55 protein-coding genes and 3 tRNA genes (2 of these 58 cut by a window edge) are annotated in these 57671 nt (G+C 51.2%); 34 read left to right on the top strand and 24 right to left on the bottom strand.

Annotated elements, in window-relative coordinates:
- The 3 genes from OGY06_RS23160 to OGY06_RS23150 form a co-directional block, all read right to left on the bottom strand.
- Window positions 1-920, bottom strand: the 5' portion of a protein-coding gene (locus OGY06_RS23160; protein WP_045332109.1) for a PTS transporter subunit IIBC. 709 nt of this gene lie to the left of the window's left edge; only the first 920 of its 1629 coding nucleotides appear in the window; it begins with the start codon at window positions 918-920; its stop codon lies beyond the left edge, outside the window.
- Between the two features lie 59 nt (window positions 921-979).
- Window positions 980-2713, bottom strand: a complete 1734-nt coding sequence (locus OGY06_RS23155; RefSeq protein ID WP_045332107.1) for a glycoside hydrolase family 13 protein — start codon at window positions 2711-2713, stop codon at window positions 980-982.
- A 68-nt stretch (window positions 2714-2781) separates the two neighbouring features.
- The gene (locus OGY06_RS23150) at window positions 2782-3747 is read right to left on the bottom strand and encodes a LacI family DNA-binding transcriptional regulator (protein ID WP_045332106.1); all 966 of its coding nucleotides are present in this window, start codon (window positions 3745-3747) and stop codon (window positions 2782-2784) included.
- A 269-nt stretch (window positions 3748-4016) separates the two neighbouring features.
- On the opposite strand from OGY06_RS23150, the gene OGY06_RS23145 reads away from it, so the two are divergent.
- The gene (locus OGY06_RS23145) at window positions 4017-4997 is read left to right on the top strand and encodes an IS5-like element ISKpn26 family transposase (RefSeq protein WP_000019450.1); all 981 of its coding nucleotides are present in this window, start codon (window positions 4017-4019) and stop codon (window positions 4995-4997) included.
- A 488-nt stretch (window positions 4998-5485) separates the two neighbouring features.
- On the opposite strand, the gene OGY06_RS23140 is transcribed toward OGY06_RS23145, so the two are convergent.
- From OGY06_RS23140 to aspA, 7 genes are all read right to left on the bottom strand, one after another.
- Window positions 5486-5944: a hypothetical protein gene (locus tag OGY06_RS23140; RefSeq protein WP_045268678.1), complete on the bottom strand. Its 459-nt coding sequence runs from the start codon at window positions 5942-5944 to the stop codon at window positions 5486-5488.
- Window positions 5945-6593: 649 nt separating this feature from the next.
- A tRNA-Phe gene (locus OGY06_RS23135) sits at window positions 6594-6669 on the bottom strand.
- A 152-nt stretch (window positions 6670-6821) separates the two neighbouring features.
- Window positions 6822-7397: a transcriptional regulator gene (locus tag OGY06_RS23130; RefSeq protein ID WP_008785982.1), complete on the bottom strand. Its 576-nt coding sequence runs from the start codon at window positions 7395-7397 to the stop codon at window positions 6822-6824.
- A 36-nt stretch (window positions 7398-7433) separates the two neighbouring features.
- Window positions 7434-9143, bottom strand: coding sequence for a protein-disulfide reductase DsbD (locus OGY06_RS23125; protein ID WP_286586911.1), 1710 nt, complete (start codon window positions 9141-9143; stop codon window positions 7434-7436).
- A complete protein-coding gene (cutA, locus tag OGY06_RS23120) occupies window positions 9119-9466 on the bottom strand; it encodes a divalent cation tolerance protein CutA (RefSeq protein ID WP_003025447.1) in 348 nt (115 codons plus the stop codon). Before cutA ends, OGY06_RS23125 begins: the two co-directional genes overlap by 25 nt.
- Before the next feature lie 128 nt (window positions 9467-9594).
- Window positions 9595-10896, bottom strand: a complete 1302-nt coding sequence (gene dcuA / locus OGY06_RS23115) for an anaerobic C4-dicarboxylate transporter DcuA (RefSeq protein WP_003830670.1) — start codon at window positions 10894-10896, stop codon at window positions 9595-9597.
- Between the two features lie 115 nt (window positions 10897-11011).
- Entirely contained in the window at window positions 11012-12448 is a 1437-nt protein-coding gene (gene aspA, locus OGY06_RS23110; protein WP_003830668.1) for an aspartate ammonia-lyase, read from the bottom strand.
- 338 nt (window positions 12449-12786) lie between these two features.
- Here aspA and OGY06_RS23105 point away from each other — a divergent pair, with 338 nt between their 5' ends.
- Window positions 12787-13263, top strand: a complete 477-nt coding sequence (locus tag OGY06_RS23105) for an FxsA family protein (protein ID WP_003025457.1) — start codon at window positions 12787-12789, stop codon at window positions 13261-13263.
- A 49-nt stretch (window positions 13264-13312) separates the two neighbouring features.
- Here the strand turns inward: OGY06_RS23105 and yjeH are convergent, their stop codons facing one another.
- Window positions 13313-14578, bottom strand: a complete 1266-nt coding sequence (yjeH, locus tag OGY06_RS23100) for an L-methionine/branched-chain amino acid transporter (protein WP_164563208.1) — start codon at window positions 14576-14578, stop codon at window positions 13313-13315.
- Window positions 14579-14853: 275 nt separating this feature from the next.
- Between yjeH and OGY06_RS23095 the strand changes: the two genes are divergently transcribed.
- From OGY06_RS23095 to OGY06_RS23085, 3 genes are all read left to right on the top strand, one after another.
- Window positions 14854-15147 carry a co-chaperone GroES gene (locus OGY06_RS23095; RefSeq protein ID WP_000027827.1) on the top strand — a complete coding sequence of 98 codons (294 nt, stop codon included), beginning with the start codon at window positions 14854-14856 and terminating at the stop codon, window positions 15145-15147.
- Between the two features lie 43 nt (window positions 15148-15190).
- Window positions 15191-16834, top strand: coding sequence for a chaperonin GroEL (gene groL / locus OGY06_RS23090; protein ID WP_003830576.1), 1644 nt, complete (start codon window positions 15191-15193; stop codon window positions 16832-16834).
- Window positions 16835-17086: 252 nt separating this feature from the next.
- Entirely contained in the window at window positions 17087-17440 is a 354-nt protein-coding gene (locus OGY06_RS23085; RefSeq protein ID WP_003025468.1) for a DUF4156 domain-containing protein, read from the top strand.
- Window positions 17441-17618: 178 nt separating this feature from the next.
- On the opposite strand, the gene yjeJ is transcribed toward OGY06_RS23085, so the two are convergent.
- Together yjeJ and epmB are read right to left on the bottom strand one after the other, a co-directional pair.
- Window positions 17619-18482: a YjeJ family protein gene (gene yjeJ, locus OGY06_RS23080; RefSeq protein ID WP_063941666.1), complete on the bottom strand. Its 864-nt coding sequence runs from the start codon at window positions 18480-18482 to the stop codon at window positions 17619-17621.
- A gap of 183 nt (window positions 18483-18665) precedes the next feature.
- Window positions 18666-19694: an EF-P beta-lysylation protein EpmB gene (gene epmB / locus OGY06_RS23075; RefSeq protein WP_286605981.1), complete on the bottom strand. Its 1029-nt coding sequence runs from the start codon at window positions 19692-19694 to the stop codon at window positions 18666-18668.
- Between the two features lie 41 nt (window positions 19695-19735).
- Between epmB and efp the strand changes: the two genes are divergently transcribed.
- The 3 genes from efp (at window position 19736) to ecnB (ending at window position 20748) form a co-directional block, all read left to right on the top strand.
- The gene (gene efp / locus OGY06_RS23070) at window positions 19736-20302 is read left to right on the top strand and encodes an elongation factor P (protein ID WP_003025478.1); all 567 of its coding nucleotides are present in this window, start codon (window positions 19736-19738) and stop codon (window positions 20300-20302) included.
- A 57-nt stretch (window positions 20303-20359) separates the two neighbouring features.
- Window positions 20360-20494, top strand: coding sequence for a lipoprotein antitoxin entericidin A (gene ecnA / locus OGY06_RS23065; protein WP_003830568.1), 135 nt, complete (start codon window positions 20360-20362; stop codon window positions 20492-20494).
- Between the two features lie 107 nt (window positions 20495-20601).
- The gene (gene ecnB, locus OGY06_RS23060; RefSeq protein ID WP_003025482.1) at window positions 20602-20748 is read left to right on the top strand and encodes a lipoprotein toxin entericidin B; all 147 of its coding nucleotides are present in this window, start codon (window positions 20602-20604) and stop codon (window positions 20746-20748) included.
- Window positions 20749-20778: 30 nt separating this feature from the next.
- On the opposite strand, the gene OGY06_RS23055 is transcribed toward ecnB, so the two are convergent.
- Window positions 20779-21378 carry a LuxR C-terminal-related transcriptional regulator gene (locus tag OGY06_RS23055; RefSeq protein ID WP_003830562.1) on the bottom strand — a complete coding sequence of 200 codons (600 nt, stop codon included), beginning with the start codon at window positions 21376-21378 and terminating at the stop codon, window positions 20779-20781.
- Between the two features lie 256 nt (window positions 21379-21634).
- Between OGY06_RS23055 and sugE the strand changes: the two genes are divergently transcribed.
- On the top strand, window positions 21635-21952 hold the full coding sequence (gene sugE / locus OGY06_RS23050) for a quaternary ammonium compound efflux SMR transporter SugE (protein ID WP_000118520.1): 318 nt from the start codon (window positions 21635-21637) through the stop codon (window positions 21950-21952).
- Here sugE and OGY06_RS23045 read toward each other — a convergent pair.
- Window positions 21949-22482 carry a lipocalin family protein gene (locus OGY06_RS23045; protein WP_001221666.1) on the bottom strand — a complete coding sequence of 178 codons (534 nt, stop codon included), beginning with the start codon at window positions 22480-22482 and terminating at the stop codon, window positions 21949-21951. The two genes, sugE and OGY06_RS23045, sit on opposite strands and share 4 nt — an antisense overlap.
- A 93-nt stretch (window positions 22483-22575) precedes the next feature.
- Window positions 22576-23721, bottom strand: a complete 1146-nt coding sequence (locus tag OGY06_RS23040) for a class C beta-lactamase CMY-25 (RefSeq protein ID WP_003830525.1) — start codon at window positions 23719-23721, stop codon at window positions 22576-22578.
- Window positions 23722-23852: 131 nt separating this feature from the next.
- Here OGY06_RS23040 and ampR point away from each other — a divergent pair, with 131 nt between their 5' ends.
- Window positions 23853-24728 (top strand): LysR family transcriptional regulator AmpR, encoded by an 876-nt coding sequence (ampR, locus tag OGY06_RS23035; protein ID WP_003830523.1) that lies wholly within the window; start codon window positions 23853-23855, stop codon window positions 24726-24728.
- 41 nt (window positions 24729-24769) lie between these two features.
- Here ampR and frdD read toward each other — a convergent pair whose 3' ends face one another.
- Genes frdD through frdA form a run of 4 tightly spaced genes read right to left on the bottom strand, consistent with a single transcriptional unit; the run spans window position 24770 to window position 28060 of the window.
- Window positions 24770-25126, bottom strand: a complete 357-nt coding sequence (gene frdD, locus OGY06_RS23030; protein ID WP_003025535.1) for a fumarate reductase subunit FrdD — start codon at window positions 25124-25126, stop codon at window positions 24770-24772.
- Window positions 25127-25136: 10 nt separating this feature from the next.
- Window positions 25137-25532 (bottom strand): fumarate reductase subunit FrdC, encoded by a 396-nt coding sequence (gene frdC, locus OGY06_RS23025; RefSeq protein ID WP_003025537.1) that lies wholly within the window; start codon window positions 25530-25532, stop codon window positions 25137-25139.
- Window positions 25533-25542: 10 nt separating this feature from the next.
- Window positions 25543-26277: a fumarate reductase iron-sulfur protein gene (gene frdB / locus OGY06_RS23020; RefSeq protein WP_003025540.1), complete on the bottom strand. Its 735-nt coding sequence runs from the start codon at window positions 26275-26277 to the stop codon at window positions 25543-25545.
- Window positions 26270-28060, bottom strand: a complete 1791-nt coding sequence (gene frdA / locus OGY06_RS23015) for a fumarate reductase (quinol) flavoprotein subunit (protein ID WP_003830519.1) — start codon at window positions 28058-28060, stop codon at window positions 26270-26272. Before frdA ends, frdB begins: the two co-directional genes overlap by 8 nt.
- 323 nt (window positions 28061-28383) lie before the next feature.
- Between frdA and epmA the strand changes: the two genes are divergently transcribed.
- Complete coding sequence (gene epmA, locus OGY06_RS23010; protein ID WP_079939036.1) at window positions 28384-29361, top strand: elongation factor P--(R)-beta-lysine ligase; 978 nt, start codon at window positions 28384-28386, stop codon at window positions 29359-29361.
- A gap of 214 nt (window positions 29362-29575) precedes the next feature.
- Complete coding sequence (gene yjeM, locus OGY06_RS23005) at window positions 29576-31078, top strand: glutamate/gamma-aminobutyrate family transporter YjeM (RefSeq protein ID WP_240389566.1); 1503 nt, start codon at window positions 29576-29578, stop codon at window positions 31076-31078.
- A gap of 94 nt (window positions 31079-31172) precedes the next feature.
- Here yjeM and mscM read toward each other — a convergent pair whose 3' ends face one another.
- The 3 genes from mscM to rsgA form a co-directional block, all read right to left on the bottom strand.
- A complete protein-coding gene (gene mscM, locus OGY06_RS23000; RefSeq protein WP_193134931.1) occupies window positions 31173-34487 on the bottom strand; it encodes a miniconductance mechanosensitive channel MscM in 3315 nt (1104 codons plus the stop codon).
- Between the two features lie 17 nt (window positions 34488-34504).
- Window positions 34505-35473 carry an archaetidylserine decarboxylase gene (gene asd / locus OGY06_RS22995; protein WP_003830511.1) on the bottom strand — a complete coding sequence of 323 codons (969 nt, stop codon included), beginning with the start codon at window positions 35471-35473 and terminating at the stop codon, window positions 34505-34507.
- 92 nt (window positions 35474-35565) lie between these two features.
- Complete coding sequence (rsgA, locus tag OGY06_RS22990; protein WP_196776258.1) at window positions 35566-36618, bottom strand: small ribosomal subunit biogenesis GTPase RsgA; 1053 nt, start codon at window positions 36616-36618, stop codon at window positions 35566-35568.
- 105 nt (window positions 36619-36723) lie between these two features.
- Here rsgA and orn point away from each other — a divergent pair, with 105 nt between their 5' ends.
- The 3 genes from orn (at window position 36724) to OGY06_RS22975 (ending at window position 37654) form a co-directional block, all read left to right on the top strand.
- Window positions 36724-37269, top strand: a complete 546-nt coding sequence (gene orn, locus OGY06_RS22985; RefSeq protein WP_003830507.1) for an oligoribonuclease — start codon at window positions 36724-36726, stop codon at window positions 37267-37269.
- A gap of 196 nt (window positions 37270-37465) precedes the next feature.
- Window positions 37466-37541 (top strand) — tRNA-Gly (locus OGY06_RS22980).
- Between the two features lie 37 nt (window positions 37542-37578).
- Window positions 37579-37654: transfer RNA gene (locus OGY06_RS22975), tRNA-Gly, on the top strand.
- A 269-nt stretch (window positions 37655-37923) separates the two neighbouring features.
- On the opposite strand, the gene queG is transcribed toward OGY06_RS22975, so the two are convergent.
- A complete protein-coding gene (gene queG, locus OGY06_RS22970) occupies window positions 37924-39063 on the bottom strand; it encodes a tRNA epoxyqueuosine(34) reductase QueG (protein WP_286605980.1) in 1140 nt (379 codons plus the stop codon).
- Between queG and nnr the strand changes: the two genes are divergently transcribed.
- The 19 genes from nnr to OGY06_RS22875 all read left to right on the top strand — a co-directional run.
- Entirely contained in the window at window positions 39062-40609 is a 1548-nt protein-coding gene (gene nnr / locus OGY06_RS22965; protein WP_206160198.1) for a bifunctional ADP-dependent NAD(P)H-hydrate dehydratase/NAD(P)H-hydrate epimerase, read from the top strand. The two genes, queG and nnr, sit on opposite strands and share 2 nt — an antisense overlap.
- Window positions 40581-41042, top strand: a complete 462-nt coding sequence (tsaE, locus tag OGY06_RS22960) for a tRNA (adenosine(37)-N6)-threonylcarbamoyltransferase complex ATPase subunit type 1 TsaE (protein ID WP_003830502.1) — start codon at window positions 40581-40583, stop codon at window positions 41040-41042. The genes nnr and tsaE overlap by 29 nt, the downstream gene beginning before the upstream one ends.
- A 16-nt stretch (window positions 41043-41058) precedes the next feature.
- Window positions 41059-42390, top strand: coding sequence for an N-acetylmuramoyl-L-alanine amidase AmiB (gene amiB, locus OGY06_RS22955; protein WP_003830500.1), 1332 nt, complete (start codon window positions 41059-41061; stop codon window positions 42388-42390).
- 9 nt (window positions 42391-42399) lie between these two features.
- Window positions 42400-44286 carry a DNA mismatch repair endonuclease MutL gene (gene mutL, locus OGY06_RS22950; RefSeq protein ID WP_286605979.1) on the top strand — a complete coding sequence of 629 codons (1887 nt, stop codon included), beginning with the start codon at window positions 42400-42402 and terminating at the stop codon, window positions 44284-44286.
- Window positions 44279-45229, top strand: a complete 951-nt coding sequence (gene miaA, locus OGY06_RS22945) for a tRNA (adenosine(37)-N6)-dimethylallyltransferase MiaA (protein WP_003830497.1) — start codon at window positions 44279-44281, stop codon at window positions 45227-45229. Before mutL ends, miaA begins: the two co-directional genes overlap by 8 nt.
- An 84-nt stretch (window positions 45230-45313) precedes the next feature.
- The gene (gene hfq / locus OGY06_RS22940; RefSeq protein WP_003025584.1) at window positions 45314-45622 is read left to right on the top strand and encodes an RNA chaperone Hfq; all 309 of its coding nucleotides are present in this window, start codon (window positions 45314-45316) and stop codon (window positions 45620-45622) included.
- Window positions 45623-45696: 74 nt separating this feature from the next.
- Entirely contained in the window at window positions 45697-46977 is a 1281-nt protein-coding gene (hflX, locus tag OGY06_RS22935) for a ribosome rescue GTPase HflX (RefSeq protein WP_003830495.1), read from the top strand.
- Between the two features lie 189 nt (window positions 46978-47166).
- Window positions 47167-48420 carry an FtsH protease activity modulator HflK gene (gene hflK / locus OGY06_RS22930; protein WP_063941660.1) on the top strand — a complete coding sequence of 418 codons (1254 nt, stop codon included), beginning with the start codon at window positions 47167-47169 and terminating at the stop codon, window positions 48418-48420.
- A gap of 2 nt (window positions 48421-48422) precedes the next feature.
- Window positions 48423-49427 (top strand): protease modulator HflC, encoded by a 1005-nt coding sequence (gene hflC, locus OGY06_RS22925; RefSeq protein WP_003830491.1) that lies wholly within the window; start codon window positions 48423-48425, stop codon window positions 49425-49427.
- A gap of 82 nt (window positions 49428-49509) precedes the next feature.
- On the top strand, window positions 49510-49707 hold the full coding sequence (locus OGY06_RS22920; RefSeq protein ID WP_003025602.1) for a DUF2065 domain-containing protein: 198 nt from the start codon (window positions 49510-49512) through the stop codon (window positions 49705-49707).
- Between the two features lie 102 nt (window positions 49708-49809).
- Window positions 49810-51108 carry an adenylosuccinate synthase gene (gene purA, locus OGY06_RS22915; RefSeq protein WP_003025606.1) on the top strand — a complete coding sequence of 433 codons (1299 nt, stop codon included), beginning with the start codon at window positions 49810-49812 and terminating at the stop codon, window positions 51106-51108.
- A gap of 216 nt (window positions 51109-51324) precedes the next feature.
- Window positions 51325-51750: a nitric oxide-sensing transcriptional repressor NsrR gene (gene nsrR / locus OGY06_RS22910; protein ID WP_003830485.1), complete on the top strand. Its 426-nt coding sequence runs from the start codon at window positions 51325-51327 to the stop codon at window positions 51748-51750.
- Window positions 51751-51788: 38 nt separating this feature from the next.
- The gene (rnr, locus tag OGY06_RS22905) at window positions 51789-54251 is read left to right on the top strand and encodes a ribonuclease R (protein WP_126319451.1); all 2463 of its coding nucleotides are present in this window, start codon (window positions 51789-51791) and stop codon (window positions 54249-54251) included.
- Window positions 54252-54323: 72 nt separating this feature from the next.
- Complete coding sequence (rlmB, locus tag OGY06_RS22900) at window positions 54324-55055, top strand: 23S rRNA (guanosine(2251)-2'-O)-methyltransferase RlmB (protein ID WP_003830482.1); 732 nt, start codon at window positions 54324-54326, stop codon at window positions 55053-55055.
- Between the two features lie 124 nt (window positions 55056-55179).
- Entirely contained in the window at window positions 55180-55584 is a 405-nt protein-coding gene (locus OGY06_RS22895; RefSeq protein WP_003830480.1) for a YjfI family protein, read from the top strand.
- 15 nt (window positions 55585-55599) lie between these two features.
- Window positions 55600-56298: a PspA/IM30 family protein gene (locus OGY06_RS22890; protein ID WP_063941658.1), complete on the top strand. Its 699-nt coding sequence runs from the start codon at window positions 55600-55602 to the stop codon at window positions 56296-56298.
- A gap of 56 nt (window positions 56299-56354) precedes the next feature.
- Window positions 56355-57014: a YjfK family protein gene (locus tag OGY06_RS22885; RefSeq protein WP_218667667.1), complete on the top strand. Its 660-nt coding sequence runs from the start codon at window positions 56355-56357 to the stop codon at window positions 57012-57014.
- Window positions 57015-57033: 19 nt separating this feature from the next.
- On the top strand, window positions 57034-57432 hold the full coding sequence (locus tag OGY06_RS22880) for a DUF350 domain-containing protein (protein ID WP_003830474.1): 399 nt from the start codon (window positions 57034-57036) through the stop codon (window positions 57430-57432).
- A 9-nt stretch (window positions 57433-57441) separates the two neighbouring features.
- Window positions 57442-57671 carry the beginning of a DUF1190 domain-containing protein gene (locus tag OGY06_RS22875; protein ID WP_003830472.1) on the top strand. It continues 406 nt past the right edge of the window, so the window shows 230 of its 636 coding nt (coding positions 1-230); its start codon is at window positions 57442-57444; its stop codon lies beyond the right edge, outside the window.

Raw genomic sequence — 57671 nt, 5'->3', positions numbered from 1 at the left:
TTAAAACGTGCTGGATGCACCGTATCTAATAGATGTTGGTAAGTTGTCGGATCGCTTAATTTAAGATTATTTAAATCGCTAACCCAAGCTAGCCATAGTGGATCTTGACCGTAAACACTTGCCCCCGCATTCACCCCTGTTAAAAGCTCATAAGTACCACCCAACTCGGTGTAATTCATTGGAATAGTTAAAGTGTGGTGTAAACCAAATGGCAGTAATAAGCGCTCTAACGTACCATACAAGAAAGGAGCAGTGATCGGCGCAGTGTCTTTAGAGGTTGCAATCCATTGACCAAAATCATTAAGCGCACCTTGAATTAAAGGCCATACGATTGATAAAGCAAACGCAATAATCATCGAATAGAAAATAACAACAAAAGGTACAAAACGCTTACCGTTGAAAAATGCTAATGCCTGAGGTAAGCGAGCGAAGTCATGATAACGGTTAAATAAGTTGGCACCTAAATAGCCAGACATAATACCGATAAACACACCCATATTTAGAGCAGGAGCACCCAAAATATTAGTGAAGAATTGAGAGACAGGTAGCTCAGAACCAAATAGGCTCATCACAACCGCCTCGGGATCACTGAGCATAGCGTTATCCACGCCTAATATAACCCCAGTGATACGGTTAATTAAGATGAAGGCGATCAGCGCGGCAAATGCTCCTCCTGCACGTTCTTTAGCCCATGATCCACCAATAGCGACAGCAAATAATAGGTGAAGATTAACTATGATCCCCCAGCCTATGTTTTCCATAATAGCGCCTAGTGTTTCAATGGCACCAATACCACCGGCATACATTGCGACAACTTTACCGAGTGATATCATGATACCAGCGGCTGGCATCACCGCGATAACAACGATAAGGGATTTCCCAAATCGTTGCCAAAAATCAAAAGATAGTAACTGACTCATAAATGATTCCTTGGTTTAAATGCAGGGTAGCCTTATCAAGGCCCTGCGATAAATATAATTTAGTGCTTTCTTGCAAATATATACGCAGCATAAGGTGGGGCAATTTGCGTCGCTATAAAATCTGAGCGAACGTGTTCATTGTTGATATTCTGATTATCAAGCATTAACTCGCCTAATTGCATGCGGTCGATATCAACGATGCTCTCTTGTGGACTTAAATTGGTAATAATGGTCCATGTCATATCTTGTGCAACACGTTGATAAGCATAGATATTAGGGTCGTTAGGTAGCAGCAATTGATAGCGGCCAACCACTAAACTTACATTTGACTTACGCAGAGCAATCAGCTGCTTATAGAAACTCAAAATCGAATTTGGATCATTCTGTTGTTGCTCAACATTGATATCTGCGTACTGTTGATTGACGGAGAACCAAGGTTGCACCTCAGAAAAACCGGCAAAATCCTGCGCATTCCATTGCATTGGCAAGCGACTGTGGTCGCGAGATACTTGATTTAACAAGGCTAAGATGTCTGCATCGCTTTGACCTTGTTGAGATAGCTTTTGAATTAAATTTCTAGCAGACACATCATTAAATTCATCAAGAGAAGTAAACTGATGATTTACCATACCAATCTCTTGGCCCTGATAAATAAACGGAGTTCCTTTCATCAAGAAATAACAACTCGCTAACGCGGTAGCACTGGCATACCTAGAGGTAGGGTCGGCAAAAGTATCAATGCTACGAGCTTGATCGTGGTTTTCTAAATAAAGCGCATTCCAGCCTTTACCTTCTAATGCATCTTGCCAACGCGATAAAATGCGTTTGAACTCCACTAGATCTAAAGGCACGTTGCTTTTTTCTTCCGACCATAGCTTCATGTGTTCAAACTGAAAAATCATGTTGAAAACACCGCCTTGATCGTGTTCGGTCGCTTCGGCAACCCAAAGTAATGCATTGTCGGCAGTCACCCCATTAGCCTCACCAACTGTCACTATGTTAAAGGGATCAAACGCCTGCTCTTTTAACTCATGCAGATGTTTTTCAATCCCTGCCACATTCATATGATAATCAAACGAAGAGACATACTTTTCACCCTTTGGATTGGGTAAAGAAGGTAAACCTGGTTGTTTCTGAATATGGCTAATTGCATCCACACGGAAGCCATCAATACCACGCTCCAACCACCAATAAATCATTTTAAATAGTGTTTGTTTAACTTCAGGATTTTCCCAATTCAGATCAGGTTGTTTTTTTGAAAATAGGTGCAAGTAGTACTGTGCAGTTTTTTTATCATATTCCCATGCACTGCCATGAAAAATACTTTCCCAGTTGTTTGGGTCGCAAGTCGGTTTTTCAGCGGTAGGCTCACAACCATCACGCCAAATATACCAATCGCGCTTAGGGCTATTTTTGTTATCTCGAGATTCAATGAACCATGGGTGCTCGTCGCTAGTGTGGTTGATCACTAAATCCATAATAATGCGAATGCCACGTTTATGAGCAGCACTGATTAGTTCATCCACATCCTCAAGGGTTCCAAAGTCAGGATGAATCGCTTGATAGTCACTAATATCGTACCCGTTATCATCATTAGGTGATGCATAGAATGGGCAAATCCATATTAAATCAATGCCCAAATCAGCAAGATAATCGAGCTTAGCAATGATGCCATTGATGTCACCAATACCGTCCTGGTTTGTATCATAAAAACTACGGGGATAAATTTGGTAGGCGGTTGCTTTCTTCCACCACGCGAGTGGTTTTGAGTGCATATTAGGAGCGAGTGTCATCGGTTATACTATATGCGTTATCGTTAACACATATAGTTAAGTAGAACCGATTTGGACTCAACACAATTTCAGAGGAATTGTGAGCTTTCTCTCATCTTTATGTCGAATGTGCCTTCAACAGAACTGAAATCGCGCTTGAGCAATTTTTTGACAGCTTGGTAGCCCACTTGATAGTAGTTAAAAGCGACAGTCGTCAGGCTCGGGACTAACAAATCGCTGTAGTCATAGTCACCCATGCCTACAATCCATACGTTATGACCGATCTTGAGTTGCTGTTCTTTGGCGCGACGATATAAACGAATGGCAATATTATCGGTGGCACAAAAGTAGACATGATTAGGCTGTAATTGAACGGCCTGATAGCCAGCTTTGTCCTCCGAGTTGGCTAGGGCTTGTAGTGATAAATTCAACTCAGGGACGGTGTCGGTAATAGTGGCTTGCATCAACTTAGTGCGGCTAGAAAGCATACGCTCATCATAAATATAATGTACGGCAGCCAGCGGTGCCTGCTGCTGTTTTAACTGAGTGATGGTGTGGGAGACGAGGGCTTTAATCGCTGCATGATCGGGGTAATATAAACAGCAATGGTGGGGGGTATTTTTGCCAATAAATACCACATTGTCTAAGGTTCGATAAAAAGTCTCTTCGACACTGTGCTTTGACGCAATAATAATCGTGCCCAATGCATTTAAGCCGTTAAACTCTCTCACAGCTTGGCATTCTGACTCATGGTTAAACCCTGTGGCATGAAACAGCATTCGTACTTGTGATTCATTGGCAGCAGCCAGCGCCCCTTTAATCACTAAACTGGTCGTATATGACTCAATACGAGGCGCGATGAAACCAATAATATTGGATTGGCTACGAATGGAGCGAGCAAATATATTAGGCGTGTAATGACTCTCTTTGACGATGGCATCAATTTTAAGGCGGTTCTCTTCCGAGACATAACCGCCATTAAAGTAACGCGACACAGTCATTGTTGAAATTCCAAGCTGCCTTGAAATCTCAGCCATGGTCATTTTTTTACTCATTACCTATTTCCTTCAATAATGCACTATTGCCATATCTCCAAGTGACTTCAAGATACAGAATTCAGAGTTGAGTCACTTGGGCATAGTATCCAATATATTGGCTAACAACACAGTAAATAAAACTGGGTGGACGTATGAGTGTTTAATTTTCACTCACAAGATTTAGACCTGAACTCAAGACCAGGGAGCGAGCATACCTTGGGAAGGTGCGAACAAGTTCCTGATATGAGATCATCATATTCATCCGGAGCGCATCCCAGAGGGACATCATGAGCCATCAACTCACCTTCGCCGATAGTGAATTCAGCACTAAGCGCCGTCAGACCCGAAAAGAGATTTTCCTCTCCCGCATGGAGCAGATTCTGCCATGGCAGAATATGACCGCTGTCATCGAGCCGTTTTATCCCAAGGCGGGCAATGGCCGACGGCCCTATCCGCTGGAGACCATGCTGCGTATTCACTGCATGCAGCATTGGTACAACCTGAGCGACGGTGCCATGGAAGATGCCCTGTACGAAATCGCCTCCATGCGCCTGTTTGCCCGATTATCCCTGGATAGCGCCCTGCCGGATCGCACCACCATCATGAATTTCCGCCACCTGCTCGAGCAGCATCAACTGGCCCGTCAATTGTTCAAGACCATCAATCGCTGGCTGGCCGAAGCAGGCGTCATGATGACCCAAGGCACTTTGGTGGATGCCACCATCATTGAGGCACCCAGCTCTACCAAGAACAAAGAGCAGCAACGCGATCCGGAGATGCATCAGACCAAGAAAGGCAATCAGTGGCACTTTGGCATGAAGGCCCACATTGGTGTCGATGCCAAGAGTGGCCTGACCCACAGCCTAGTCACCACCGCGGCCAACGAGCATGACCTCAATCAGCTGGGTAATCTGCTGCATGGAGAGGAGCAATTTGTCTCAGCCGATGCCGGCTACCAAGGAGCGCCACAGCGCGAGGAGCTGGCCGAGGTGGATGTGGACTGGCTGATCGCCGAGCGTCCCGGCAGGGTAAAAACCTTGAAGCAGCATCCGCGCAAGAACAAAACGGCCATCAACATCGAATACATGAAAGCCAGCATCCGTGCCAGGGTGGAGCACCCGTTTCGCATCATCAAGCGGCAGTTCGGCTTCGTGAAAGCCAGATACAAGGGGCTGCTGAAAAACGATAACCAACTGGCGATGTTATTCACCCTGGCCAACCTGTTTCGGGTGGACCAAATGATACGTCAGTGGGAGAGATCTCAGTAAAAACCGGAAATAACGCCAGAAATGGTGGAAAAAATAGCCTAAATAGGCTGATTCGATGTGTTTGCGGGAAAAAAATCGGCCCAGATCCGCGAAATTTTAATCAGCGAGTCAGCTTGGGAAGAAATGACCTGCTTATTCGCACCTTCCTTAGTTTGTCCACTCCGTTTCAGAAGCTTAAATGGCCTTGTAATTATACATCGCGTTTTCAGGATAAATACATGAAAATAACACCATGATAATCATGACTGCTGCATCGCGCTCACGTTATTACTTCTTTTGAATGTAAGCATCCGGCTTAACAAAACTATTTGCTTATATAGAATTTCCAGAGAACGTTCAAGTATGATCTAGGCCAGTTTCGGCTCCTCGCTCATGGCAGGCTTTAGGGCGTTTCAGGCGGTCCGCTTAGTGCCAGAAGCGGATATTAAGAACATGATGGAGTTCAAAATAGCAGTCATCACCCCAATCTTACCTGATGCCTCTTGATGCTACTCAATCCCCATGGTCAACTTATTAAATTCACCTGGATCCAGTACCCGAGCATCAAGTGTTATGAACACCTCGTTGTAAATGCATCCAGACTTTTCAACGTTGTCTTTCCCGTCCACCCTCAATAGAAGACCCAATTTCCGATCAATAAACGTTCTAACCTTGGCACGTTCATCAACAGAGAGGACATAGAATCCGCTACCCAACATTCCCGTGGTGCGTTCGTCGATGGTTGTTCCTATTGCACCAGAAAGAAGAATATTAGTGCCGTAGGCTTTAAATAAACAGTCGGTCCATCCAGCGTTGATAGTCGAATCCTTACACATCTTGGATTTCTTAAACTGCTGATATATTAGAAGCCCCTCCTTATCCAGCTTTTCGCACTGATCAGCGATACCTTTGCCTGGATAGATGGCGCAGGATAGAAGTAGAGTTGTACTGAGTAGACGCCATCTCATTTATAGGCACCACCGTGGTTAAGGTTGCGTGAGTAGTCTCAACCATAACATCGTTCGGCAAAAGTGTTGTGGTAAAAACCTTATCTTTCCTCAATTCGTACATCCGTTTGTCAAATTTCCCCTCTTCGCTCACAGCGGACACTCAGGTTTAACAGTCCAGTACGTTTAGCTTACGGATAAATCATTTTATGATGGCGTGGAGAACGGGGGATTCTGAAAAGGTAAGAAGTGAAAGGGAAAAAAGAGCTTGTTGCAGGTGGACGGACTGGTGAAGATCCCCATGTGAATGGTGGAGAGTGTATGCTGCCAAGTTTCCCCGCTTGCTATTGGGGATTTCCCCACCTTATTCCCCGCGACAAAATCACGTTAAGGACAGCGGATTAAGGCAGAATGATAATTCCCCGTTTCCCCCGTGTTTTCTACTTCATTATGAATGATCTGAGAGAAAGGAACCGTAGAGGACCGTAGAGAGACCGTAGCTGTGAGGTAAGAAAAAAATACATCAGAAGATGTTGAGGTGTCTAAAAGTAACGAACATCTGCGAAAATGGCGAGAAATCCAGCAAACAAATAACGTGTTGCAACGACCAGAAATCTACCGTAGCCAGAAAAGAAAAAAGCCCCGCTTTGCAGCGAGGCCTTATGAATATTGGTGCCCGGACTCGGAATCGAACCAAGGACACGGGGATTTTCAATCCCCTGCTCTACCGACTGAGCTATCCGGGCAACGGGGCGCATTAAACCGTATTCACGTCTGTCAGTCAATCAAATTTCTGGAAACATTGTTCAACCGCTTAATATTGCGGCAATCTGCATGGTTATGCCTGAAGTTTGCACAAATCTATCCGGCAGAGGCGACGAAAACAGGTAATGCTCGCTTAGGTCAGCGCACCGCCCATTCGGCACTGGGCAAAGCGCAGGATATCTTCAGCCAGGCGGTGTGCCGTTTCGACATCAGCATGGCTACGATTAACCAGCATGCGGCTCAGGCAGCCTTCCAGCACCAGTTCCATCTGTTTGGCGACCATTGCCGGGTCGTCAACTTCCAGCGTAGTCAGCAGCTCATGGGTGAAGTCATGTGCCGCCTTTTTTTGCTGATCGGCTAACTGATGGATCGGATGCCCGGGATCGGGGTAAAACGTACAGGCGGCGATGAACAGACAGCCGGGATAGCGATTATTGCTCACGCATTCGGACAGCGCAGTGTAGCGCGCCAGTAATTTCTGCTCAGCGCTCAGCGTGTCATCCAGCAAAAGCTGACGCCGCCAGATATCCACCCGCTGGCTGAGGTAGCGTAGCGCATCGTACAGAATGGCCTCTTTATCGGGCCAAAAGCGCTGCAGTTCATCCAGAGGATAATCGATGCGTTCGGCCACCATTTCCAGCGTGGTATTGGCTATCCCTTGCACCTCAAGTAATTTCAGGGCTTCTCCCAGGACATCTTCACGTTGCACGGTATTCTCCTCCGTATTTCCTGTTGCAAGTGTCGCTCACGGTTGGCGATCGCGCAAATGTGCGCTGAAGGTCGCGGCATCCATAAAGCCCGTAACCCGAGCTTCCGGGTGCTCTTTCCCCTCGGCATCAAAGAACAAGATAGTCGGCAAACCTAAAACCTGTAGATGTTTCAGGAGAGCGACATCCTGGGCATTGTTTGCTGTCACATCTGCCTGCAATAGCACCGTGTTGCCTAGCGCTTGCTGAACCTGCGGATTACTGAACGTGTACTTTTCAAATTCCTTACAGGCTACACACCAGTCGGCATACAGATCCAGCATGACTGGCCTGCCTTTAGCTTGCGCCAGTGCTTGATTTAACGCATCTACCGATGCCACCGGCGTGAAGTTAAGATGTGCCTGGGTTTGAGCATGTGGTGCGCCGAACGCCCAGTCTTGCAATGGACGCACGCTTACCAGTGCTGCGGCTAACAGGACAATCTGCACGATACGCATCCAGGCGTGCTTTGCCTGTAGGCTGGTGATGAACGCCCAGCCAAAGAACGCGACGGCTAGCAGTGACCATAAGCGAACGCCCCACTCGTCGCCAACGATACGTTCGAGTAAGAAGACGGGAAGCGCCAGAATGACAAAGCCAAAAGCGGTTTTGACATGTTCCATCCATGGGCCACTTTTAGGCAGCAGGCGGTTGCCAAATACGGTAATCAGCATCAGGGGGAATCCCATCCCCAAAGCATACAGATACAGTGTGCCGCCTCCCAGCCATATGTTCCCGCTCTGAGCGATATACAGCAAAATCGCGCTTAGCGGGGCCGTTGTGCAAGGAGAACAGATGAGGCCAGCAATCGCCCCCATCGCAAAGACGCTGCCGGGAGATCCGCCTTGCTGGCGGTTACTCATTAGCGTGAGACGCGTTTGCAGTGATGAAGGCAATTGCAGCGTGAACAGGCCAAACATCGACAGAGCCAGCAGCGTAAAGATGACGGCAAGGCCAATCAGGACGTAGGGATGCTGAAGCGCGGCCTGGAACTGCAAACCGGCGGCTGCAACAACCAAACCCAGCGCGGTATAGGTGAGCGCCATCCCTTGAACGTAGATAAACGTCAGCAGCAATGCCCGTCCGGTTGATAAGCGTTGCTTGCCACCCAGTACGATACCGGAAATCAGCGGATACATCGGCAGTACGCAAGGCGTAAATGCGATACCAATTCCGATCAGCAATGCCCACAGCGCGGAGAAGGGGAGTTGGGCCGTGGGCTGCGGTTTCTCTTGCGGATCTGCAGTGGCTGGGGCTGGCGCAGGGGCCGCCGCAGAACCGGCAGACACTTCACTTAATGGCACCGTTTTTGTTTCTGGCGGATAGCAAAATCCGGCGTCGGCGCAGCCCTGGTATGTGATCGTTAATGTTGCGCCAGACTTAGCCTGATTGACCGTGATCGGGACAGTCAGCTGTTTACGGTAAATCTCACTTTTGCCGTAAAACTCATCTTCATGCCAGACGCCTGGCGGTAGTTTTACCTCAGCAATATCGGCCTGAGATGGCGCAATGCTTATCTGTTTGCGATACAGATAGTAGCCATCTTTAACCTGCCATGTGAGGTTCAGATCGTGTTGGTTTTGCTGAAAATCAAAAACAAACGCCCGATCGGCAGGAACAAACTGCGAGCGGCCAGGCGCGTCAAATAATCCGGCAAAGGTAGATGTGCTGCACAGCAGCAGGATCAGCGTAAGGATGCGTTGAGCCATGAGCGGTAATCAAAGTCTCCGTGAGTGACGGGTAAAACCAGAAGTTCAGGCGTTTGATACGGATGATGTGACTTCAGGCAATCGAGAAGGGCTTGCTGGTGTGTGACGGTGGTTTTTAAAATCATCTGGACTTCATATTCCTGTTCCAGTTTGCCTTCCCAATAGTAGAGGGAGGTCGCACCGGGTAGCAGGGTCACGCAGGCAGCCAGTTTTTCCGCCAGCACTTTGGCGGCGAGATCCTGGGCGGTTGCTTCATCCGGGGCGGTACAGAGCACCACAACGGTATCGGGGATGGAAATATCCTGACTCTTTACATCAAGCATAAACACCTCGAAAGAACAGAGTAACCAGCAAAAGAATGGTCACTATACAACGGACGAGGGAAGGATGTTAGTTAAAGCGGGGTGGGGAGGAGGAACTGCAGGGCGCCCAGGCACCCTGCAGGAAAAACTTACAGCATGAAGCTGCCCAGCAAGAAGCCGAAGCAGACAGCCAGAACCACACCCAGAGTACCCGGGATGAAGAACGGATGGTTAAAGACGAATTTACCGATGCGAGTTGTACCGGTGTCATCCATCTGAACTGCCGCAACCAGAGTTGGGTAGGTTGGCAGAATGAACAGGCCAGAAACCGCGGCGAAAGACGCAACAGCAGTCAGTGGGGAAACGTTCAGAGCCAGAGCCATCGGCATCAGTGCTTTAGCGGTTGCAGCCTGAGAGTACAGCAGTGCAGAAGCAAAGAAGAAGATGACAGCCAGCAGCCACGGATGACCCTGAATTACGCTACCTGCAGTATCTTTGATCCAGTCAATGTTGTGAGATACGAAGGTATCACCCAGCCATGCAACACCCAGGATACAAATACAGGCGCTCATACCGGCTTTGAAAGTGCTGGAGTTCAGGATGGAGTCAGTTTCAACGCGGCAGATGATCGTGGTCAGCGTCGCGATGCTCAGCATGATGATCAGGATTGCGTTGGTGGTGTTCATCAGCGGTTTAGCGACCAGACCGAGGCTTGGGCTGTTGACGATCGCATATACGACGACACAAACCACGCCCAGCAGGAACAACCAAACAGAAGTTTTTGCGCCAGCTTTGATTTCAACTTGTCTTTCACCACGCAGTTCAACCAGGCCTTCTTCCAGACGCTTACGATAAATCGGGTCGTCAGACAGTTTGGAGTTGAACAGTGCAGTTACCAGGAAGGACATGACCAGAACAGCCAGCAGGGTGGACGGAATGACCACGGACAGCAGGTGAATGTAGCTGATGCCATGACCTTCCATTACAGAGGACATGTAAACCACGGCTGCGGAGATTGGAGACGCCGTAATCGCAATCTGTGCAGAAACCACTGCAGTAGAGAGCGGGCGGCAAGGTTTGATCCCTTGTTCTTTCGCAACTTCGGCGATAACTGGCAGCGTTGCCAGAGAGATGTTGCCGGTACCTGCGAAGATGGTCAGGAAATAGGTCACGATAGGTGCAAGGATCGTGATGTATTTCGGGTTTTTACGCAGCAGTTTTTCAGTTTGATGAACCAGATAGTCCAGACCACCTGCAATCTGCATAGCTGAAATGGCAGCGATAACCGCCATGATGATGGAAATAACATCGAACGGGATATTACCGGGTTTTACGCCGATAGCGGCGAGAACCAGAACACCCAGCCCACCTGCAAATCCAATACCGATACCCCCAAGTCTGGCACCTAAAAAGATTGCCAGCAAAACGATGATAAGTTCTAAAACTATCATATTAGCCTTCCTTGTTGTTTAACAAGTTGATATTAAATTGTTGTTTTTAAGTAACTTCGAGTAAGAAAAAAGGCACGTCATCATGACGTGCCTTCTCCGGTACTACCCTACACGATTACTGTTCGCTTTCATCAGTATAACGTTTTGCTTTATAAGCAGGGTGCATCAGGTTCTGTGCAGAGAAGATATCGTCCAGTTCAGACTCGGTCAACAGACCGCGCTCCAGGACAACTTCACGTACGCTCTTACCGGTTTCGGCACAAATTTTACCGACGATGTCGCCGTTGTGGTGACCAATGAACGGGTTGAGGTAAGTAACGATGCCGATGGAGTTGAATACAAACGCTTCACAGACTTCTTTGTTAGCAGTGATACCACTAACGCATTTTTCCAGCAGGTTGTAGCAAGCGTTGCTCAGAATGTGAATGGATTCAAACATTGCCTGACCAATGACCGGCTCCATTACGTTCAGCTGCAGCTGACCAGCTTCAGATGCCATGGTTACAGTGATGTCGTTACCAATGACTTTGAAGCACACCTGGTTTACGACTTCCGGAACAACCGGGTTCACTTTAGCTGGCATGATAGAAGAACCAGCCTGCAGTTCCGGCAGGTTGATCTCGTTCAGACCTGCACGCGGACCAGAGGAGAGCAAACGCAGGTCGTTACAGATTTTGGACATCTTCACAGCCAGACGTTTCAGTGCGCCGTGCACCATAACGTATGCGCCACAGTCAGAAGTTGCTTCAATCAGGTCTTCTGCCGGAACACAGGCGAAGCCGGTGACTTCAGCCAGTTTCTGTACTGCCAGCGGAGAGTACTCTTTCGGCGTGTTCAGACCAGTACCGATTGCTGTCGCGCCGAGGTTAACTTCCAGCAGCAGCTCAGCGGTACGGCTAATGTTTTTCACTTCTTCTTTCAACAGTACGCTAAAAGCATGGAATTCCTGACCGAGGGTCATCGGTACAGCATCCTGCAGCTGGGTACGACCCATTTTCAGGATGTCCTGGAATTCAACAGCTTTTTTCTCGAAGCCTTCGCGCAGCTGGTTCAGTGCATCAACCAGTTTGATGATGGATGCGTATACAGCGATACGGAAGCCAGTTGGGTATGCGTCGTTGGTAGACTGACATTTGTTAACGTGGTCGTTCGGGTTCAGGTACTGATATTCACCTTTCTGGTGACCCATCAGTTCCAGACCGATATTGGCCAGAACTTCGTTGGTGTTCATGTTGACGGAGGTACCCGCACCACCCTGGTAAACGTCTACCGGGAACTGATCCATGCATTTTCCGTTATTCAGGACTTCATCACACGCCGCGATGATGGCATTTGCCACACTCTTAGGAATGGTTTGCAGCTCTTTGTTGGCCATAGCCGCTGCCTTTTTAACCATTACCATACCGCGAACAAATTCAGGAATATCGCTGATTTTGTTGTTGCTAATGTAGAAGTTTTCAATCGCTCTCAGAGTGTGGACACCGTAGTAGGCGTCCGCTGGAACTTCCCTGGTACCCAACAAGTCTTCTTCGATACGAATGTTGTTTAACATGTGAACCTTCTTTTTCAAGCTGCCAATGATTTGACTAAACACACAGGATATATGTGATTTCGATTGTTTCTCGACCGACGATTATCCCCTGCATCGGTCTGATACCCGAGATCATATGCTGGTTCAGGATTTCTACCGTAATCTGGATCACTTAAAGCGTGGAATTTACCCCTTATTTATTATTCTGTGAAATGGATCACCCCTTTGTGATTAACCCTAAATATTAGTGTACAAGCCACTTGAAATTTTGCTAACCACCACAATATCAAATCGATGCGATTAACATAATTTTTCGAACAGAAGTTGAACAAAACGGCTGTTATTAACAGGAGATCCCTTTGCGCTGGATACCATTACTTGCCATTTTTCTCTATGTTTACATAGAGATATCTATTTTCATTCAGGTTGCCCATGTGATGGGCGTCCTGATGACGCTGATTTTGGTTATTTTTACATCGGTTATCGGTATGTCTCTGGTTCGTAATCAGGGATTTAAGAACTTTTTACTGATGCAACAGAAAATGGCGGCAGGTGAAAGTCCAGCTGCAGAAATGATCAAAAGCGTATCGCTGATTATTGCCGGTCTGCTGTTGGTGCTGCCCGGATTTTTCACCGATTTCCTCGGTCTTCTTCTTTTATTACCCCCGGTGCAAAAACATCTGACGATGAAACTGCTGCCACATTTGCGTTTTTCGCGTATGCCTGGCGGTGGTTTTAGCGCCGGAACGGGCGGCGGTGAGACTTTTGATGGTGAATTTCAGCGCAAGGATGACAAGCGCGACAGCATCGAACATAAAGACGATCGCCGGGATTAAGCATCAGTATGTAGGCCGGATAAGCGTTAGCGCCATCCGGCAAAAGTGTTTATAGGCCGGATGATGGCGTCAACGTTGCCTTATCTGGCCTGCGGGGTAAAAACAGCCACAGTCCTGCCAGCATAATCAACGCGTACAGACTCTTCCAGCCGACCATCGCCAGTAGCAGTAGACACAGCAGACCACCAATGACCGCCAGTGCGCGATAATGCCCTTTCAGTAATCGACACCCCGCCAACATGCACAACAAATAAATCATAATAAAGATGCCGTTGGCGTAGACGATTAACGCATCGAGATTGATTTGCAGCATATAGATGCACAGAGTACTGACTACGCAGCAGCACAATACGGCGTTAAGCGCATTGCGCGGAAGGTGGCGGGGGGACAGACGAGCCAGATAACTCTCCGGCTTATACTGCGCTTGCGACCAGACCAGCCGGGCGAAGCTTTGTATATAAATGTTGAGGCTGGCAAAACAGGCCAGATAACCAATGATGCAGGCGACCCACAGAGCTTGTACGCCAAACAGTTGCACGACGATCTCTGGCAGCGACGCTGCGGCCGCCATTTGCTCGCCGTAGGCACCAAAATGGAGAACGACAACGGTGCATGCCCAATAAACAGACCCCGCCAACAGCAGGCCGATCATCAGTGCGCGTGGGAAGTCTCGCTCCGGATTTTTGAATTCAGACGCCAGGTGAGCAAACGCTTCAAGGCCGACAAAGCACCAGAACATGACCGACAACGCGGCGAACAGGCCGGGAAGCTCAATATCGGTAATCGCAGGGAAGGGGATTTCGCCAGGTGTCAGATCGCCCGCCCACCAGATAGCAACAATCAGGGCAACAATCAGCCCGGCAATGACCGTTTGTAGATTCGCGCTGGAGCTTGCGCCGCGGGAGCCGATGTACCAAACCAATGCCAGCGTACCGAGCTCAGCCAGCAAAAGCTGCTCGTCATGCCAGCCAAACATCGCCTGACCGAATCCGGCGGCGATATGCAATGCCGCAGGCAAGCCGACAGGAATGACCGACAAAAATAACCATCCGGTGACGCGCTCCAGGCGCGAACCAAAGGCCATGCCGACAAAATGCGCCACACCGCCTGCGCTGGGAAAATGACGACCCAGTACGGCGAAGACAATCGCTACGGGAAAGACCAAAACAATCAGCGTCGGCCATGCCCACAGGCTGTTGTTGCCCGCAACCAGTGCGGCCAGCGCGGGGACGGCAAAAACGCCTGTACCCAACAATGATGTCGACAACAGGCCAACGCCCTGAGCCAGTCCCAGCTCTTGTTTCAGTCCGCTCATAAGTTGTTATCCGGTTATGCCCATTGACCGGGCTACAGCGCAGATTTTTGATGGTATCACAATCAGATTTGCTTATGACGACGTGACTGAAATCGTTATGAAATGTGAGGTGCGTCGGCGTTTTGACGGGATTTTCTGCTGATAAAAAATTTTTTTCGCTTGCCCCCTTGAAGGCACAAAACCCCATCCCCATCTCTCTGGTCACTAGCCGGGAAACCGTTTACGGGCCGGCGTCACCCATAACTGATAAAGACTTTCTCAAAGGAGAGCTATCAATGAGTATTCGTCCGTTACATGATCGTGTGATCGTCAAACGTAAAGAAGTTGAATCCAAATCTGCTGGCGGCATCGTACTGACTGGTTCTGCAGCAGGTAAATCAACTCGTGGCGAAATCATCGCTGTCGGTAAGGGTCGCATCCTGGACAACGGTACCGTACAGCCGCTGGACGTGAAAGTCGGCGATATCGTTATTTTCAACGATGGCTACGGTGTTAAATCTGAGAAGATCGACAATGAAGAAGTGTTGATCATGTCTGAAAGCGACATCCTGGCGATTGTTGAAGCCTAATCCGCGAACGACACTGAACATACGAATTTAAGGGAAAGAGAAAATGGCAGCTAAAGACGTAAAATTCGGTAACGACGCTCGTGTGAAAATGCTGCGCGGCGTAAACGTACTGGCAGATGCAGTGAAAGTTACCCTCGGTCCAAAAGGCCGTAACGTAGTTCTGGATAAATCTTTCGGTGCACCGACCATCACTAAAGATGGTGTTTCCGTAGCACGTGAAATCGAACTGGAAGACAAGTTCGAAAACATGGGTGCGCAGATGGTGAAAGAAGTTGCCTCTAAAGCGAACGACGCTGCAGGTGACGGTACCACCACCGCAACCGTACTGGCTCAGTCCATCATCACTGAAGGTCTGAAAGCCGTTGCTGCGGGCATGAACCCGATGGATCTGAAACGTGGTATCGACAAAGCTGTCGCTGCTGCTGTTGAAGAACTGAAAGCATTGTCCGTACCGTGCTCCGACTCTAAAGCTATTGCTCAGGTTGGTACCATCTCCGCTAACTCCGACGAAACCGTAGGTAAACTGATCGCTGAAGCGATGGACAAAGTCGGTAAAGAAGGCGTGATCACCGTTGAAGACGGTACCGGTCTGCAGGACGAACTGGACGTGGTTGAAGGTATGCAGTTCGACCGTGGCTACCTGTCTCCTTACTTCATCAACAAGCCGGAAACTGGCGCAGTAGAACTGGAAAGCCCGTTCATCCTGCTGGCTGACAAGAAAATCTCCAACATCCGCGAAATGCTGCCGGTTCTGGAAGCTGTAGCGAAAGCAGGCAAACCGCTGCTGATCATCGCTGAAGATGTTGAAGGCGAAGCGCTGGCAACTCTGGTTGTTAACACCATGCGCGGTATCGTGAAAGTCGCTGCAGTTAAAGCACCAGGCTTCGGCGATCGTCGTAAAGCAATGCTGCAGGATATCGCTACCCTGACCGGTGGTACCGTTATCTCTGAAGAGATCGGTATGGAGCTGGAAAAAGCAACTCTGGAAGATCTGGGTCAGGCGAAACGCGTTGTTATCAACAAAGATACCACCACCATCATTGATGGCGTGGGCGACGAAGCTGCAATCCAGGGTCGCGTGACTCAGATTCGTCAGCAGATCGAAGAAGCAACTTCCGACTATGACCGTGAAAAACTGCAGGAGCGCGTAGCGAAACTGGCAGGCGGCGTTGCGGTTATCAAAGTTGGTGCTGCGACTGAAGTTGAAATGAAAGAGAAGAAAGCCCGCGTTGAAGATGCCCTGCACGCTACCCGTGCTGCGGTAGAAGAAGGCGTGGTTGCTGGTGGTGGTGTTGCGCTGATTCGCGTAGCGTCTAAAATTGCCGGCCTGAAAGGTCAGAACGAAGACCAGAACGTAGGTATCAAAGTTGCGCTGCGCGCAATGGAATCCCCACTGCGTCAAATCGTACTGAACTGCGGCGAAGAGCCGTCTGTAGTGGCTAACACCGTGAAAGCTGGTGACGGTAACTACGGTTACAACGCTGCAACTGAAGAATACGGCAACATGATCGACATGGGTATCCTGGATCCAACCAAAGTAACTCGTTCTGCTCTGCAGTACGCGGCTTCTGTTGCGGGTCTGATGATCACCACCGAGTGCATGGTTACCGACCTGCCGAAAGGCGATGCGCCTGACTTAGGTGCTGCCGGTATGGGTGGCATGGGTGGTATGGGCGGCATGATGTAATTGCCCACACCCTGCATCCTTCAGGCCGCAGATGCGTTGGCTGCGTTTGCTAACCCCAGTCACTTACTTGAGTAAGCTCCTGGGGATTAACAAACTGGCCGCCTTCCTGCAACCAGAATGATTTGGGTGCTCATCTCCCAGAATTGAGAAACCCTCGGGCAGAAATGTCCGGGGGTTTTTCTTTTGGTCATCTTTTTAGTATATGATTCAGCTACGGACAAAACGTCCAACTAATTGATTATGGGGAATGACATGCACGTGAAATATTTAGCAGGGATCGTTGGTGCCGCGCTACTGATGGCGGGTTGTAGCTCCAGCAACGAACTGAGTTCTGCCGGGCAAAGCGTACGTTTTGTTGAAGACAAGCCTGGTGCAGAGTGCCAATTGATAGGCACCGCAACCGGTAAGCAAAGCAACTGGCTTTCAGGCCAGCACGGCGAAGAGGGCGGCTCAATGCGTGGCGCAGCAAACGATCTGCGTAACCAGGCTGCGGCAATGGGCGGTAACGTGATTTATGGCGTCAGCAGCCCATCGCAGGGAATGCTGTCCAGCTTTGTTCCTACCGCCAGTGAGATGATTGGTCAGGTTTATAAGTGCCCTAACTGATTACACTTCATCCTTCAAGCTGCCTCTTTGTTGACTGCGCTATGAAACCCCAGTCACATAGTTATCTATGCTCCTGGGGATTTCTTCGCTTGCCGCCGCGATGCAGATTGAATGATTTTGTGTAATAAAGTGGCCTGGACAGGCTCATGCAATCGTAGGCCTGATAAGCGCAGCGCCATCAGGCATTCTGAGTTTTATGCGCAGACTGAACGCGTAAATGATGCAGTGCGCGCAGGCACTGATCCTGATTGAGCTTTTGCGCCTTATCACCCGTCAACGTTCTGACAAACACCTGGCACGGTACACCGGCAAGTTTTTTCAGCCGCGGGCTGAAGTCGAGAAGGCGGCGAGTAATGGCTTCGGCTTCTTTGCTACCGGAAAGGGCGCGAGTTTTCACTACCGAACCACAGAACTGGGCTTTTCCTTTATCATCTTTATAGCGGTAAATAATCGCCAGATAATGATTAAACAGGTTATGTTTCCATTCGGGTTGTGTATAAGAGTCGTATTCCAGATTGTCGTTTTGCTGACAATCAACATCGTACAGCGGCAGGAAATCCAGCAGCGATGTTATTCGTAGCGCGAGTTCTCTCATGCCAGCATTATTTATTGCGTGAATAATTGCATGCGCCAACACCTGAATCTGTAATTCATTAACCAGTAATTCGCATGTTTGTCCGTCATGTAACGTCAGAGAAAATGTTAAATTCTCGCCTTTGTCATCCACTAACATCAGCGAATTTATGCGACGGTTAATATCCGCATTTCTTAGTTCATCTTCCTGAATTGACGGAATATTCTCGTGCATTTTTTTGCTGGCTTTATCGCATGTCTTTTCATATTGCATACGCTCGTCTTTGTTTAGCTGAGAAATGGCGAACAGCCGGCTCTCCAGCGCGATAAGCAGGTCTCTTAGCCCAAGCGGAGAAAGAAAAAACAACGACTCCTTATTTCTTGGTTCTTTTATTTTTAATGCCATGGCAACAAATTCATTCTTTTGGCGAATAATGCCAGTATTAATGCCCTTAATACTTATAGCCATAAAAGGTTCTCCTTAACCATATATTTATTAATATTCTGCATTTGAAACTATTGATAATGTTTACGAATGAATGATTGAACTGCGCTAATTAAAATAGCACAGATTAAAAGCGAGGCTCCACTTGTGGAGATTTAAATAATAATTAATCGTGGTGAGTGTCCGGAATCGGACACTCAGTAATGGCTATTGTTGGCGTAACTGCAGATCCAGCGGTGTTTTACTTGGCTCTCCACCAATTTCACGCGCCAGTTTGGGGACCATATAGCCGGAAACTAGCGTCAGAAGCTCACGCATAATGCGACGCGCTTCATCGTCGCTGACCATAAAGTGTGCGGCACCCTGCACTTTATCCAGCACGTGCAGGTAATAGGGCATCACACTGGCATCAAACAGTGCGTTGCTAAGGTTAGCCAGGGTTTGTGCGTTATCGTTTACGTCACGCAGCAATACGCTTTGGTTGAGTAACGTAACGCCCGCGGCGCGCAGACTGCTCATCGCCTGGCGAAACGTCTCATCAATTTCATTGGCATGGTTAATGTGATTGACCAGCAGAATCTGCAAGGAGGAGTGCGCAAAACGCTCGACCAGTCCTTCTGTAATGCGCGCCGGGATCACTATTGGCAAACGGCTGTGAATACGCAGACGCTTAATGTGCGGGATAGCTTCCAGTTGCATGAGCAACCAGTCCAGTTCGTGGTCCTTGGCCATTAACGGATCGCCACCAGAGAAGATGATTTCATCCAGCTCAGGGTGCGCGTTAATGTAGTCGAGGGCGACCTGCCAGTTGCGCTTATTGCCTTGGTTTTCGGCGTATGGGAAGTGTCGGCGGAAGCAATAGCGACAATTTACCGCGCAACCGCCTTTAACCAGCAGCAGTGCCCGATTGCGATATTTATGCAGCAGACCGGGAACCACGCTGTGCTGTTCTTCCAGTGGGTCGGTTGAGTAGCCTGGCGCGGCCACAAACTCTTCCTGGGCAGTCAGCACCTGACGTAAAAGCGGATCGTCCGGGTTGCCTTTCTCCATGCGGGCAATAAACGCACGCGGCACGCGCAGGGCGAAAAGCCGTCTCGCGTCGCGTCCGGCCAACAGTTTTTCATCTGCATCTATGTTCAAAAGATGCAGAAGTTCATCGGGATCGGTCACAACATCGGCAAGTTGCGATAACCAATCTTCTCTGGATGGGGTATTTAGGGTTACAATATGCGCCATTTTGTGGCTTAGCTACCAGTTAACAATTTTCAGAGGGCCTTATGGCAACGTACTATAGCAACGATTTTCGTGCTGGTCTTAAAATCATGTTGGACGGCGAACCTTATGCGGTTGAAGCCAGCGAATTCGTTAAACCAGGTAAAGGCCAGGCGTTTGCGCGCGTTAAGCTGCGTCGCCTGCTGACCGGTACTCGCGTAGAGAAAACCTTCAAGTCTACTGACTCCGCTGAAGGCGCAGACGTAGCCGACATGAACTTGACCTTCCTGTATAGCGACGGTGAGTTCTGGCACTTTATGAATAACACCACTTTCGAACAGTTGGCTGCAGACGAGAAAGCGGTAGGCGATAACGCCAAATGGCTGCTGGACCAGGCTGAATGCATCGTGACCCTGTGGAACGGTCAGCCGATCTCCGTAACTCCGCCGAACTTCGTTGAGCTGGAAGTTGTTGAAACCGACCCAGGTCTGAAAGGTGATACCGCTGGTACTGGCGGCAAACCGGCTACCCTGTCTACCGGCGCAGTCGTTAAAGTTCCGCTGTTCGTACAGATCGGCGAAGTGATCAAAGTGGATACCCGCTCCGGCGAATACGTTTCTCGCGTAAAATAAGTCTTCTATTTGATCTTATGGCGCAGGTTGCTGCGCCATACTTTTTCCAGGGCAGGAATGATGAAACGTCTTCTCGGTCTTGTAATGCTACTCCTTTTCACCAGCACCCTCCTGACGGGATGCAATACCGCGCGCGGCTTCGGTGAAGACATAAAACATCTTGGCAATTCAATTTCTCACGCCGCCAGCTAATCCTTTCATATAGTCTTAAAAACGGTTGTTTATCCATCACACTCCCGGATCTTGTCTATTATTAAGTAGCTATACACAAACAATATTGGCTAGAAAAGGAAGACGTTATGGTTAAGAAGACAATTGCTGCGATCTTTTCTGTGTTGGTACTTTCTTCCGTTTTAACCGCGTGTAATACCACACGAGGCGTAGGACAGGATATTTCTGAAGGCGGTAGCGCCATTTCTGGTGCAGCGACAAAAGCTCAGCAATAATGAAGAACGGTACGACGTCGTGTCGTACCGTTAATCACCCTTCCCTGGGAGTGAAAGGAACGGCGAGAAGCGGTTCCCCAGGTGCAGTTTCATACGGATATTCCGCTTATAGGTGTAGACCGTTTTGCCATGAATGCTGAGCGCGGCGGCAATGGCATTGTTACTCACACCATCCATCCACATTGATAATACTTTCTCCTCCTGCGGCGTAAGCAAAGGCGTGGCATTTTTGGCTATTTCTAATGCGGGGCGAACCTGAAGCGCTTCCTGAATTGTGTGGGAGAGTGTGTTCAGCGTGGTGTGCTTGGTCAAGACCGAATGGGCTACGGATTGAGAGGGCACGATGGGGGCATGCTGTCTATCTGCTGATTGCAGTAAAATTAGTGGGATGACGCCACAACTCATAAAAAAAGGTTTAATTGGCGGACTGGAGTGCGTCTCGCTAATAAAACTGTATAAATCCGCGATCACCAGATGCGGTTTCCATTGCAAAATATGCTCTTTTGCTAACAGGAGATTATTGATTCCTGATACCAGAAATGAGGAGCTGAACCTGCCAGAATGATTAAGCAAGGCCTCTATCCCTGTGCGGGTAAAGTGGCACCGGTCAATCACTAAAATTTTAAGCATAAACGTTTCGCATTCAGAAGAGGGGCAATCGACTTTCTGGTTTCAGAAAGCCCTTCATCATAGAGAACTCCGATGAGTGCCAAATGCGGGAACTACGCCGCTAATTATGCTTAATTCTTGCTTTTAGCAGGCAGTGAATAAAAAGGTTGAAATTCATTTTCTTCCGGGCAAAAATGCCATTTCACACATCAGCTTTGCAGGACGACCTGCAAACGCTTCTTTCACCGGGGACGGCCCCATTGTTCTGGAGCCTGATATGTCCTGGATCGTTTTATTAATTGCAGGTTTGCTCGAAGTCGTCTGGGCGATTGGCCTGAAATACACCCACGGTTTTACGCGTCTTACGCCAAGCATTATCACTATTGCGGCGATGATCGTCAGTATCGCCATGCTCTCCTGGGCAATGCGCACGTTGCCTGTAGGAACCGCTTATGCGGTCTGGACCGGTATTGGCGCTGTTGGGGCGGCCATTACAGGAATTTTGCTGCTGGGTGAGTCTGCCAGCCCGGCACGTTTGCTGAGCCTTGGGCTGATCGTTGCTGGCATTATTGGTCTGAAGCTGAGCACTCACTAAGCGCCGGGCTGTTTCACCCAAATCAGTTTATTCACCTCAAACCCTTCCCGGGTCGCGATGGCTAACATTTGCTGTTTCATTTCATCTGAAATAGTAGGGGTCCGTGAAAGGATCCACAGGTAGTCGCGATCCGGACCACAAACCAGCGCGTGACGATATTCCCGGTCGAGTGCAATTACGTTATACCCGCCATAGAAGGGGCCGAAGAACGAAACCTTAAGCGCGGCTCTGCTTGGGTCGCCGGTGAAATAGGCTTTCCCTTCCGTTTTCTGCCACATCTCCCTGTCAGGGTTATAGCCCTTATTAATAACGTTGATGCCGCCGTCGTCGCGCAAGCTGTACGTTGCGGTCACTTTATCCAACCCGCGCTCGAAACGATGGTCGAAGCGCGCAATTTCATACCAGGTTCCCAGATAGCGTTTGGCATCAAAGTTATTTACCACGGTAACGCCTTTCGGCGGTGTCGGGGAGCTGCACGCGACAACCAGGAATGCAGCCGTAACTGCAGCAACGACGGGCAAAATGCGCATGGGATTTTCCTTGCTGTATTTTTGTTAAGTGTAGATGACAACAGGAAAAAAAGAGAAAGAAAGGAGGCCCAATATCCTGGGCCTCATCGTCAGTTATTGCAGCTTTTCAAGAATGCGCCAGGCCGCCTCGACACGGACAGGGTTAGGATAGCTTTTGTTTGCCAGCATCACGATGCCAAGGTTTTTTTCTGGAACGAAGGCTACGTAGCTGCCAAATCCACCAGTGGAGCCCGTTTTATGCACCCATGAGGCTTTCACTGCGGGGGCGGGCGGGTTTACCTCAACGGCGGGAAGCGCTGCCAATGCCACTTTGCTGTCGCTGCCGTTGATGATCGAATCAGCTTTCAGCGGCCAGTTCAGCATCTCCCAGCCTAATCCCTGGTACATATCGCCAATACGCCAGTATCGAGACTGCGCAAGCGCAATGCCCTGCTGGAGCGTTTTCTCCTGAACGTGGCTGGCATCCATGTTGGCCTGAACCCAGCGGGCCATATCAATAACGCTGGATTTCACGCCATAGGCTTCGGCGTCAAGTTGTCCCGGAGAAACGTGTACGGGCTTCCCTTCGCGATAGCCCCAGGCATAATCTTTTTGTTCGTTCTGCGGAACCGTAATCCAGGTATGCGCCAGTTTTAATGGTTGCAGGACGCGTCTGGTCATTGCCTCTTCGTAACTCATTCCTGAGGGTTTCACCGCCAGCGCGCCAAACAGACCAATGCTGGAGTTAGCGTAAAGTCGCTTAGCGCCCGGAGTCCATTGCGGCTGCCAGTTTTGATAAAAATGCAGTAATGCGGCTTTATCCGTAACGTCATCGGGGATCTGCAGCGGTAGGCCGCCTGCCGTATAGGTGGCTAAGTGCAGCAGGCGGATACCCTGCCACTGTTTGCCTGTCAGTTCTGGCCAGTATTTCGTGACCGGATCGCTGAGCTTAATTTCGCCGCGGGCGATAGCATCGCCGCCCAACACGCCGTTAAACGTCTTACTAACCGATCCTAGCTCAAACAGCGTTTGCTGCGTGACTGGGTGGTTATTGGCGATATCGGCTTTACCCCAGGTGAAATAATAGGGTTTTCCCTGGTAGATAACGGCAACGGCCATACCCGGAATAGCCTGCTCCTGCATCAACGGGGTGATGGTGCGATTAACGATATCGGCAATCTGTTGTTCTGTTTTTGCGGCAGCAAATGTGGAGAAAGAGGCTGTCAGCAGCAGAGCGCAGCATAACGATTTTTTCATCATGAAATCAGTTCCGTAATTAAAAGCAAAAAGGTGTCCGGGCCCGTCAGACGCAATCAGTGTGTTTGATTTGCACCGTGTTGACAAACGGTTAAATTTAGCAGCAGATATAAGTTTTTCTAACAGGCCGGATGATGACGCGTAGCTATATCCCTCTTAACTCGCTGCGGGCTTTTGAAGCCGCCGCCAGACATCTCAGTTTTACCCGCGCCGCGATTGAGCTCAACGTGACGCATTCTGCCATCAGTCAGCATGTAAAAGCGCTGGAGCAGCAGCTAAATTGTCAGCTTTTTGTGCGCGGTTCTCGTGGATTAATGTTGACGACTGAAGGGGAAAGTCTGTTACCTGTACTTAATGACTCTTTCGATCGTATGGCGGGGATGCTGGATCGTTTTGCTACCAAACACACCCAGGAAAAACTTAAAATTGGCGTGGTGGGGACCTTTGCGGTTGGGTGTCTGTTTCCTCTACTGGGCGATTTTAAGCGCAGTTACCCGCATGTTGATTTGCATATTTCTACCCATAATAACCGCGTGGATCCCGCTGCCGAAGGGCTGGATTATACCATTCGCTACGGAGGGGGAGCTTGGCACGATACCGACGCGCAATATTTATGTAGCGCGCTGATGTCTCCACTGTGTTCGCCAACATTGGCTTCGCAGATTCAAACGCCTGCGGACATCCTGAAATTTCCGTTATTACGATCGTATCGGCGGGATGAATGGACGCTTTGGATGCAGGCCGCCGGAGAGGCGCCTCCGTCACCGACGCACAACGTGGTGGTGTTTGATTCGTCCGTCACCATGCTGGAAGCCGCGCAGGCGGGGATCGGTGTGGCAATTGCGCCAGTCAGAATGTTCACGCATTTACTCAGTAGGGAACGAATCGTTCAACCGTTTTTAACGCAGATTGATTTGGGAAGTTACTGGATAACGCGTTTGCAATCGCGTCCGGAGACACCCGCGATGCGTGAATTTTCCCGTTGGTTGACAGGAGTGCTGCACAAATAAAAAGGCCCGCCAATGGCGGGCCTGATTATTAACGCATGTACTTAGATGGTCAGAATACCAATAGCCGTTACAACGGTCAGGATTGCTGCCAGTCCGTAGAATACCCATTTGCCAGCAGGCACGTGGATTTTCAGGTCATGCATCGCGTGGTGCATACGGTGTAAACCACACCACAGCGGCAGAACGATCATCAGGAACAGAAACGCACGTCCGATGAAGCTCTGAGCGAATGCCAGTACGCGTTCATAGCTGAAAGCATCAGGAACAAAGCCCAGCGGCAGCATAATGCCTACCAGCAGGATCATTACCGGCGCAATGATTGCGCTCCACATACCGCCTGCACCAAACAGGCCCCAGAATACGGGTTCGTCAGAGCGTTTTGGATTTGGATTAATCATTCCGGACTCCTTACCAGAACAGGGCAACAAACAGTATGACTACTGTCGCAACCACAGTAACTGCCCAGAGACCTTTGATGATCGGCTCTGGCCCCATTTTTTCGTCTTTTACGATGATGTTGGCAGCTTTTGGCGCCAGCTCAAACCAGGTTTTGGTATGCAGCAGCGCTGCTGCCAGGGCGATAATGTTAAGGATTACCACCACCGGGTTTTGCAAAAAGGCGACAAAGCCCATCCAGGACTCTGCACCATGCTTGAGTGCAAACAGGCCGATAATCAGTTCAATGCTGAACCAGACTGCCGGAACCGCCGTACCTTCACGCAGCATGTAAAAACGATAAAATGGCAGCTTTTTCCACCAGGTGGACGTCATTGGCCGCACATAGGCTTTACGTTTAGTCGTCATCGTGCACTCCTTAGCGTGGTTTCAGGGTAGCGATAAGAAAGTCTTTTGAACTTTCAACTTTACCCTGCTGAATGGCCGCAGCCGGATCGACGTGTTTCGGGCAGACTTCGGAGCAGTAGCCCACGAAAGTACAGGTCCAGACGCCGTTCGGGCTGTTCAACTGAGCCATACGCTCCTTCTTACCGTGGTCGCGGCTATCTTCGTTGTAACGATGCGCCAGCGTAATCGCAGCCGGTCCAATGAACTCAGGGTTCAGGCCGAACTGCGGACACGCTGCATAGCACAGACCACAGTTGATGCAACCGGAGAACTGATGATACTTCGCCATCTGCGCCGGAGTCTGGGTGTTTGGACCCTGATCCGGTGTACGCGGGTTACCGATAATGTACGGTTTGATCGCTTCCAGGCTTTCGATAAAGTGCGTCATGTCGACGACCAGATCGCGCTCAATCGGGAAGTTGCCCAGCGCTTCAACCTTCATGCCGTTGGTGTAATCACGCAGGAAGGTTTTGCACGCCAGTTTCGGTACATTGTTGACCATCATGCCGCAGGAGCCGCAGATCGCCATACGGCAGGACCAACGGTAGCTCAGGTCCGGTGCCAGGTTATCCTTGATGTAGCCCAGCGCATCCAGCAGTGACGTGGTTTCATCATAAGGAACTTCGTAGAAAGCACTGTGCGGCGCGGTATCGGTTTCCGGGTTATAGCGCACCACCTCAACTTTCAGGTTTTTCATCTCAGCCATTCGCCTTCTCCTTCTTATCGGCTGCTTCCGCTTCGCCACCGTAAACACGTTTAGCCGGTGGCAGAGTGGTGATTTTCACGTCGCTGTATTCCAGGCGAGTCGTGCCGTCAGCATCGCGGAAGGCGAGGGTGTGTTTGAGGAAGTTCACATCGTCACGCTCGGTGCAGCCTTCATCCAGACGCTGATGCGCGCCGCGGGATTCTTTACGCGCCAGAGCAGAGTGCGCCATACATTCAGCAACGTTCAGACCGTGACCCAGTTCGATGGTATACAGCAGGTCGGTGTTGAAGACGCTGGAGGTATCAGTGATACGTACGCGCTTGAAGCGTTCCTGCAGTTCCGCCAGCTTATCAACGGTTTTCTGCATGAGTTCCGGCGTACGGTAGATACCGCAACCTTCTTCCATGGACAGGCCCATTTCGTCACGGATCTTAGACCAGTTTTCGTTACCTTCCTGGTTAACCAGATCTTTCAGACGTTTTTCAACGCCAGCAACCTGTGCATCAAGAGCTGCACTGTTTGCAGCGCCAGCCGTTGCAGCGCGTTCTGCAGCCTGCTCACCGGCCATACGACCGAAGACCACCAGTTCAGCCAGGGAGTTAGAGCCCAGACGGTTAGCGCCATGCAGACCAACAGAGGAACATTCGCCGACAGCGAACAGACCTTTAATGCGGGTTTCACAGTGCTGATCGGTTTCGATACCGCCCATGGTGTAGTGCGCGGTCGGACGTACCGGGATCGGCTCTTTAACCGGATCGACACCCACGTAAGCTTTCGCCAGTTCGCAGATGAACGGTAAACGTTCGAGCAGTTTTTTCTCGCCGAGGTGACGCAGGTCGAGGTGAACCACATCGCCACGCGGAGTGGAAATGGTGTTGCCTTTGCGCCATTCGTGCCAGAAAGCCTGAGAAACTTTGTCGCGCGGACCGAGTTCCATGTATTTGTTTTTTGGCTCGCCCAGCGGGGTTTCCGGACCCATGCCGTAGTCTTGCAGATAACGGTAGCCGTTTTTGTTAACCAGAATACCGCCTTCACCACGGCAGCCTTCAGTCATCAGGATACCGGAGCCTGGCAGACCTGTTGGGTGATACTGAACGAATTCCATATCACGCAGCGGAACGCCGTGGCTCAGCGCCATGCCCATACCGTCGCCGGTTACGATGCCGCCGTTGGTGTTGTAACGGTAAACGCGACCTGCGCCACCCGTTGCCATCACGACTGCGTTAGCACGGATTTGCACCAGTGTGCCTTCCATCATGTTCATGGCAACCAGACCACGAGCATGGCCATCGTCAACCAGGATATCCAGAACGAAGTGTTCGTCAAAGCGCTGAATCTGCGGGAACTGCAAAGATGTTTGGAACAGCGTATGCAGCATGTGGAAGCCGGTCTTATCCGCGGCAAACCAGGTACGCTCGATTTTCATGCCGCCGAAGCGACGTACGTTGACGCTACCGTCTTCACGACGGCTCCATGGGCAGCCCCATTGTTCCAGTTGCGTCATTTCAGTTGGGCAGTGGTGGACAAAGTAATCCACGACATCCTGCTCACACAGCCAGTCTCCGCCTGCTACCGTATCGTGAAAATGGTAGTCAAAGCTGTCATGATCCTGCGCGACAGCAGCAGAGCCGCCTTCGGCAGCAACGGTATGGCTGCGCATTGGGTACACTTTTGAGATCAGTGCGATTTTAGCGTTGGGATTTGCTTGTGCGGCAGCAATTGCAGCACGTAATCCCGCGCCACCGGCGCCTATAATGGCAAGATCGGCTTGAAAGGTTTGCACGACATTCCTCCAGATTGTTGTTATTTCATCCCTGCCTGAATCAGATGCTTCATCGGCTTCAAACAGGTTATGAACGCGTTTCCACTGCTCCTTTATAGGTACAATAGTATAGTCTTAGGGATGTGCGGGAAATTTGACGTGTTCGATTTTTTTAGCGTATCAGAGGGGGGAATTATCATTGAATTTGATTAATTTAATTACTAAACCACCCTGTGTCGCTTTTTTTATCCAATTGCCAGTGCTGATTACTGGTGCGCGAAATTTGTCTCGTTAGCGCGATACGAGTAGACTTCGTGCCCTTGTCTTAAATCGGAGAAACAACCATGAGCGAAACGGCAACCTGGCAGCCGAGCGCGTCCATCCCCAATCTGTTGAAACGTGCAGCAATTATAGCGGAGATTCGCCGCTTTTTTGCCGATCGTGGCGTGCTTGAGGTTGAGACCCCTTGTATGAGTCAGGCAACGGTGACGGACATCCATCTGTTCCCGTTCGAAACGCGTTTCGTCGGCCCTGGGCACTCCCAGGGAATGAATCTCTATTTAATGACCAGCCCTGAATACCATATGAAGCGCCTGCTGGTGGCAGGGTGCGGCCCGGTGTATCAATTATGCCGCAGCTTCCGTAATGAAGAGATGGGGCGTCATCACAACCCTGAATTCACCATGCTTGAGTGGTATCGTCCGCATTACGATATGTATCGCCTGATGAATGAAGTGGATGATTTGCTCCAGCAGGTGTTGGACTGTTCGCCTGCGGAAAGCCTTTCTTACCAGCAGGCCTTTCAGCGCCATCTGGAGATTGACCCGCTGTCTGCGGATAAAACCCAACTGCGGGAAGCGGCGGCGAAATTGGATCTCAGCAATATCGCTGATACCGAAGAAGACCGGGATACCTTACTGCAACTGCTGTTTACGATGGGCGTTGAACCGCATATTGGTAAAGACAAACCGACGTTTGTGTATCATTTCCCGGCCAGCCAGGCATCACTGGCGCAAATCAGTACCGAAGATCACCGCGTGGCTGAACGTTTCGAGGTTTATTACAAAGGTATTGAGCTGGCGAATGGTTTCCATGAATTGACCGACGCGCGCGAACAGCAGCAGCGATTTGAACAGGATAACCGCAAACGCGCCGCACGTGGCCTGCCGCAGCAACCTATCGATACCAACCTGCTGGAAGCGCTGAAAGTGGGCATGCCGGATTGCTCAGGCGTGGCGCTGGGTGTTGACCGTCTGGTGATGCTCGCGCTGGGCGCAGAGAGCCTGGCCGAGGTAATCGCATTTACCGTCGATCGCGCATAACTTACTCTTCTGCAATACAAAGTGGCGGCTTAATCGCCACTTTGTAGCATATTTTTTCATTTCCCCTCTAATAGCCACAATTTACACCTGGATATTTGATATCGTTTAGGTATCAATTCTGTGTTGATTTTTTTATCGCTGAACTCTGCAAAGAGAGCAGTGCCAACCGGTGAGCGGCGTTTGTTAAACGCTTGCCAGAGTAAGGGATGGTTTAATGACCCAAACAATAAAAAAGATGAGCCTGATAGGTCTCATTCTCATGATATTTACGTCAGTTTTCGGTTTTGCTAATAGCCCCTCCGCGTTCTATTTAATGGGGTATAGTGCAATACCGTGGTATATATTTTCTGCATTATTATTCTTTATTCCATTTGCTTTAATGATGGCGGAAATGGGTTCTGCCTATCGGAAAGAAGAGGGGGGAATCTATTCGTGGATGAATAATAGCGTTGGACCGCGTTATGCGTTTATCGGCACGTTTATGTGGTTTTCTTCTTATGTGATATGGATGGTAAGCACTGCGGCGAAAGTCTGGGTACCTTTTTCAACCTTCTTGTTTGGCGCAGACATGACGCAGCACTGGCGTATTGCAGGGCTTGAGCCTACGCAGGTTGTCGGGTTGCTCGCCGTCGGTTGGATGATCCTGGTGACCTGCGTGGCATCCCGGGGTATTAATAAGATTGCGCGTATTACGGCTGTAGGTGGAATTGCCGTAATGTGTCTTAATTTAGTTCTGTTGTTAGTGAGTGTCGCTATTTTGTTATTAACTGGTGGCCACTTTGCACAGGATATTAATTTCATCACTTCGCCTAATCCCGGATATCAGTCCGGACTGGCAATGTTGTCATTTGTTGTGTTTGCCATTTTTGCTTACGGCGGAATTGAAGCTGTGGGGGGACTGGTTGATAAAACAGAAAAACCAGAAAAGAACTTTGCTAAAGGCATTGTTTTTGCCGCTATTGTCATTTCTGTTGGTTATTCACTGGCCATCTTTTTATGGGGCGTTAGCACTAACTGGCAGCAGGTATTAAGTAATAGCTCAGTTAACCTCGGGAATATTACCTATATCCTGATGAAAAGCCTCGGAATGACGTTGGGTAATGCGCTACATCTTTCCCCTGATGCCGCAATGGTGATGGGCGTATGGTTTGCACGTATTACCGGGCTTTCCATGTTCCTTGCCTACACCGGCGCTTTTTTCACCCTCAGCTACTCACCGCTGAAAGCGATTATTCAGGGCACGCCGAAGGCGTTGTGGCCCGCGCCGATGACCAAACTGAATGCCGTAGGGATGCCGACGACGGCAATGTGGTTACAGTGCCTGCTGGTGAGCCTGTTTATCCTGTTGGTTTCATTTGGTGGCGATACGGCTTCAGCGTTCTATAACAAACTGACGCTGATGGCGAACGTCTCGATGACGCTGCCGTATCTGTTCCTGGCGCTGGCGTTTCCGTTCTTTAAATCCCATCCGGGTCTGGAAAGGCCGTTTGTTGTGTTTAAAACCCGAGCGGCGACGTTGCTGGCAACGGGAGTGGTCGTGCTGGTGGTGACGTTTGCCAACGTGTTCACTATCATCCAGCCGGTAATTGAAGCCGGAGACTGGAACAGCGCACTGTGGATGACCGGCGGTCCGATCTTCTTCTCACTGCTGGCGATGGCGATTTATCAGAACTACAGCCGTCGCACGATCAACGAGCCTGAGTGGGCGGTGGAATAAACGACCTGCCTAACCCGGCCTACAAAGTAGCATCTTCGTAGGCCGGATTAGACCCAACGGGTCGCCATCCGGCATTTCTTGCCCGCATTGTGCGTTACAAACTCCCTGCCGGGCGACTACCTCTTCCTGCAGAACTTAATGTTCTCCCTGTTTGCTTACCGCCGAGGCTCTCCAGACGCATCTGGAACGGAGGGAACGGCATATCAATACCGTGCTCGCGGAAGCCTGCCAGAATCAGTTGGTGGATTTCATGGCGCAGCGGCATGCGATGCCCCATCTCTGCGGCATAAATACGCAGTTCGAAGATTTGAATCCCCTGCTGCAGGTCAACCAGAAAGACTTCAGGTGCCGGATTATCGATAACCAGAGAACAGCGCTGCGCGGCTGTCAGCAGGATCTGCGTAACCTCCTCGCTGTTCGCCTCCGACGGTGCCGGGATGGTTAACACCACACGGGTAACGGAATCGGATAACGACCAGTTGATAAACTGTTCGGTGATAAAGGCTTTGTTGGGCACGATGATCTCTTTGCGGTCCCAGTCGCTGATAGTGGTGGCACGGGTATTAATCTTCGTCACGCTACCGGTAAGATCGCGAATCGTCACCGTGTCGCCAATGCGGATTGGTTTTTCAAACAGGATTATCAGGCCGGAAATAAAGTTGGCGAAGATCTCCTGCAAACCAAAGCCCAGACCGACACCGAGAGCCGCCACCAGCCATTGCAGTTTGGACCATTCAATACCGATCATCGAGAAGCCAACCAGACCGCCAATCAGCATCAGCAGATACTTGGTGATGGTGGTGATGGCATAACCGGTACCGGGGGTTAAATCAAGATGTTGCAGTAGTGCCAGCTCCAGCAACGCGGGCAGGTTGCGTACTAACTGGGTGGTGATGATAAACACCAGAATCGCGATAAGCACTGCGCCCAGCGTTATCGGTTCTAAGCTTTCCACGCCCTGAACCGTGGAGGTGACATCCCACAACGAGATGTTTTCCAGGAAGCCGAAAGCGGAATGAATTTCTGACCACAGTACAATGACCGAGAGCAGGGCGATAAGCATCAGGATAGAACGCACCAGGCGCAGCGATTGTGCGCTGATAGCATCCAAATCCACTTCGCTTTCATCAACGTCAATCGCGCCTTCAAGGCTGGTGGAATGCGGTGGTTCTTCTTCGCCTCGCGCGCGCTGCGCCAGCATTTCAGCGCGTCGATGCTTGGCGCGGTCAAACGCCAGGCGGCGACGCTGAATCAGCATCCAGCGGCGGATAACGTGATACACCACCAGTAATAAGAACCAAATCGCTACAGACGTTTCCAGACGTGCCAGCAGGGCTTGTGACGTGGCGAGGTAGCCTACTGCCGCGGCGAGAATGGCAATCAGCGGCGCACCCATCAGCATATTCCACAGCATGCTGTTAACCATGTTATCGCTGTTGCCCTCTTTATCGAGGTACAGCGGTATCCCGGCGCGTTTCAGGCTCAGGGTTACGACCGCCAGCGCACCGCAAATCAGAATAAAGCACAGACGTCCCAGTGAGGCGGAGAATTCCCGGTCATTGAGGTTATCAAACATAATCACCGCCATGATCAGCGGGACAATCAGCCCAATGCTCATCAGGTAATAGTGCATAGCTTTCGCGACGCGGTTCCGCGGCCAGCCAAAGTGGGCAATAAACAGACCGTTGGGACGCGCAAAGGTAGCGCAGATCATTACCGCCCACAGCATGGGCACCGTGGCGGTAACGCCATCGCCGATCGCGACAGCCAACGGATAAGGCCAGGCTTCCTGCAATCCGTAACCGAGCGTTGCCCACAGCACTGGCAACGGCGAAGCGACGAGTATTGACCAGAATACCGTGCGTATTGTCAGCCAGAAGTGGTCCTGGGTGACTTTCCCGACCCGCGCGGACGAGCGTTCAAGGAAACGGGTGAAGTGCTTGCGCGAAGAGAGGCTAAAGCCAACCAGCACCAACGCCGCGAACAGCGGTAGCAGCGTTTCTTTGCTGGTCAGCATCATGATGCTGGCCTGGCCCAACTGATTAAACGTATCTAATGAAATCAGACGCCGCAGATCCTGAACTATGTCGACAGGCCAGGAGAGGGAGATAGGGCTAACGTCTGACGTCCAGAACAGGTAGCGGTGCGTCGCTTCGTTGACCTCTTTTAGCGCATCTTCCAGTTGGCTGTTGGAAACTTTGAGCTTGGTCAGCTCAAGGATCAGCGTATCGCCACCCTGTAACAATGAGTTCAGCAGCTCACGCTGGGTCCGTAGCTGGGCGTTGAGGATGCTGCTCTGTTCAGCGGTCAGCGGTTGTCCATCGGCCTGATGAATCTGACGCAGCTGCGGCTGTTTGTTGAGGAGATCCTCATAGCGCATGCGGTGTACGCGAAGCTGCGCCATTTCGGTATCCAACTGCTGAGGTTTAGGCATTTCCGGCAGACGGGATACCTGCGCTCGCAGCGCTTCTCCCAGCATATTTGAAACCCCAAGCCACTGAGACTGCTCTCGCAGCGTATTCAATGCCTGACGCACCTGCAGTGTTTGGCTGGCGGCCTGACGCTGCTGCGAAGCGACCAGGTCCATACGCTGTGCTTGCTGGTTTAAGGCCTGAGACAGCTCGCGGTTCACCTTGAACTGGTCGACAATGCCTTCCGGCAGTCCCGCGCTGTTTTCCGCCAGCAGTTCGGTGCTTTCCAGCGCTCGCTCAGCTTCACGCTGACGTTGACTGTTGAGTTGATTGCGCAAAGCCTGAAGGTAAGTGTCGAGTTGTTGACTCTGTTTTTCCGCCAGTTCGGAGCGCATACGCGCCAGTTCCTGACGGTTATTGGCAGAAAGCTGCGCCAGCTCCAGTTCATCGACCTGGGCTTTAAGTTTGGCGGATTCAGCCTGCATCGCCTGATTCTGTGCGGAATTGCCGTTGGCGGTACCAATGCGTCGCTCAAGCTCATTGAGCTGGCGGCGGGCATCGGTTTGCTGTTGAGGAAGCTGGCTTAACGAGTCGGCGATTTCCCGGGCGCGATCCTGCTCCTGCTGGGCCTGACGACTCTTTTCCAGCAGTTGGCTGCTAACCTGGAGGATCTCCTGGTTTAACGCATCGGTAGTGAGTCCGGTTGGCACATTGCGCGGTTCATCACGCAGGTTGCTAAGCTGCGCGCGTAACGTTGCGGACAGCTTGGGGAAGTTATCAATAACTTGCTGGTATTGCTGGGCGCGCTCGAGAGAGCCTTTACGCTCCTCAAGGGCATTCAGCGCGGACTGGAGCGCCTCAACGGTTTCTGGCTGAGCGGGTTTTGCCGCCTTTGCTTGCTCCAGTTCCTGGGTGAGTTGTTTGGCATCGGGGGCCGTCGCAGCGTACGCCCCCAGGCTGAGGCACCAGGCCATCAGAAAAGTGATAATCAGGCGCACAGCAGCGATTCCTATGTTTAACTTTCGTCTTTTTTGTCGTCAACCAGCGGGCTGGCATCGTGTTCTGCTTCGATCTCTTCTTTCGCCAGCGGGGCCGGTTCTGCCTCTGGTGTCACGAAAGTCTCGGTCGAGATGGCCATTGGCTGGCCGATTTTAGTCACGGACAGATCCTGCAATTGCTCAACCAGGTTAACTTTGCCAGGTGCGAACAGGTTGATGACGGTGGAACCGAGCTTAAAGCGGCCCATTTCCTGACCTTTCAACAGCGCCACCGACCCTTCGCTTTCGCCTTCCGGCCAGGTCCAGCGCTTGATGACGCCTTCTCGTGGTGGGGTAATGGTGCCAGCCCATGTGGTTTCAATGCTGCCGACGATGGTCGCGCCGACCAGAATCTGCACCATCGGGCCAAATTCGGTATCAAACAGACAGATTACACGTTCGTTGCGGGCAAACAGGTTCGGTACGTTTTGCGCAGTCAGGATGTTTACAGAGAAGAGATCGCCCGGCACGTACATCATTTCACGCAGGATACCGTTACACGGCATGTGTACACGGTGGTAATCGCGTGGAGACAAGTAAGTGGTTACAAACGTACCGTTGCGGAATTTATCCGCCATCTGGTAGTTGCCAGCCAGCAGCGCTTCAAGGGTATAGCTGTGCCCTTTAGCCTGCAGCAGTTTGTCTTCTTCGATGTTACCTAACTGGTTGATCACGCCGTCAGCGGGCATGACCAGTACGTTTGGATCGGTGTTAATCGGGCGAGCATCGTCGCGCAGCGGGCGAACAAAGAAGTCGTTAAAGGTGCGATAGCTGGCGGTGTCCGGCTTTTGCGCCTCTTTCATATCGACCTTGTAATATTTCACGAACAGATCGATAACCAGTTTGGTCAGCCATCCCGCTCGTTTGCTCGCACCCCAACCCGCCAGGCGAGTGAGCCATAGTTTCGGCAGAATGTATTGTAGCGAAAGCTTAAATGAGTTTAACAAGGTAGCCTCCAGGCCATAATTTGTTCCCGATCCGGCATACGGGCCGGATCCTGAAAAAAGGGGGACGATTCTAGCGATGCTTAGCTTAGTTGTCAGTTGTCTGTATCAGAAAAGTTTTTACGCGTTTTTACCTGCGCCATGCTTTCCAGGATGCGGTGATAATTTTCAAACCGGGTTTCGGCTATGGCCCCTTTTTCTACAGCCTCACGGATAGCGCAGCCTGGATCGGTATCATGCTTGCAGTCGCGGTATTTGCAATGGCCCAGATAGTCATGAAATTCGACAAAGCCATGCGTGATTTGTTCCGGCTCCAGATGCCACAGTCCAAACTCACGCACGCCAGGGGAGTCAATAACGTCGCCGCCGTGCGGGAAATGATACAGGCGAGAGGCCGTGGTGGTGTGCTGTCCAAGGCCGGAGTTGTCAGAGACATCATTGGTCAGGATCTCTTCCTGCAGGCCGAGGAGATTATTGAGCAGGCTGGATTTACCTACGCCCGATTGACCGGCAAAAATGCTGATGCGATCGGTTAATGCTTCTTCAAGCGGTTTTAGGCCGTCTTTTGTGCGGCTTGATACCAACAACACCCGATAGCCAATGTTGCGATAGATATCCATCTGTTCGTTAACGAAGGCCATGCCTTCATCATCCAGCAGATCGATCTTATTCAGCACGATAATCGGTTCAACGTGTAGCGTTTCGCAGGCTACCAGATACCGGTCGATAATATTGAGTGACAGCTCGGGTAAGATGGCTGAGACAATAACGATCTGGTCGATGTTGGCGGCAATAGGCTTTACCCCGTCGTAAAAGTCGGGTCGTGTCAGTACCGAGGTACGATCGTGTACCGCTTCAACGATACCTTTGACATTCACGCCTTCAGCTGCCGCTTTACCCGGGCGCCAGACTACGCGATCGCCGGTCACCAGCGAGCGAATTGTACGGCGGATGTTGCAACGGTGAATTTCACCGTCAGCAGACTCTACGTCGGCATGCATGCCAAAACGGCTGATAACGATGCCTTCGGCGGTTTCGCCAAACAGGTTGTCGTCGTAGTCGGGCTTCTCCGTGGACGTTTTAAGACGACGCTGGTGATTGGCGTTCACACGGCGCTGTTGGCCTTTGGAGAGTTTATTCTTACTCAATCGGACTGGCTCCTGGTCGCCCATGATGGGCAAAACATTTATGATACACACAATTTTAGTTCAATGTAGTCACACTGAATGTGACGCTGAAGGGTGGAAAATAGCATGAGTGCCAATGAAAACAACCTGATTTGGATCGATCTGGAGATGACAGGTCTGGATCCCGAGCGCGATCGCATTATTGAGATCGCCACGCTGGTGACGGATGCCAACCTGAATATTCTGGCTGAAGGACCGACAATTGCGGTGCACCAGTCCGACGAACAGCTGGCATTAATGGATGACTGGAACGTACGTACGCATACCGGTAGCGGGCTGGTGGAGCGCGTGAAGGCGAGCACCATGGGCGATCGTGAAGCAGAACTGGCCACGCTGGCTTTTTTGAAAGAGTGGGTTCCGCAAGGGAAATCACCTATCTGTGGCAACAGCATCGGTCAGGATCGTCGTTTCCTGTTTAAATACATGCCGGAGCTGGAGGCGTATTTCCATTATCGCTATCTGGACGTCAGCACGCTCAAAGAACTGGCGCGTCGTTGGAAGCCGGAAATCCTTGCGGGCTTCACCAAGCAGGGAACACATCAGGCGATGGACGACATTCGTGAATCTGTTGCAGAGCTTGCTTACTATCGCGAACATTTTATTAATCTTTGATTTTGTTCTCCGGTGGCTTGCGTCACCGGGTTTTTGACGCTAAATTGTTCAGCTTGATTGTAAATTAATCACTTGAACGAATTTTCGAAAAAAACGCTTTCAGGGGGGTTGCAGCTAAACGGATTTCTCGTATAATGCGCCTCCCGTAACGACGCAGAAATGCGAATTACGACAGCAACAAAAGCAGTACAGATTTGCGGGAATAGCTCAGTTGGTAGAGCACGACCTTGCCAAGGTCGGGGTCGCGAGTTCGAGTCTCGTTTCCCGCTCCAAAATTTGAAAGTGCTTGTTAAGCACAGACACACCCAAGCGGGAATAGCTCAGTTGGTAGAGCACGACCTTGCCAAGGTCGGGGTCGCGAGTTCGAGTCTCGTTTCCCGCTCCAAATTCTTACCCCAATAAAAATATCCACAACGAATAATCACGTTGGGGACGTTTTGTTTCGTCATTGACATACTCTTGTAAACAGACTTATCCACAGGTTCGGGTATTATTCCTGGAATGCAAAAAACTTCGCCGGGTGAATAGTATCATTTTAACTATTTGAAATTACTGGTTTAATTATCATTTCAAATTGTTAATGCGATCACTTGACGATTTTTTCCCTCTTGAATATCAATGTGTTTTTATTTTTATACACAAGCTGTGGATGACTTAAGCGTCGCGCGGCAGACCCTTTTCAATGACCCTGACCAAACGTTGTTTCTGCGGTAGCTGCACCTCAACTACGCAGGCATTTCGCTTCTCGATTTGTTGAGCAACCGCCCACTCTATGTGTTCGTCGAGAAGTGGGTGCTCACCTCTGCGACTTTCCAGTGCGCGAAGAATGGCTTCATTCCAGGGAGCATTACCCAACGCAACGGTGATATTTCGCAACCAGCGCAGGTGGCCAATACGACGAATGGCAGACCCCTCCGTGACTTTTAAAAACCACGCTTCGCTCCAGCTAAACAGCTCTATTAACTCCGGAGCATGAAGCTGCTTGCGCGGGTTGAAGTCATCCTCTGTCGTCAACTGTGAATAGCGGTTCCACGGGCAAATAAGCTGGCAATCATCGCAGCCGTAAATTCGATTCCCCATCAAGGGACGAAATTCTTCCGGGATCGCGCCTTCCAGTTCGATAGTGAGATAAGAGATACAGCGGCGCGCATCCACCGTGTAGGGTTCAACGATGGCCCCGGTGGGACAGATGGTCATGCAGGCGACGCATTTCCCGCATCCTTCTTCTGCTGGTTGGTCGACCGGTAAGGGTAAATCGATCAGTAATTCCCCGAGGAAGAAAAATGAACCGGCTTCGCGATTGAGGATAAGTGAGTGCTTACCTGTCCAGCCAAGCCCGGCTTTTTCCGCTAACGGACGCTCAAGAATGGGCGCAGAATCGACAAAAGGTCTAAAATTCAGCGAAACGCAGTGCTGTTGAATCATCTCCCCCAGCTTTTTTAAGCGGTTACGTAGCAGCTTATGGTAGTCGCGGCCAAGCGCGTAACGGCTGACGTAACCCAGCGAAGGGTTCTTCAACGTGCTGGCGAAGGCCGCATTGGCAGGAAGATAGTTCATACGTACGCTGATGACACGTAGCGTACCGGGCAATAATTCGTGAGGGCGGGCGCGCATCATGCCGTGACGGGCCATCCAGTCCATCTCGCCGTGGTATTGTTTATCCAGCCAGGCCTGCAGTTTGGGCTCCGCTTCGCTGAGGTCGGTATCGGCAATACCGACCTGCTGAAAGCCAAGCTCCAGCCCCCACTGCTTAATATTTTGCGCTAACTGATTGAGATCGAGGGGCTCTGACATGACGGACCATACAATGAAGAAAAACCCCGCAAGTATACCACACTCCATCTGGCACGCCGATGACATCAGGCGGATGGAGCGAGAGGCGGCAGACAGTTCTGGGCTGACGCTTTACGAACTGATGCAACGGGCGGGAGAGGCGGCGTTTCAGATCACTCGTGAGGCTTATCCGAACGCCCGGCACTGGCTGGTGCTATGTGGTCATGGCAACAACGGCGGCGATGGTTACGTAGTAGCAAGACTTGCCAAAGCGTTGGGTCTTGAAGTCACGTTGCTGGCACAGGAGAGTGACAAACCGCTCCCCGAGGTGGCGCAGCATGCGCGTGATGGCTGGCTTAACGCGGGTGGCGTCATTCACGCGGTTGATATCAATTGGCCAGATAACGTGGACGTGATAATCGACGCGCTGACAGGCACTGGCTTAAAACACGCACCGCGTGAATCTCTGTCAGTATTGATTGAACGTGCCAATTCTCACCCAGCCCCCACCGTGGCGATAGATATTCCCTCCGGCCTGCTGGCGCAGACGGGAGCGACGCCGGGCGCGGTCATCAACGCAGCGCATACCATTACCTTTATTGCACTCAAGCCGGGCCTGCTCACCGGTAAAGCGCGCGATGTCACCGGGCGTCTGCATGTTAACGCACTTGGGCTGGACGACTGGCTGGCGGGGCAGAATGCGCCAATTCAACGTTTTGATGCTCAACAGCTTGCGCACTGGCTAACGCCGCGTCGACCCACCTCGCACAAGGGCTCCCACGGTCGGCTGGTGATTATCGGCGGTGACCACGGAACGGCAGGCGCAATACGCATGGCCGGGGAAGCCGCGCTGCGTGCAGGCGCCGGGCTGGTCAAAGTGCTGACGCGCAGTGAAAACATTGCGCCTATTTTGACAGCCAGACCGGAACTGATGGTCGATACGCTGACGCCGCAGACGCTGGAAGAGAGCCTGGCGTGGGCGGATGTAGTGGTGATAGGCCCCGGGCTTGGTCAGCAGGAGTGGGGCAAAAAAGCGCTGCAAAAAGTGGAGAATTTTCGCAAACCGATGCTTTGGGATGCGGATGCGCTGAACCTGCTGGCAATCAACCCCGATAAACGTCACAATCGCGTGATCACGCCGCATCCAGGTGAAGCCGCGCGACTGCTGGGTTGTTCCATTGCAGAAATTGAAGACGATCGCTTACTTTGTGCACAACGTCTGGTAAAACGGTACGGAGGCGTTGTGGTGCTGAAAGGCGCGGGTACGGTTGTTGCTGCTGAACAGGCGGAGTTGGGTATTATTGATACCGGCAATGCCGGGATGGCCAGCGGCGGAATGGGGGATGTACTTTCCGGTATTATTGGCGCATTGCTCGGACAGAAGCTTACCCCGTATGATGCAGCATGTGCGGGATGTGTTGCGCACGGAGCGGCGGCGGATGTGCTGGCGGCGCGTTTTGGTACGCGCGGCATGCTGGCGACAGATCTCTTTACCACGCTACAGCGTATTGTTAACCCTGATGTGATTGACGTTTATCATGATGAATCGAGTAATTCCACTACCTGATGAGCAGGCGACTTTAGACCTGGGACTGCGGGTAGCCAAAGCCTGTGACGGCGCGACGGTTATATATTTGTACGGCGACCTGGGGGCGGGTAAAACCACCTTCAGCCGGGGATTTCTGCAGGCATTAGGTCATAAAGGTAATGTAAAAAGCCCCACCTACACGCTGGTTGAACCCTATTCACTCGATAACATGATGGTATATCACTTCGATTTATACCGACTTGCGGACCCAGAGGAGCTGGAATTTATGGGGATCCGCGATTATTTTGCCAATGATGCCATCTGCCTGGTGGAATGGCCGCAACAAGGTAAAGGTGTACTGCCAGACCCGGACGTCGAAATACACATTGAATATCAGGCGCAAGGTCGAGAGGCGCGTGTAAGCGCAGTCTCCTCATCAGGTGATTTATTGCTGGCGCGTTTAGCCGATTAACCTTAAGGGTGGCGGGATGATTTATCGCATCAGAAACTGGCTGATGGCAACCCTGGTCCTGCTGTGCGCGCAGGCAGGGGCCGCCAGCCTCTCCGATCTTCAGGTATCTAATGGCGATCAACAGGCGCGGATTACGCTGAGCTTTATTGGCGATCCTGAATATGCCGTTTCGCAGGACGGGAAACGAACCGTCGCGCTGGATATTAAACAAACCGGAGTGATTCAGGGATTACCGCTGCTGTTTAGCGGCAATAATCTGGTGAAATCTATCCGTTCCGGCACGCCAAAAGATGCGCAGTCTCTGCGACTGGTGGTGGATTTAACAGAGAACGGTAAAGCCGAAGCAGTAAAACGCCAGAACGGCGGCAATTATACCGTCGTGTTTACCATCAACGCTGATGCGCCACCGCCGCCGCCTCCACCTCCCGTGGTTGCAAAGCGTGTTGAAGCGCCGATTGTTGCCCCACGTCCTGTCGAGCCAGCGCGCAATCCATTTAAAGCGGAAAACGATCGCACTACGGCTGTGACTAACAGCAATACCTCTACGCGCCCTGCGGCGCGCGCCAGTTCCAGCAACGGCGATAAAGTGGTGATTGCCATTGATGCCGGACACGGTGGACAGGATCCTGGTGCTATTGGTCCTGGCGGCACGCGTGAGAAAAACGTCACGATTGCCGTGGCGCGCAAGCTGCGCAGTTTGCTCAATGATGACCCGATGTTTAAAGGCGTTCTCACTCGTGATGGTGATTACTTTATCTCGGTGATGGGGCGTTCAGACGTCGCGCGTAAACAAAACGCCAATTTCCTGGTTTCTATTCACGCGGATGCCGCACCAAACCGTGATGCCACAGGTGCTTCCGTTTGGGTGCTGTCAAACCGTCGGGCGAACAGTGAGATGGCCGGCTGGCTGGAACAGCACGAGAAGCAATCGGAGCTGTTGGGCGGCGCGGGCGATGTGCTGGCAAACAGCCAGTCCGATCCTTATCTCAGCCAGGCTGTACTGGATCTGCAGTTCGGTCATTCGCAACGCGTCGGGTATGATGTGGCGACCAGCATGATCGGCCAGTTAGAACGTATTGGTTCGATGCATAAGCGTCGCCCGGAACACGCTAGCCTCGGCGTACTGCGTTCGCCTGATATCCCGTCAGTGCTGGTTGAAACCGGCTTTATCAGTAACAACAGCGAAGAACGTCTGCTGGCGAGCGATGATTACCAGCAGCAGCTGGCTGAGGCGATTTACAAAGGATTGCGTAACTATTTCCAGGCGCACCCGATGCAAACCGGGCCGCAGGGCGCACCGGCGCAAACCGCCAGCGCCATATCGCCGGGTAACACGTTAACAAATTAAGGATTAGCCATGCCGATTCAGGTTCTACCGCCACAGCTGGCGAACCAGATTGCCGCAGGCGAGGTGGTAGAGCGGCCTGCGTCAGTGGTGAAAGAGCTGGTGGAAAACAGCATTGATGCCGGTGCGACGCGCATTGATATCGATATTGAACGCGGCGGCGCGAAGCTTATCCGTATTCGTGACAACGGCTGTGGGATTAAAAAAGACGAGCTGGCGTTGGCGTTGGCGCGTCATGCCACCAGTAAAATAGCCTCGCTTGACGATCTTGAAGCCATCGTGAGCCTCGGATTTCGCGGCGAAGCGCTGGCCAGTATCAGCTCCGTGTCTCGCTTAACCCTGACGTCGCGTACGCAAGAACAACCCGAAGCCTGGCAGGCGTATGCCGAAGGGCGTGACATGGATGTCACAGTTAAACCCGCTGCGCATCCGGTGGGAACCACGCTGGAGGTGCTAGATCTGTTCTACAACACCCCGGCGCGGCGCAAATTTATGCGCACCGAGAAAACCGAATTTAATCATATCGACGAGATTATTCGCCGCATTGCGCTGGCACGTTTTGATGTGACGATAAATTTATCGCACAACGGCAAAGTGGTGCGACAGTACCGGGCAGTGGCCGCGGATGGGCAGAAAGAGCGCCGGCTGGGCGCGATTTGCGGCACGCCATTTCTGGAGCATGCGCTGGCGATCGAATGGCAGCATGGCGATTTAACATTGCGTGGCTGGGTGGCCGATCCTAACCACACAACGGCAGCACTGGCAGAAATCCAGTACTGCTATGTGAATGGTCGGATGATGCGTGACCGGCTGATCAACCATGCTATCCGCCAGGCTTGTGAAGATAAGCTGGGAGCCGATCAACAGCCCGCATTTGTGCTGTATCTGGAAATCGATCCGCATCAAGTGGATGTCAACGTACACCCAGCTAAACATGAGGTCCGTTTCCATCAATCCCGCCTGGTGCACGATTTTATTTACCAGGGCGTGTTGAGCGTCCTGCAACAGCAGCTTGAAACGCCGCTGCCGTTGGCTGATAACGACGAACCCGCCCCAAGGCACATCCCGGAAAACCGCGTAGCTGCTGGACGCAACCATTTTGCCGAGCCTGCTCCCGCGCGTGAACCTGCGACACCGCGGTACTCAGCATCCGCTGGTGCTGGAAGTGGCAGTAGCGGTGGCAGTAGTAGTGGCGGTGGCCGTCAGGCGGGAGCCAGTTGGCCTCATGCTCAACCCGGATACCAAAAGCAGCAGGGCGAAATCTATCAGCAACTGATGCAGACGCCGGCTCCAACGCGGAAAACGCCGGTCTCTGAAACGTCATCGACGCCTCTGACTGGCAGTAGTCAGGGCTTTGGCCGGGTGCTAACGATTGTTGATGCAGACTGCGCGTTACTCGAATGCGATGGTCATATTCAGTTGCTGGCATTACCGGTGGCTGAGCGTTGGCTGCGTCAGGCGCAGTTAACGCCGGGTCAGGGAACGGTTTGTGCTCAACCGTTACTGATCCCTTTACGTTTAAAAGTGACCGCCGATGAAAAAGCGGCACTGCAAAAAGGACAGAGCCAACTGGCTGAGTTGGGCATTGAATTTCAGCTGGATGTGCAGCATGTGACCATCCGAGCGGTGCCTTTACCCTTACGCCAACAAAATTTACAAATCTTGATTCCTGAACTGATAGGCTACCTGGCGCAGCAATCCGTATTCGAGCCGGGCAATATTGCACAGTGGATCGCACGTAACCTGATTAGCGAGCATCCACAGTGGAGCATGGCACAGGCGATTACGCTGTTAGCGGATGTTGAGCGGCTCTGCCCACAACTCGTGAAGGCACCGCCGGGTGGTCTGTTACAACCTGTTGATTTACATTCGGTAATGAATGCCCTGAAACATGAGTGATACCCGTAAGGCGAGCCTGCCAAAGGCGATTTTTTTGATGGGGCCAACGGCCTCCGGTAAAACGGCATTAGCAATTGAATTGCGTAAAGTTTTGCCTATAGAGTTGATAAGCGTTGATTCCGCCCTTATTTACAAGGGGATGGATATCGGTACAGCCAAGCCTGATGCAGCTGAATTACAGGCCGCGCCGCACCGATTGTTGGATATCCGCGATCCGTCGCAAGCGTACTCCGCTGCGGATTTTCGTCGCGATGCGTTAGTCGAGATGGCCGACATCACCGCCGCGGGGCGTATCCCGTTGCTGGTGGGCGGCACAATGTTATATTTCAAAGCCTTGCTTGAAGGACTGTCGCCGTTACCGTCGGCGGACCCGGAAGTCAGGGCCAGAATTGAGCAGCAGGCGGCAGAGCAGGGTTGGGACGCGTTACACCGACAGCTTCAGGACATCGATCCCGTGGCTGCGGCGCGTATTCATCCAAATGATCCGCAAAGACTTTCCCGGGCACTGGAAGTTTTTTTCATTTCGGGTAAAACTTTAACGGAGCTGACGCAAACGTCAGGAGATGCTTTGCCGTATCAGGTGCATCAGTTTGCAATCGCCCCGGCGAGCCGTGAACTGCTCCATCAGCGAATTGAGCAGCGTTTTCATCAGATGTTAGCTTCAGGTTTTGAAGCAGAAGTCCGGGCGCTTTTTGCCCGTGGAGATTTGCATACGGATTTGCCTTCCATTCGTTGTGTAGGGTATCGCCAGATGTGGTCATACATTGAAGGTGAAATTTCATACGATGAAATGGTTTATAGAGGTGTTTGCGCCACGAGGCAGTTGGCGAAGCGACAGGTAACCTGGTTGCGTGGTTGGGAAGGGGTGCACTGGCTTGACAGTGAAAAGCCTGACCAGGCGCGAAACGAAGTATTACAGGTTGTTGGTGCTATCGCGAACTGAATGTGTACAATTGAAACGTATCGTGCGCAATTTTTCAGAATCGAAAGGTTCAAAGTACAAATAAGCATATAAGGAAAAGAGAGAATGGCTAAGGGGCAATCTTTACAAGATCCGTTCCTGAACGCACTGCGTCGGGAACGTGTTCCAGTTTCTATTTATTTGGTGAATGGTATTAAGCTGCAAGGTCAAATCGAGTCTTTTGATCAGTTCGTGATCCTGTTGAAAAACACGGTCAGCCAGATGGTTTATAAGCACGCGATTTCTACTGTTGTCCCGTCTCGTCCGGTTTCTCATCACAGCAATAATGCCACCGGCGGCACAGGCAGCAACTACCATCACGGTAGTAACGCGCAAGGTTCATCTGCGCAACAGGACAGCGAAGAAACCGAATAAGGTTATTAGCTGTTTTACATACGGGGAGCCAGCGATCCTGCGTTCCCCGTTGATTTATATTAAGGGGTTGACGCTTGTTTGACCGTTATGATGCCGGTGAGCAGGCGGTACTGGTACACATCTATTTTTCGCAAGACAAAGATATGGAAGACCTCCAGGAGTTTGAATCTCTGGTTTCTTCCGCCGGTGTCGAAGCAATGCAGGTGATTACCGGGAGCCGTAAAGCACCGCACCCGAAGTATTTTGTTGGTGAAGGTAAGGCAATCGAAATTGCCGAAGCCGTAAAAGCGACTGGCGCTGCGGTGGTGATTTTTGATCATGCTCTAAGCCCTGCCCAGGAACGTAACCTGGAACAGTTGTGCCAGTGTCTTGTTATCGACAGGACTGGTCTCATTTTAGATATTTTTGCCCAGCGTGCGCGAACCCATGAGGGTAAGTTGCAGGTTGAGCTGGCGCAGTTGCGCCATATGGCTACGCGTCTGGTCCGTGGCTGGACTCACCTTGAACGGCAAAAGGGCGGGATTGGTTTGCGCGGCCCGGGTGAAACCCAGCTCGAAACCGACCGTCGTTTGCTGCGTAATCGCATTTTGCAGATACAGTCGCGCCTGGAAAAAGTTGAAAAGCAACGTGAGCAGGGGCGACAGTCGCGCAAGAAAGCGGATGTCCCAACCGTATCACTGGTGGGATATACCAACGCCGGAAAATCCACCCTGTTCAACCAGATCACCGAAGCCCAGGTCTACGCAGCGGATCAGCTGTTTGCGACCCTGGACCCGACGCTACGCAGAATAGACGTTGCGGACGTGGGTGAGACAGTGCTGGCGGATACCGTTGGGTTTATCCGTCATTTACCGCACGACCTGGTGGCGGCGTTTAAGGCCACCTTGCAGGAAACACGTCAGGCGACATTGCTGCTGCACGTTATTGATGCAGCAGACTTTCGTGTGCAGGAAAACATTGAGGCCGTCGATACGGTGCTCGAAGAGATCGATGCGCATGAGATCCCGACTCTGCTGGTGATGAATAAAATCGATATGTTGGATGACTTTGAGCCGCGTATCGACAGAGATGAAGAGAATAAACCCATTCGCGTTTGGGTATCAGCGCAAACGGGGATTGGTATACCACAACTTTTTCAGGCTTTGACTGAGCGACTTTCCGGTGAGGTGGCGCAGCATACGTTGCGTTTGCCGCCGCAGGAAGGGCGTTTGAGAAGCCGGTTTTATCAACTTCAGGCAATAGAAAAAGAGTGGATGGAGGAGGACGGCAGCGTAGGTCTGCAGGTTCGTATGCCGATCGTAGACTGGCGTCGCCTCTGTAAACAAGAACCGGCACTGGAAGACTATGTTGTCTGATCTGACGGATATGGCCTGAAGATTTTTTCGCCTCTATACCTTGTGGATTTTGTGCGGCAGGAAGGCGGCAAGTCCTGAAATCTCCAGGAGCATAGTCAACTATGTGACTGGCGTTGAGGGACGCAGCCAACGCAACGGCAGCGCAAAAGACGCAGGTATAGCATCGCATAACAAATATGGAGCACAAAAATGGCGTGGAATCAGCCCGGTAATAACGGACAAGACCGCGACCCCTGGGGAAGCAGCAAACCTGGCGGCAACCCTGAGGGAAATGGAAACAAAGGTGGTCGCGAGCAGGGACCTCCCGATCTGGACGATATCTTCCGCAAACTGAGTAAAAAGCTCGGTGGTCTGGGTGGCGGTAAAGGTACTGGCTCTGGCGGCGGTAGTTCATCGCAAGGCCCGCGTCCGCAACTGGGCGGTCGAGTCTTTACTATCGCAGCGGCCGCTATCGTCATTATCTGGGCGGCCAGCGGTTTCTATACCATTAAAGAAGCGGAACGCGGCGTGGTGACACGCTTCGGTAAATTCAGCCATTTGGTTGAACCGGGTCTGAACTGGAAACCGACCTTTGTCGACGAAGTGACACCGGTCAACGTTGAAGCCGTGCGTGAACTTGCCGCATCCGGCGTCATGCTGACTTCTGACGAAAACGTCGTGCGCGTCGAAATGAACGTACAGTACCGCGTGACCGATCCGCAGCGTTACCTGTTTAGCGTAACCAGCGCGGATGACAGTCTGCGTCAGGCTACTGACAGCGCCCTGCGTGGGGTTATCGGTAAATACACCATGGACCGTATCCTGACCGAAGGGCGTACCGTTATTCGTAGCGACACCCAACGTGAACTGGAAGAAACGATCCGTCCGTACAACATGGGTATCACCCTGCTGGACGTCAACTTCCAGGCTGCACGTCCGCCGGAAGAAGTAAAAGCCGCGTTTGACGATGCTATCGCAGCACGTGAAAACGAACAGCAGTACATCCGTGAAGCGGAAGCGTACACCAACGAAGTTCAGCCGCGTGCAAACGGTCAGGCGCAGCGTATTCTGGAAGAAGCACGTGCGTATAAGACTCAGACCATCCTGGAAGCACAGGGTGAAGTGGCTCGCTTCGCAAAAATTCTGCCGGAATATAAAGCCGCACCGCAAATTACCCGCGAGCGTCTGTATATCGAAACCATGGAAAAAGTGCTGAGCAATACCCGCAAAGTCCTGGTTAACGATAAAGGTAGCAATCTTATGGTTCTGCCGCTGGATCAAATGCTGAAAGGTGGTAGTGCGCCAGCAACAAAGACTGACAGCAGTTCAAACCTGCTGCGTCTTCCGCCAGCAACGACTTCCAGCACTGGAGCAAGCAACACTTCGTCCACCAGTCAGGGCGATATTATGGACCAACGCCGCGCGAATGCGCAGCGTAACGACTACCAGCGTCAGGGGGAATAACGATGCGTAAGTCAGTTATTGCGATTATCATCATCGTTCTGGTAGTTCTGTTCATGTCTGTCTTTGTGGTCAAAGAAGGCGAGCGCGGTATTACTCTGCGCTTTGGTAAAGTTCTGCGTGACGATGAAAACAAGCCGCTGGTTGTTGCACCAGGCCTGCACTTCAAGATTCCGTTTATTGAATCTGTGAAGATGCTGGATGCGCGTATTCAGACCATGGATAACCAGGCCGATCGCTTTGTTACCAAAGAGAAGAAAGACCTGATCGTTGACTCCTACATCAAGTGGCGCATCAGTGACTTTAGCCGTTACTACCTGGCAACGGGCGGTGGCGATGTTTCTCAGGCGGAAGTCCTGCTGAAACGTAAGTTCTCTGACCGTCTGCGTTCTGAAATTGGTCGTCTGGACGTGAAGGACATCGTTACCGATTCCCGCGGTCGTCTGACCCTGGAAGTGCGTGACGCGCTGAACTCCGGTTCTGCTGGCACGGAAGATGAAGTGGCGACTCCGGCAGCAGATAGCGCGATTGCCGAAGCGGCTGAACGTGTTCAGGCTGAAACGAACGGTAAAGTACCGGTCATCAATCCGAACAGTATGGCGGCATTGGGCATCGAAGTGGTTGACGTGCGTATTAAGCAAATCAACCTGCCTGCTGAAGTGTCCGAGGCTATCTACAACCGTATGCGCGCTGAGCGTGAAGCGGTAGCGCGTCGCCATCGTTCACAAGGCCAGGAAGAGGCGGAAAAACTGCGTGCAACGGCTGACTATGAAGTCACTAAAACGCTGGCAGAATCTGAGCGTCAGGGCCGTATTATGCGCGGTGAAGGCGATGCAGAAGCCGCTAAGCTGTTTGCCGATGCGTTCAGTCAGGATCCTGACTTCTACGCCTTCATCCGTAGCCTGCGTGCTTACGAGAAGAGCTTTGAAGGGAATCAGGACGTGATGGTCATGAGCCCGGACAGCGATTTCTTCCGCTACATGAAGACACCAAATACCGCGACACGCTAATCGCGTTCCAGCGGTTTTAAAGCAGCAAAACCACCGGCATCTCCAGGGATGCGGTGGTTTTCTTTTTATATAAGGGCGATGGATGAATTCAACAATTTTGCTGGCGCTCGCGCTGGTTTTGGTGCTGGAAGGGCTGGGTCCGATGCTTTATCCCAGCGCATGGAAGAAAATGATCTCCGCAATGGCGCAACTTCCCGAAAATATTTTGCGTCGTTTTGGTGGAGGTCTTGTGGTTGCGGGCGTTGTGGTCTACTACATGTTGAGGAAAACGATTGGCTGATCAATAAGTAGACTAATTTGCGGATTTTCGCATGCAAAAAGTGCTGTATATCTGAAAAAGCGGTGGTAGAATCCATTTTTAAGCAAACGGTGATTTTGAAAAATGGGTAACAACGTCGTCGTACTGGGCACCCAATGGGGTGACGAAGGTAAAGGGAAGATCGTCGATCTTCTGACTGAACGGGCTAAATATGTTGTGCGCTACCAGGGTGGTCACAACGCAGGCCATACTCTCGTAATCAACGGTGAAAAAACCGTCCTCCATCTTATTCCATCAGGCATTCTTCGCGAAAACGTAATCAGCATCATCGGTAACGGTGTTGTTCTGTCTCCGTCCGCGCTGATGAAAGAAATGAAAGGACTGGAAGATCGTGGTATCCCGGTTCGCGAGCGCCTGCTGCTGTCTGAAGCTTGTCCGCTGATCCTTGATTATCACGTTGCGTTGGATAACGCTCGTGAGAAAGCGCGTGGCGAGAAAGCGATCGGTACTACCGGTCGTGGTATCGGTCCAGCTTATGAAGACAAAGTAGCTCGTCGCGGTCTGCGTGTTGGCGATCTGTTTGATAAAGCAACTTTCGCTGAAAAACTGAAAGAAGTGATGGAATATCACAACTTCCAGCTGGTGAATTTCTATAAAGTTGAAGCAGTTGACTACCAGAAAGTGCTGGATGATGTGATGGCTATCGCCGACATCCTGACCTCAATGGTTGTTGATGTTTCCGATCTGCTGGACCAGGCGCGTAAGCGTGGCGATTTCGTCATGTTTGAAGGTGCGCAGGGTACGCTGCTGGATATCGACCACGGTACCTATCCGTACGTAACGTCCTCCAACACCACCGCAGGTGGCGTGGCAACCGGCTCCGGCCTGGGCCCACGTTATGTGGACTACGTTCTGGGTATCATCAAAGCTTACTCTACTCGTGTAGGTGCGGGTCCGTTCCCGACAGAACTGTTTGATGACGTTGGCGAGTTCCTGTGCAAACAAGGTAACGAGTATGGCGCGACCACCGGTCGTCGTCGTCGTACCGGTTGGCTGGATTCCGTTGCTGTACGCCGTGCAGTACAGATTAACTCCCTGTCTGGCTTCTGCCTGACCAAACTGGACGTACTGGACGGTTTGAAAGAGGTGAAAATCTGTGTTGCTTACCGTATGCCGGATGGCCGCGAAGTAACGACTACTCCGCTGGCAGCTGACGACTGGAAAGGTATCGAGCCGATTTACGAAACCATGCCGGGTTGGTCTGAATCCACCTTCGGCGTGAAGGAACGTAGCGGTCTGCCGCAGGCAGCGCTGAACTACATCAAGCGTATTGAAGAACTGACCGGTGTGCCGATTGATATTATCTCAACTGGCCCAGACCGTACTGAAACCATGATCCTGCGCGACCCGTTCGACGCATAATTCTGGTTATAGCGTAGCGTCAAACGGCGCTGCGCTTGCACTAATTTAGGCCGGATAAGGTGCTTTGCATCAGAATCCGGCTTAAAATCACGTAAGTTCCTCGCTTTTTTCCTTCCCGAACTGAAATAAATTAGCGACCTGGCTGGTGGCTGGTTTATCATCAATGTAATTAATACTACCAGGTTTATCCGTTTTATCCCTTTTCCTGAGGTTGATGTGCAGTTAACAAGTTTCACCGATTACGGATTACGTGCGCTAATCTACATGGCGTCACTTCCCGAAGGACGTATGACCAGTATTTCTGAGGTGACAGAAGTCTACGGCGTGTCCCGTAATCATATGGTCAAAATAATCAATCAACTTAGCCGGGCGGGCTTTGTTACTGCTATTCGAGGAAAAAATGGCGGTATCCGCTTGGGTAAACCCGCTAAGGATATTGGTATTGGTGATGTGGTTCGCGAGCTGGAACCCTTATCGTTGGTCAACTGTAGCAGCGAGTTTTGCCATATTACCCCGGCCTGTAGACTCAAACAGGCGCTTTCTAAAGCAGTGCAAAGTTTTCTCACGGAACTGGACAACTACACACTTGCTGATTTGGTTGAAAAGAATCAACCGCTTTATAAATTATTGCTGGTGGAGTAACGACTCCCGCCAGCAGCGATGATGACGGAGGAACCGACATGTCACAAGATCCTTTCCAGGAACGCGAAGCAGAAAAATACGCGAATCCTATCCCGAGCCGGGAATTTATCCTCGAACATTTAACTAAACGTGAAAAGCCGGCCAACCGCGATGAGCTGGCCGCTGAACTCAATATTGAAGGTGAAGAGCAGCAAGAAGCGCTGCGTCGTCGCCTGCGCGCGATGGAGCGTGACGGACAACTGGTCTTCACCCGTCGTCAATGCTATGCGCTGCCGGAGCGTCTCGACCTGCTGAAAGGTACCGTTATTGGCCACCGTGATGGCTACGGCTTTCTGCGTGTTGAAGGCCGCAAAGATGACCTGTATCTGTCCAGCGAGCAGATGAAAACCTGCATTCATGGCGATCAGGTGCTGGCACAGCCGCTGGGCGCGGACCGTAAAGGTCGCCGCGAAGCGCGTATTGTGCGCGTACTGGTGCCGAAAACCAGCCAGATTGTCGGTCGTTACTTCACCGATGCCGGTGTTGGGTTTGTCGTCCCTGACGACAGCCGCCTGAGCTTCGATATTCTGATCCCGCCGGAAGAGGTAATGGGTGCTCGTATGGGCTTTGTGGTCGTCGTTGAACTGACCCAGCGTCCGACTCGCCGCACCAAAGCGGTGGGTAAAATTGTTGAAGTGCTGGGTGACAACATGGGAACCAGCATGGCCGTTGATATGGCCCTGCGTACTCATGAAATCCCATATATCTGGCCTCAGGCGGTTGAGAAACAGGTCGCCGGACTGAAAGAAGAAGTGCCGGAAGAGGCGAAAGTAGGACGTGTCGATCTGCGCGATCTGCCGCTGGTGACTATCGATGGCGAAGATGCGCGCGACTTCGACGATGCGGTTTATTGCGAGAAGAAACGCGGCGGTGGTTGGCGTTTATGGGTGGCGATTGCTGACGTAAGCTATTACGTTCGCCCGCCGACTCCGCTGGACCAGGAAGCTCGTAGCCGTGGCACATCCGTTTACTTCCCGTCGCAGGTTGTTCCGATGCTGCCGGAAGTGCTGTCTAACGGATTGTGTTCACTCAACCCGCAGGTGGACAGGTTGTGTATGGTCTGTGAAATGACCATTTCGTCGAAAGGCCGTTTAACCGGCTTTAAATTCTACGAAGCGGTCATGAGTTCCCACGCACGTCTGACCTACACTAAGGTCTGGCACATGCTGCAGGGCGACCAGGAGCTGCGTGAGCAGTACGCACCGCTGGTTAAACACATTGAAGAGCTGCATAACCTCTACAAAGTGCTGGATAAAGCCCGTGAAGAGCGTGGCGGTATCTCGTTTGAGAGTGAAGAAGCGAAGTTTATCTTCAATGCTGAACGCCGTATCGAGCGTATCGAGCAGACGCAGCGTAACGACGCGCACAAGTTGATTGAAGAGTGCATGATCATGGCGAACATCTCCGCGGCACGATTCGTTGAGAAAGCCAAAGAGCCAGCGCTATTCCGTATTCACGATAAGCCGACGACCGAAGCGATTAACTCGTTCCGTTCCGTCCTGGCAGAGCTGGGGCTGGAGCTGCCTGGTGGCAACAAACCTGAGCCGCGTGATTACGCTGAACTGCTGGAGTCGATTGCTGACCGTCCTGACGCAGAAATGCTGCAAACCATGCTGCTGCGTTCGATGAAGCAGGCGATTTACGATCCGGAAAACCGTGGTCACTTTGGCCTGGCGTTGCAATCTTATGCGCACTTTACTTCACCGATCCGTCGTTACCCGGATCTCTCCTTGCACCGGGCGATTAAGTATCTGCTGGCGCAGGAGCAGGGCCATAAGGGCAACACCACGGAAACCGGTGGCTACCATTATTCGATGGAAGAGATGCTGCAACTGGGTCAGCACTGTTCGATGGCCGAGCGCCGTGCTGATGAAGCCACGCGCGATGTCTCTGACTGGCTGAAGTGCGACTTCATGCTGGACCAGGTGGGTAATGTCTTCAAAGGCGTGATTGCCAGCGTGACCGGATTTGGTTTCTTTGTCCGTCTCGATGAACTGTTTATCGATGGTCTGGTGCATGTCTCCTCTCTGGATAACGACTACTATCGTTTCGACCAGGTTGGGCAGCGCCTGACGGGGGAATCCAGCGGCCAGATGTATCGCCTGGGCGATCGCGTGGAAGTTCGCGTGGAAGCAGTCAACATGGACGAGCGTAAGATCGACTTCAGCTTGATCTCCAGCGAACGTGCGCCGCGTAATGAAGGTAAAACCGCCCGCGAAAAAGCCAAAAAAGGCGATGCGGGTAAAAATACCGGTAAACGTCGTCAGATGGGCAAAAAGGTGAATTTCGAGCCGGACAGCGCTTTCCGCGGCGAGAAGAAAGGCAGAGCCAAACCTCAGGCGGAAAAGAATGCGGCTGAGAAGAAAGGCGATAAAAAAGCGAAAAAGCCCTCGGCAAAAACGCTTAAAATTGCTGCCGCCACTAAAGCTAAACGTGCGGCGAAAAAGAAAGTCGCACAATAACAGCCATAGACTGTAAGTCGGGCAACCTTCGCGTTGCCCGGCGTTACGCATAAACTATTAACGAGTACATTCATGAGTGAAATGATTTACGGCATCCATGCGGTGCAGGCCCTGCTGGAACGTGCGCCTGAGCGCTTCCAGGACGTCTTTATTCTCAAAGGTCGTGAAGATAAACGCCTGCTGCCGCTGATCCACGCACTGGAAGCACAGGGTGTTGTCATTCAACTGGCTAACCGTCAGTTTCTGGATGAGAAAAGCGAGGGTGCGGTACATCAGGGGATTATTGCTCGCGTGAAGCCGGGCCGTCAGTATCAGGAAAACGATCTGCCGGATCTGATTGCCACGCTCGATCAGCCGTTCTTTTTGATCCTCGATGGCGTCACCGATCCGCATAACCTGGGTGCATGCCTGCGTAGCGCCGATGCCGCTGGCGTACATGCTGTAATCGTACCGAAGGATCGTTCCGCACAGTTGAATGCGACGGCGAAAAAAGTGGCCTGTGGTGCGGCAGAAAGCGTACCGCTGATCCGCGTGACCAACCTGGCGCGCACCATGCGTATGCTGCAGGAAGAGAATATCTGGATCGTCGGAACCGCAGGTGAAGCCGACCATACTCTCTATCAGAGTAAAATGACCGGTCGTCTGGCGCTGGTGATGGGCGCAGAGGGTGAAGGTATGCGCCGTCTGACCCGCGAACACTGTGACGAACTGATCAGCATCCCGATGGCAGGGAGCGTTTCGTCATTGAACGTTTCAGTTGCGACGGGTATCTGCCTGTTTGAAGCCGTCCGCCAGCGCGGTTAAACTTATTTTTCAGACAAAGTCACCCGGATTCGGGTGGCTTTTTTTTATTTTAAACGAGTATGATAAAGGGTAGAAAATGATATTTATTTCATTTATTTCTAATTAAATTATATATGGATAATATATGGCATGGACTCCGCAGTTGCTTGCTGAAGCAGTACAAACTCTTCCTGAATTAAATATAGATATTGAATATAACGAGCAATCATTAATTATCAAAATGAATGATTATGGTGATTTATCACTCGGTATTTTATTCACATCCCGCCAGATAATTATTGAAACAGTTATTTGTCCTGTCTGCAGTATTAATCAGCAAAATGAATTCAATATTTTCTTATTACGTAATCAGAAACTCCTTCCTCTGTCTTCCGTGGGGATTTCTCGCGTTCAGCAGGATGAATATTACGTCGCATTTGGAGCACTTTCGCTTAATTCATCACTGGATGATGTAGTGCTGGAGATGACTACGCTTGCGGAAAACGCGCTAGATCTGGCTGAAATCACTGAAGAATACACTCACGAATAACAAGGAACGCTATTTATGGGAATTTTAAAAAGCCTGTTTACCCTCGGCAAGTCCGTACTTTCTCAGGCGGAAGAGTCAATTGAAGAAGCGCAGGGGGTCCGCATGCTGGAGCAGCATATCCGTGATGCGAAAGGTGAGCTGGATAAAGCCGGAAAATCACGAGTAGACTTGCTGGCGCGCGTGAGGCTGAGTAATGACAAGTTGAACGATCTGCGTGAGCGTAAATCTAGTCTGGAAACACGAGTGTTGGAAGCGCTGAGTAAAAACGCTAACCCGTCACTGATCAACGAAGTTGCAGAAGAAATTGCCCGCTTAGAGAATGTCATTGCTGCAGAAGAGCAAGTACTCGCTAACCTTGAAGTGTCGCGGGATGGCGTTGAAAAAGCGGTGAGTGCAACCGCACAACGGATTGCACAGTTTGAACAGCAGCTTGAGGTGGTAAAGGCGACGGAAGCGATGCAGCGCGCCCAGCAGACAGTGACTACCTCGACCGTAGGCGCGTCTTCGAGTGTGTCTACAGCCGCAGAGTCGCTCAAGCGTTTGCAAACGCGACAGGCTGAGCGTCAGGCCCGTCTGGATGCCGCTGCGCAGCTGGAAAAGGTTGCGGATGGGCGTGACCTGGATGAGAAGCTGGCCGAAGCCGGCATTGGGGCGAGCAATAAAAGTTCGGCTCAGGATGTACTGGCACGACTGCAGCGTCAGCAAGGCGAGTAAACGTCGTGAAATGCGCCAGCCTCGAAAGAAGGCTGGCAGATCATTAAGGGAAAATCATGATGAGTTTTTTCCAGCGCTTATTCGGTAAAGAGGCTGCTGTTGCGCCAGCTCGCGGGCCGTTAGGGTTACATCTGAATGCTGGTTTTACGCTTAACACGCTGGCATTTCGTCTGCTTGAAGGGTCACTATTGATCGAATTGCCTGGTGAGGAGTACACCGTTGCAGCCGCCAGCCACATTGATTTAGGCGGCGGAAGCCAGATTTTTCGCTACTACACGTCCGGAGAAGAGTTTCTGCAAATCAATACCACGGGCGGCTCAGACATCGATGATATCGACGATATCAAATTCTTTGTTTATGCGGAAAGTTACGGGATTTCGCAGAAAAAACACTGGCAGTCTGCCATTAGCCCGTCCGTAATAGGGACGCCGACGCTGAGCTGGCAGGAAGAGCGCTGGCAACGCTTTTTTAACGAGGAAGAACCGGGGAATATTGAGCCGGTTTATATGCTGGAAAAAGTAGAAAATCATCAGCATGCCATATGGAATGTACATAATTTTACCATGGGCTATCAGCGACAGGTTACAGATGATACCTGGGAATACCTGCTGTTGAACGGTGAAGAATCGTTTAATGAGCTGGGAGAGCCTGAATGGGTATTCTCGCGGGCGCTGGGTGTAGATATTCCATTAACATCACTTAATGTAATTGGTTAATTTCAGGGAAGGTTACACAATGCACATACTGGATTCATTGCTGGCTTTTTGCGCCTATTTTTTTATTGGCGCAGCCATGGTGATCGTTTTTCTGTTTATATACTCAAAAATTACGCCGCACAATGAATGGCAACTGATTAAAAATAATAATACAGCAGCGTCACTGGCCTTTAGCGGCACGTTGCTGGGCTACGTTATTCCGTTATCCAGCGCGGCAATTAACGCCGTCAGCATTCCGGATTATTTCGCCTGGGGCGGCATCGCGCTGGTGATACAACTCGTCATTTACGGCGGTGTGCGTTTATACATGCCGGCACTGAGTGAAAAAATTATTAATCATAATACTGCAGCGGGATTATTTATGGGGACCGCCGCCCTGGCGGGGGGTATTTTTAACGCCGCCTGCATGACATGGTAATGGACGATCATGGCAAGAAAACGTAAATCCGGAAACAAAAACAGGGGGCAAGGGCATTCTGCCATCACGCGAATTGGGCGTCCGGCGAACCCCTTTGCAAGAAAACGCAGCCGTTACAGTGGAAAATACCTGACGCTGGCCATTATGGGCGGAGCGGCGTTTTTTGTCCTCAAAGGATGTGCTGATGACGGCAATAACGATGGTGATGGTACCTTTTACTCCGCGGTGAGTGAATGTAT

The organism is Citrobacter sp. Cpo147, assembly GCF_030332405.1.
GTDB lineage: Bacteria > Pseudomonadota > Gammaproteobacteria > Enterobacterales > Enterobacteriaceae > Citrobacter > Citrobacter portucalensis.
Note: the sequence above shows the minus strand (reverse complement) of the source record. Positions and strands in the feature narration are given on the sequence as shown.

Bases quoted from the DNA above. Each gene is read 5' to 3' on its own strand.
- OGY06_RS23155 (WP_045332107.1), bottom strand. From the start codon at position 2,713: ATGACACTCGCTCCTAATATGCACTCAAAACCACTCGCGTGGTGGAAG.
- OGY06_RS23150 (WP_045332106.1), bottom strand. From the start codon at position 3,747: ATGAGTAAAAAAATGACCATGGCTGAGATTTCAAGGCAGCTTGGAATT.
- OGY06_RS23145 (WP_000019450.1), top strand. From the start codon at position 4,017: ATGAGCCATCAACTCACCTTCGCCGATAGTGAATTCAGCACTAAGCGC.
- OGY06_RS23140 (WP_045268678.1), bottom strand. From the start codon at position 5,944: ATGAGATGGCGTCTACTCAGTACAACTCTACTTCTATCCTGCGCCATC.
- OGY06_RS23125 (WP_286586911.1), bottom strand. From the start codon at position 9,143: ATGGCTCAACGCATCCTTACGCTGATCCTGCTGCTGTGCAGCACATCT.
- cutA (WP_003025447.1), bottom strand. From the start codon at position 9,466: ATGCTTGATGTAAAGAGTCAGGATATTTCCATCCCCGATACCGTTGTG.
- dcuA (WP_003830670.1), bottom strand. From the start codon at position 10,896: ATGATAGTTTTAGAACTTATCATCGTTTTGCTGGCAATCTTTTTAGGT.
- aspA (WP_003830668.1), bottom strand. From the start codon at position 12,448: ATGTTAAACAACATTCGTATCGAAGAAGACTTGTTGGGTACCAGGGAA.
- yjeH (WP_164563208.1), bottom strand. From the start codon at position 14,578: ATGAGCGGACTGAAACAAGAGCTGGGACTGGCTCAGGGCGTTGGCCTG.
- OGY06_RS23095 (WP_000027827.1), top strand. From the start codon at position 14,854: ATGAGTATTCGTCCGTTACATGATCGTGTGATCGTCAAACGTAAAGAA.
- groL (WP_003830576.1), top strand. From the start codon at position 15,191: ATGGCAGCTAAAGACGTAAAATTCGGTAACGACGCTCGTGTGAAAATG.
- OGY06_RS23085 (WP_003025468.1), top strand. From the start codon at position 17,087: ATGCACGTGAAATATTTAGCAGGGATCGTTGGTGCCGCGCTACTGATG.
- yjeJ (WP_063941666.1), bottom strand. From the start codon at position 18,482: ATGGCTATAAGTATTAAGGGCATTAATACTGGCATTATTCGCCAAAAG.
- epmB (WP_286605981.1), bottom strand. From the start codon at position 19,694: ATGGCGCATATTGTAACCCTAAATACCCCATCCAGAGAAGATTGGTTA.
- efp (WP_003025478.1), top strand. From the start codon at position 19,736: ATGGCAACGTACTATAGCAACGATTTTCGTGCTGGTCTTAAAATCATG.
- ecnA (WP_003830568.1), top strand. From the start codon at position 20,360: ATGATGAAACGTCTTCTCGGTCTTGTAATGCTACTCCTTTTCACCAGC.
- ecnB (WP_003025482.1), top strand. From the start codon at position 20,602: ATGGTTAAGAAGACAATTGCTGCGATCTTTTCTGTGTTGGTACTTTCT.
- OGY06_RS23055 (WP_003830562.1), bottom strand. From the start codon at position 21,378: ATGCTTAAAATTTTAGTGATTGACCGGTGCCACTTTACCCGCACAGGG.
- sugE (WP_000118520.1), top strand. From the start codon at position 21,635: ATGTCCTGGATCGTTTTATTAATTGCAGGTTTGCTCGAAGTCGTCTGG.
- OGY06_RS23045 (WP_001221666.1), bottom strand. From the start codon at position 22,482: ATGCGCATTTTGCCCGTCGTTGCTGCAGTTACGGCTGCATTCCTGGTT.
- OGY06_RS23040 (WP_003830525.1), bottom strand. From the start codon at position 23,721: ATGATGAAAAAATCGTTATGCTGCGCTCTGCTGCTGACAGCCTCTTTC.
- ampR (WP_003830523.1), top strand. From the start codon at position 23,853: ATGACGCGTAGCTATATCCCTCTTAACTCGCTGCGGGCTTTTGAAGCC.
- frdD (WP_003025535.1), bottom strand. From the start codon at position 25,126: ATGATTAATCCAAATCCAAAACGCTCTGACGAACCCGTATTCTGGGGC.
- frdC (WP_003025537.1), bottom strand. From the start codon at position 25,532: ATGACGACTAAACGTAAAGCCTATGTGCGGCCAATGACGTCCACCTGG.
- frdB (WP_003025540.1), bottom strand. From the start codon at position 26,277: ATGGCTGAGATGAAAAACCTGAAAGTTGAGGTGGTGCGCTATAACCCG.
- epmA (WP_079939036.1), top strand. From the start codon at position 28,384: ATGAGCGAAACGGCAACCTGGCAGCCGAGCGCGTCCATCCCCAATCTG.
- yjeM (WP_240389566.1), top strand. From the start codon at position 29,576: ATGACCCAAACAATAAAAAAGATGAGCCTGATAGGTCTCATTCTCATG.
- orn (WP_003830507.1), top strand. From the start codon at position 36,724: ATGAGTGCCAATGAAAACAACCTGATTTGGATCGATCTGGAGATGACA.
- nnr (WP_206160198.1), top strand. From the start codon at position 39,062: ATGACGGACCATACAATGAAGAAAAACCCCGCAAGTATACCACACTCC.
- queG (WP_286605980.1), bottom strand. From the start codon at position 39,063: ATGTCAGAGCCCCTCGATCTCAATCAGTTAGCGCAAAATATTAAGCAG.
- tsaE (WP_003830502.1), top strand. From the start codon at position 40,581: ATGATGAATCGAGTAATTCCACTACCTGATGAGCAGGCGACTTTAGAC.
- amiB (WP_003830500.1), top strand. From the start codon at position 41,059: ATGATTTATCGCATCAGAAACTGGCTGATGGCAACCCTGGTCCTGCTG.
- mutL (WP_286605979.1), top strand. From the start codon at position 42,400: ATGCCGATTCAGGTTCTACCGCCACAGCTGGCGAACCAGATTGCCGCA.
- miaA (WP_003830497.1), top strand. From the start codon at position 44,279: ATGAGTGATACCCGTAAGGCGAGCCTGCCAAAGGCGATTTTTTTGATG.
- hfq (WP_003025584.1), top strand. From the start codon at position 45,314: ATGGCTAAGGGGCAATCTTTACAAGATCCGTTCCTGAACGCACTGCGT.
- hflK (WP_063941660.1), top strand. From the start codon at position 47,167: ATGGCGTGGAATCAGCCCGGTAATAACGGACAAGACCGCGACCCCTGG.
- hflC (WP_003830491.1), top strand. From the start codon at position 48,423: ATGCGTAAGTCAGTTATTGCGATTATCATCATCGTTCTGGTAGTTCTG.
- OGY06_RS22920 (WP_003025602.1), top strand. From the start codon at position 49,510: ATGAATTCAACAATTTTGCTGGCGCTCGCGCTGGTTTTGGTGCTGGAA.
- purA (WP_003025606.1), top strand. From the start codon at position 49,810: ATGGGTAACAACGTCGTCGTACTGGGCACCCAATGGGGTGACGAAGGT.
- rnr (WP_126319451.1), top strand. From the start codon at position 51,789: ATGTCACAAGATCCTTTCCAGGAACGCGAAGCAGAAAAATACGCGAAT.
- rlmB (WP_003830482.1), top strand. From the start codon at position 54,324: ATGAGTGAAATGATTTACGGCATCCATGCGGTGCAGGCCCTGCTGGAA.
- OGY06_RS22895 (WP_003830480.1), top strand. From the start codon at position 55,180: ATGGCATGGACTCCGCAGTTGCTTGCTGAAGCAGTACAAACTCTTCCT.
- OGY06_RS22890 (WP_063941658.1), top strand. From the start codon at position 55,600: ATGGGAATTTTAAAAAGCCTGTTTACCCTCGGCAAGTCCGTACTTTCT.
- OGY06_RS22885 (WP_218667667.1), top strand. From the start codon at position 56,355: ATGATGAGTTTTTTCCAGCGCTTATTCGGTAAAGAGGCTGCTGTTGCG.
- OGY06_RS22880 (WP_003830474.1), top strand. From the start codon at position 57,034: ATGCACATACTGGATTCATTGCTGGCTTTTTGCGCCTATTTTTTTATT.